The following is a 57,671-nucleotide window of genomic DNA, read 5'->3' as shown; positions in this document are numbered from 1 at the left end:
TCACGCCCTTGTTTTTCGATAATGATAAAGCGGTAAGGGGTTAATTTGCCGTGATCCGGCGCATGCAGCGCCGCTTGCAAAATATTGTCCAGTTGTTGCCCCTGCGGCGCAGGCGCAACTAATTTTTTATTGGAACGGCGGCCTAACAATAATTCTAATGCATCCATTTTTATCTCCGATCGGGTTATCTTTTTGCATTCTTCCAAGAAAATTATTGTTACAATATATCTCATTTTTATCTCATTAAGAATTATTCTTTTTTGACGGAGCATCAAATGAAGATTTTGCTGACCATCCTTAAAACCTTATGGCGAGGGCTTTGCTTTGTACGTGATTTAGTAATGAATATCGTCTTTCTGCTGTTTGTCCTGCTGTGTCTCAGCGTATTCGGCTTATTTCTACAATCATCTCCGTCTACAGCAATTAAAGAAGGGGCGCTATTGCTCAATCTTGACGGCTATCTGGCCGACAACCGCCCGCAGGACAATTTGTTCAATGTGTTGCGCGAACTTGACGATCGCCAAATTCCACAACAAATTTCTACGTTCGATATTGTGCAGTCTATAAACTATGCTGCTGTTGATGAACGAATTAAAGGTATTGTGCTGGATCTAAACTATTTCAGCGGTGGGGATATGCCGTCGTTACAATTTATCGGAAAAGCCTTAAAGCAATTCAAACAGAATAACAAACCGGTTTATGCCATCGGACGAAGCTATTCACAAGCGCAATATCTGCTGGCAAGCTATGCCGATCATATTTATCTGAACAGTCACGGCGAAGTCGGGCTCACCGGACTGGCGCAAAATAATCTGTATTTCAAATCATTAATCGAGAAACTGGAAATCACCCCGCATATTTTCCGTGTCGGCACCTACAAAGCCGCCGTTGAGCCTTTCATGCGTAACGATATGTCGCCGGAAGCCAAAGACAATACCCGTTTATGGCTGAATCAAATGTGGCAGAACTACCAACAAACCATCGCCGAAAACCGAAAAATTACGCCAAGTGCGGTTTTGCCGCAGGCAAAGCAGTTTTTAGAAAAACTGAAAGCGGTTCAAGGTAATAGCGCAGAATATGCGCTTCAGCAATCATTGGTTGATGAACTGAAAAGCGATTGGGAAATTCAAAACGAACTGGCGGCAACCTTCGGTTATAACGAAACGGAACAACAGTATAATCAAGTATCTATGTCGGATTATTTAACCCTCATCGGCGACCGCACTTACAGCGATGCCGCCGCCAAAATTGCGGTGGTAAATGTAGAAGGTGAAATTGTAGACGGCATCAGCGACGATAATGCGGGCAGTGATACTATCGTAGCGCAATTGCAAGCGGTCTTAAACGATCGCGCCGTGCGTGCCCTGATTTTACGGATTAACTCGCCGGGCGGCAGCGCCTTTGCTTCCGAAGTTATCCGCCAGCAACTGCAACAGCTGAAATTGCAAGGCATTCCGATTGTGGTTTCAATGGGCGGCATGGCGGCGTCAGGCGGTTACTGGATTGCAGCCGACGCAGATTATATTGTTGCCGCTCCGAACACCATTACCGGCTCTATCGGCATTTTTGCCGCCCTGTTCACGTTAGAAAATACGCTGAAACAAGGCGGTATTTACAGTGACGGCGTCAATACCGGCCCGTTAAGTCGGCTTTCGTTAACCCAATCCTTACCGGACGAACTGAATCAGGCTATCCAAATGAATATTGAACACGGTTATGAACAATTTTTAACACTGGTTGCCAATGGTCGTGACTTGAACAAGGCACAAGTCGATGCGGTCGCCCAAGGTCAGGTTTGGCTCGGGGAACATGCCGCGGCAAAACATCTGGTGGACGAATTAGGTGATTTTGATGTTGCCGTCAATGCAGCCCTGAAACTGGTCAATGCAAACTTGACCGAAGCGGAAACACCGTTTGATTTCCTGCCGACACAATGGTTTGTCGATGAGCCTCAGGATATGATCAGCCGTTTGTTCAGCCACGGGCGGGCAAGCATACAAAGTGCGGTATTTAACGCTTTCGGCTTACCGCAGCAACCGCTCAAACAGCTTAAAAACCGGCTTGGTGTATTGAAGCAATTAAACGATCCGCGCGGACAGTATCTTTATTGCCTTGATTGTAGCGTCAGTTATTGATTCACTGCCACAAAAAAGCCCTTGTATTATTGATACAAGGGCTGATATTGAACTTAATAACAATTATGCAATCGATTTTTCAATTAATGCGATTAGCTGATTTTTCGGCAACGCACCCACTTGTGTCGTCACGGCTTTGCCTTCATTGAAAATCACCAGTGTCGGAATACTGCGAACCCCGAACTGAGCTGCAACTTGTTGGTTTTCATCTACGTTAATTTTAACCACTTTCACTTTGCCGTCCAATTCTGTGGCAATATCGTCCAGAATCGGCGCAATCATTTTGCACGGGCCGCACCACGGCGCCCAGAAATCCAATACCACCGGGAGACCGGATTGTAAAACATCACTTTCAAAGCTGGCATCGGTTGCATGTACTACTTCACTCATTTTATTTTCCTTAGGTTGTCTGTTTCTGTTTGCTTAAGATAAGCACTTCCTTATCAATTTTCAAGGTATATCCGTAAATAATCCTATAACTTTTTTGCAACTTTTATATAAAAATAATATAAAACAATGAATTACAAAGGAAACGCTACGCTAATCCGCATAAAGTCAAGACTTTGGCTAAGCTTTGACTTCATTCGGGCTGTCAATATTACGCACTAAATCCGCAATATTATGCAACGTCACCTCGGCAATACTGGTAATCGCTTCTTCAGTCAGAAACGCTTGATGCCCCGTCATCAACACATTATGAGAAGCGGCCAATAATGAAAACGTATCGTCTTGAATCACATCATTCGATTTGTCTTCAAAGAACAAATCGCGTTCGTTTTCGTACACATCAATGCCTAATCCTCGAATTTTGCGACTTTTCAGTGCTTGTAGGGCATCAGTAGTATTAATCAGCGAGCCTCGGCTGGTATTGACAATCAATACCCCTTCACGCATTTTGGCAAACGCCGCCTTATTCAATAAATGATGGTTTTCTGCCGTTGCCGGACAATGCAGCGTAATCACATGAGATTGCGCATACAGTGTATCCAAATCGACATATTCCGCTCCCAACTCAATTGCCGCCTGATTGACATAAGGATCATAGGTTAAAATATTCATGCCGAAGCCTTTTAATATCCGCATCACCGCAACACCAATTTTGCCGCTGCCGATTACACCGGCAGTACGCCCGTGCATATTGAAGCCGATTAAACCTTCTAATGAAAAGTTGGCGTCGCGAGTACGGTTGTAGGCTTTATTAATGCGGCGGTTTAATGCCAGCATTAACCCCACCGTATGCTCCGCCACCGCTTCCGGCGAATATGCCGGCACTCTGACGACTTTCAGACCAAATTCTTTTGCCGCCTGCAAATCGACATTATTAAAGCCCGCACAGCGCAAGGCAATAAACTTCACGCCCATTTCCGCCAGGCTGCGTAAAACCTCACGATTGGCAACATCGTTCACAAAAATACAAACCGCATCCGCACCTTCCGCCATTTTTACGGTACGTTCATTCAGTAAAAAATCATAAAATTCCAGATCGAAACCGTATTTTACATTCACCAGTTCGAAATAATTTTTATCATATTTCTTGGTACTATAAACCACTACTTTCATATCGTTTCTCCGAATAAAAACCGTTCTCAATGTAACAAATTTTGATAAATTCAACAATAGTTGAATAAATTAAATGTTATCGAGGACGCTTCGCCATAACTATGGCGTCATTGCCCGTGACGTGGGGTAATAAAATAAATAACGCCTTGAAGTACAAAGCGTTATTAAAGAAATCATTTGAAATAAAAAATGTTATTCCCACTCGATTGTTGCTGGGGGTTTTCCGGAAATATCATAAACCACCCGTGAAATGCCGTTCACTTCGTTGATGATACGATTGGAAATGCGTCCTAACAAATCATACGGTAAATGCGCCCAGTGTGCAGTCATAAAGTCAATGGTTTCCACCGCACGGATCGACACGACCCAGTCATATTTGCGTCCGTCTCCCATTACACCGACCGATTTTACCGGCAGGAATACGGTAAATGCTTGACTGACTTTATGATACCAGTCGGCCTTGTGCAATTCTTCGATAAAAATCGCATCGGCACGGCGCAGAATATCGCAATACTCTTTTTTCACTTCACCCAACACACGCACGCCCAAGCCCGGCCCCGGGAACGGGTGACGGTACAACATCTCATACGGTAAGCCCAACGCCAAGCCGATTTTGCGCACTTCATCTTTAAACAGCTCTTTTAACGGCTCAACCAAGCCCAATTTCATATAATCCGGCAAGCCGCCGACATTATGGTGTGATTTAATCACGTGCGCTTTGCCGGTTTTTGAGGCGGCGGATTCAATCACGTCCGGATAAATCGTGCCTTGCGCCAACCATTTCACATTCGCCTGTTTCTGTGATTCCTCGTCGAACACATCGACAAACACTTTGCCGATGACTTTGCGTTTGGCTTCCGGCTCGGATACGCCCGAAAGTGCGGTTAAGAAACGCTCTTCTGCATTAACATGAATAATGTTCAAGCCGAATTTATCACCGAACATTTCCATCACTTGCTCGGCTTCGTTCAAGCGTAATAAGCCGTTATCGACAAACACGCAATGCAGGTTTTTCCCAATTGCACGGTGCAATAAAAGTGCGGTTACAGATGAATCCACACCACCGGATAACCCTAAAATCACTTCGTCGTCACCGACTTGTTCTTTAATCCGTGCAACGGCATCTTCAATGATATTTTCTGCTGTCCAGCGATTTTCACAACCACAAATCTTCAGCACGAAATTTTGCAGCAATTCCAGACCGCTCTTGGTGTGAGTCACTTCAGGGTGAAACTGCACGCCGTAAAAATGTTTCGTTTTATCCGCCATTGCCGCAATCGGGCAAGAATCTGTTGCCGCTGAGATTTCAAAGTGCGGTGGAATTTGAGTCACTTTATCGCCATGACTCATCCATACGTCCAACAACGGTTGTTGCTGCGCCGACAATGCATTTTGCAACCCTTTGAACAGCGGATTATTTTGCACCACTTCCACCGAAGCATAGCCGAATTCACGTTCGGTCGAACTGTTCACATCACCGCCCAGTTGCACTGCCATCGTTTGCATACCGTAACAAATTCCCAATACCGGTACACCGGCATTAAACACATAGTCCGGCGCTCTCGGGCTATCCTGCTCGGTGGTGCTTTCCGGTCCGCCGGACAAAATAATGCCTGTCGGATTAAAATCACGGATATCCTGCTCGGAAACGTCCCACGCCCACAGCTCGCAATACACTCCGATTTCACGCACCCGACGGGCGATCAGCTGAGTGTATTGCGAACCAAAGTCCAAAATCAAAATTTTATGGTGATGAATGTTATTCATGTTATCCCTTGTAGTTAAAAGTTAGGGTATTTCCCACTATTGCCAACTGATCAATCAGCAATTATTGCTGATTGATTCAAATTTATAAGCAACAAATAAATGATTTGAAATTACCCCATTCGATAATTCGGTGCTTCTTTGGTAATGGTAACATCATGCACATGACTCTCTTTGATCCCTGCGCCGCTGATTTTAACGAATTCGGCTTTAGTGCGCAGTTCTTCAATGGTGGCACAGCCGGTTAATCCCATGCAGGAGCGCAAACCGCCCATTTGCTGATGAATGATCTCTTTTAACAGCCCTTTATACGGAATGCGCCCTTCAATGCCTTCCGGCACCAGCTTATCGGCGGCGTTATCGGATTGGAAATAACGGTCGGACGAGCCTTTGGTCATCGCCCCCAGGGACCCCATGCCTCGATAGGCTTTAAACGCTCTGCCCTGATATAGTTCGATTTCGCCCGGCGCTTCTTCCGTTCCGGCAAACATCGATCCCATCATCACACAAGACGCGCCGGCGGCAATCGCTTTCGCTAAATCCCCCGAATAGCGGATTCCGCCGTCGGCAATCACCGGAATACCGCGATCTTTCAGTGCTTCGGCGGCATCGGCAATGGCACTGATTTGCGGCACGCCGACACCGGTTACAATGCGGGTGGTACAGATTGAACCCGGCCCGATTCCGACTTTAACCGCACTTGCGCCGGCATCAGCCAAGGCAATAGCACCGGCGGCGGTCGCTACGTTGCCGGCAACAATCGGTAAATCCGGATATTTAGCACGGGTTTCACGCACCCGCTGCAACACGCCTTCGGAATGGCCGTGTGAAGAATCGATCAACAACACATCGACACCGGCTTCAACCAACGCATCAATCCGCGCTTCATTACCCGGTGCGGCGCCGACGGCGGCACCGACCCGCAAGCGCCCTAAATTGTCTTTACAGGCATTCGGTTTGCTTTCGGCTTTTTGGTAGTCTCTTAAGGTGATCATACCGACCAGTTTGAAATCGTCATTAACGACCAATACTTTTTCGATACGGTGGGCATGCATTAATGAAAAAGCTTCTTCTCGCGGTTCGTTTTCTTTCACCGTCACCAATCGCGCCTTCGGGGTCATAACCGATGTAACCGGACGATCCAAATCGGTGACAAAACGGACATCACGTCCGGTTACAATCCCGACCAACTCACCGCTTTCAGTGGTGACCGGATAACCGGCAAAGCCGTTTTTCTTACTCAGCGCTTCCAAATCGCGCAAAGTCATCTCGGGACGAACGGTAATCGGATCGGAAACAATGCCGCTTTCAAATTTTTTCACACGGCGCACACGATCGGCTTGACGCTCAATCGTCATATTTTTGTGGATAAAACCAATACCGCCTTCTTGTGCGAGAGAAATCGCCAGTTTTGCTTCGGTTACGGTATCCATCGCCGCCGACAAAACAGGAATATTTAAGCGGATATCTTTGGTCAATCGGGTGGATAAATCTGCCGTGTTCGGCAAAACGGCGGAATGGGCGGGAAGCAGTAAAACATCATCGAATGTCAAGGCTTCTTTAACGACTCTCAGCATGGCAATATCTCTCTTTTTTGAAAAGGTGAAAAATGAAAGTAAAAATATTGCGCTCGGATTATACAGATCTTGTCACGGCTTGTGAATTTTTATTTATCTTTTATTCAGGGCAAGCGCGCACTTTGTATAATAATCAAGCACTCACCCTGAGGGTCAAATGAAGATTATGCATTAAGATGTGTGCAGATTTTTGATAAAGTTAAATTCTCCAATAATTTCCCTAATACACTTTCAACTTTAGATAACAATCAGGGGATTACTGATTTCTCAATACCAATTACAAACGCTCTTACCATCTTAAATAGATTGGATCCTGCTATAAGAAATATTCAAGAAGCAATGGATTGGATACATACAGAATCAGGTTTTAGATGTTCTCCACAGGGAACAAATAAGAGACACCTTTCCCCTACTATCCAACTTGATGATGGAACTGAAAGACAGATCAACTGTGAGTTTCATATGAAGATAAATGCAAGTAACCATGCTGATAATTTAAAATACCATTCCAGAATTTATTTTGGATTAATGCCGGTAGGTCAATGTAAGCATATCTATTTATTACACTGCGGTAAACATTTATAATACTTATTGTTGCTTGCCACTTAGTACCATATAAAATGGATGTTATATGAAAGAGATAAATTATATAGATGGCATAGATCTATCATCATTGAGATTTATAGTTACTTTTTAAAACCCCGCATAAAATGTAAAATTCAAATGCTTTTAAAAATCAATGATATGAATAGCTAATTACAGAGACGCCAGCTCCACCAAAAAATATAGCATAGCTTATCGGAAAAGCCTAGAGAATCAACTTTCTCGACTTTTTCTTACCCGTAACTTATCACTGTTTTTTGCTGTTAATCCGGATATTTAGTAATACATTTAATTAGTAATATATTGATTTTTAGTTCACATAATTAAGGCAATAAAATGTTTTACAGATATAGGTAAATATGGGGTTACATGGAAAGAAAAATTAGCGGTATTGTCACTAAAGTGCGGTCAAAAGGCGGCTGTCATGCCACCTGATAAATTATGTCTTTTGGCTCTCATTATAATAGTTATACGCCTCATCAATGGACGGGAAGTTGTGCATATAGCCTTTCTCCAACACTGCGGCATTATCGCAATATTCACGAACAGCCGCCGGACTGTGAGACACCAGAATAATCGAACGATCTTTGCGTTTTTCAAACAGTTCATATTTGCACTTGGCTGAAAAGCGAGAATCTCCCACCGCAATTACTTCGTCAATCAAGTAACAATCGAATTCCACCGATAGCGACAATGCAAATGCTAAACGGGCTTTCATACCGGACGAATATTTTTTCACCGGCTCATACAAATAGTCCCCCAGTTCGGAAAATTCTTCCGTAAAACGCTTAACATAATCAATATCAACATCATAAATCCGGCAGATAAAACGCAAATTATCCATACCGGTCAAACTGCCCTGAAACGCACCGCTAAATGCCAACGGCCAAGAAATGCTCATGGTCCGGTCAATGATGCCGCTGGTCGGCGGCTCTACCCCGCTGATTAAACGAATCAATGTCGATTTTCCTGCGCCGTTACGTCCCAAAATCCCGATTTTTTCACCTTTTTCCAGATCGAAATTGATGTTGTGCAACACAGTGCGCCAACCGCTACGGGTTAAATAACGTTTGCTGACATCTTGTACCTTAATCATGATGGCTCAATTCCCTCACTAAAGTTTTTCACCATAAGCAAGCCTATCAACAACATTGCCAGATTACACACCAACAAAAACCATGGATTTTCATAAGTGGTCACCGTTGAACCGAAATAACCGTGGCGGAACATTTCGGTGCCGTGGATCATCGGGATCCAAAGAACATATTTGTGTACTTGCGGCGGTAGAGTATGCACAAAAAAGAAAGCGCCCGACAGCGGCAACATCACAAAACTAAGGGTTCCCCAAATTTTACCGAACGGCTCGACATGGTAGGCAATAGAACAAATGATTAACCCCAATCCCGTAGCAAACATGGCCATTAACATCCAAGCCAGCAACATATAAAAAATATCTTGCGGCGGATCGATCCAATTAATTGCTATTAACACCGCCATAATCGTTATTTGTGCGATAGTCGCACCAGCAACCTCTAATAACATTCGGCTAAACAAAGTATCCAATACCCGTACATTGCGGTGATATAACAGGCTGATATTGGCAGAAATCGCCCCAATCGCTTTATTGGAAGCATTGCGCCACATCATCGCCATCGGATAGCCGGTAATGACAAAGGCAATAATATTGAGTGTAGACACCCGATCCGCACGTAGAAATTTCCACAACAACACAATCACTAATGTCAATAATAGCGGCTCTACAAATAACCACAAAAAACCGATATTTTGACGACCATAGCGAGTGATGATTTCACGCAGCAATAAAGCGCCAATCACCCGCTGTTGAATAGCAAACGATTGTCGCAGTGTTGTTTTATCCCCGTATTGCATCAGTTTTTATGCTCTCTTACACTGGCTAATAACAGACTCAATACCCCATATAACATTAAACCGATAATCAACGTGGCGAAAATATTGTAGATGCGATAAGGCTCCAACGCTAAATCCGGCTTACTCGGTTGGTTAATCACTTCCAGATATAATTGTTGTCGTTCGGCTTCCTCTTTTGCATTTTGCAGTGACGTAATCGCAGTACTCAACTGCTGCTGAGCCAAGGTATTATCCAATACCAAACGTTGATATTCTGCCGTTTGGTTGGCAATCGAATCGCCACCGCCGAAAATCGTCTGTATTTGTTGTTGGATTTCAGCCCGAATACTTTTCTCTCTCGCCTGCAAGGTCTTCACTTGCGGGTTTTGCGGAGAAATCGCCCGCACCTGATCCAACTGGGTTTGGATATTAATCAGCTCATCTTGCAATTTGGAAATCAAAGTCAACTGAACTTCCGATTGCGCCTGTAAATCAAAGATCCCGTTTTTGATCCGATATTCGCTTAATGCCGAAGCAGAATCCGTCACCCGTTGTTCCGCATCTTTCACCGACTGCTCGGCGAAGATAATCGTATCTCTTCTTGCCCGTTCATTCAGACGGTTAATCAATGTTTCACCCAAGCGCAATAATTCCGCATTGATTTTCTGCCCGTCTTCGGCATTAAATGCCCGAACGCTCAAGGTTGCAATGCCGGAAACCGAATCCAGATTTACCGACTCCCGTGTCTGGAAATAACGATAGAACGCTTCTTGTTCATCGTTTAATCCCAACGGATTAAAGCGACTGAAGAAATCGCCTTCATCTTCATAAAAAGATCGCATCGGCAATACGCTTTCCAGCTGTTCCAACACATTCCGCGAACGCATAAACTCCTGCACCGTATAGGTGTCGTCCTGCGAACGGGCGAAGCCCACGCTTTGCAGTAATGCACCAAATCCGCTCAATGAAGCCTGACTACGAGAGGAACGCACCACAAAGCTGGATTCCGAAATATAAATATCCGAAGCCCAAAAAGTGAAATAGAACACCGAACAAAAAGTCGGAATCAGCACCGTAATCCAAAAGAGCGGATTAAATTTTTTCCAAAGGGTCTTCGCATATTTCTTACCTTGCGGCGGCGACAATTGTGCCGGTTTTTCAGCAACTAAAGTGGTTTCCGTCATTATTTGCTCCACTAATCTTGTAAATTATTGACACTGTTAGCCGTACTGGTCACCGGCGAGGTAATCGAGAAAATGATTCTCAAGAATTTTTGGAATTCCGCCAACGGCGCATTGGAAACATACACAATGTCTTTGTTTTGAATCGGGAAGCGTTGTAACCAAAACAGCGATTTCGGCTCTAACAAATTAATCCGGTAAACGGTCGGCACATCCATGCCCACACCATAACCACGAGCCTGCCAAGTCGCTTTCTCTTCCGCATTCAATTTTTCAAACGGCAAATAACGGAACACAAACACCCCGCGCGGATCGGAACGGGTATCAATCAAACCGCCCATCCGTCCGATAGCCTCAGCCAACGTCAACCCTTTCGCCGAAAACCGCACTTCACGATTACTGCCCACCGCCCCAAGTGCGGTAAAACTTAACGGATTATTCAACAGCGAAATCACATCACCGGAACGCAATTTGATATTCTCGGTCGGATTAGACGCTAATTTTTCCAATGAAATCGTTTTCACTTGGTTGCCCCGGGTCAGCTGCACCGAAATATCATACGCATTTTCCGTTGCACCACCGACCGCCGCCACCGCATCCAACACCCGTTCACCGTGTGCAGTTAATGGCATGCGAATACTGTTACCCTGCCGCAATACCGTAACATTGGCTGAATTATTTTTGACTAAACGCACCATTGCCTGCGGTTGGTTTGCCATTGGTGACAAACGGCGCACAATATCCTTCTGAATCTGCTCCGGCGTTTTGCCATGGACGGAAATCGCCCCCAAAAACGGAATCGTGATTTTTCCGCTTTCACTCACCATCTGCTCCGGCAAACTGGTCAACTGCGCGCCACCGGTGCCGCTTTGATTCAGCACCCCGCCGAACAACACCGCCGGCGGCGCTTCCCAAATCATTACATCCAGCGTATCACCGACACTTACTGCGCCGTTATAGCTGTTCGCATTGGCAAAATGGCTGAACGACTGCGCCAGTTGCTGATTAAAAAGTGCGGTCGCCACCGCATCTTGAACCTCAACGACCTCGACAGTCGGCAGATTTTCATCACCTTGATCCTGCAAATCCATCACACGGCTTTGGCTAGGTCCCGAAGTCGGCATTAATGAACACCCTGATAATGCTACCAACATTCCAATTGATAACTTACTAAAATTTATCCAATGCATTTATTAGCCTTTATATTTTTAAATAAATTATTCTGAAATGATTTTGTTAATATTTTGCTGAGCTATTAAATTAATACCTGTGATTTTCTTATGTCTTAAAAGAATTAAAACATAATGAATCTCAAATAATTTGATCAATGATGGCAGATAAAATCCATGTGACTCATCATCGATTCTTTCTATAAAAATCCTCGATTTTCTCAAGGGAGTTGTCATTAATAGTCCCATATTAGCAATATCTAACCTATGTAATCCATGCACTATATAAATAACACTATCATTTAAGAAAGCATTCAAATGTAAATCAAGATCTATTTTAATCGGTATTCTAGCAATATTATTTCGCAAAGTATTCCATGAAAGTGCACTGGTAACACCAAAATTAATCTGGGGATTAGATGCAAATATATTACCATTAAAAATAGAGCCAAAAAATATTGCAGCATATCCCGCCATTGAAGAACCAAAAAAAGTTATGTTTTCAGGAGGAAATTTATTCACATACTTACGTATTATTTCTTTATTAATCTTACCACCATCAAAACCTAAGTAATACATATTTTCAGGGTCAGAAAGAAATAACAATGATATTTTTGGATAATTTTTCATAGCATTTGTCAATGATTTATAACCTAAAAAATTAGGTTGATTATGACTAGAAAAAATAATTATTAAGTCCGTACTATTTTCTACTTCTATAAATTCCACATTCATCAATCAATACCTTTTGCTTCTGTATAAATAGATTCCACCCAACTATCAGTAGTAAAGTTTTCTACCTTATTGCGGATACGAATTCTGTCTGACATAGATATTTCTAGAGAATATAATTCATCAATTAACTGAATTGCTTTTGGAATATCCGCTATATGCCATTTCTTATCGTACATATAAGTAGCACAGCCAAATAAATTATCTTTCTTAAAATGTTGCTCTAAAAATTTCACTACCCCTACATCGGTACTAATAACAGGTACTCCTAGAGATAGAGCCTCTATCGCACTAACAGGTCCTCCCTCACATCTAGCTGTTATCAGTAACGCATCTAATTGGCTATAAACCTTTGGATATTCTTTATAAGTAATATTTTTATCCCTAGCATAATAAACCACATCAATATTACATCTTTCTAATTCATCAACTAAATACTCCCAGTTTTGACCTAGAATATGCAATTCAAAATCAAAATTATATAATTTCAATCTTGAAGCTATATCGAATAAATAATCACCTCCTTTCCTATATCCTTTAGGCTCAGCCATTTTACTTTTCTTCAATAAAGCCCTGTCAGTAGTTCCATAAGCTCGACCTACAAACCCTATTTTTAATTTATTTTTGGGCTTTTTATCCGTTTTTTTAACTAAATCTTTAATGAAAATAGTGTGATCATATCCGATAGGTACAAATTTATAATTATTTTTATTTGCAATAGGCAAACTTGGTCCATAACATTCTTCAAACTCACACACACCAACAACCATCCCAACAGTTGCCAATGAACGTGCTAAATTCATATAATCAAATTGGTATAAAGGTTCAAAACATGTTCCATGATGGATTGCTACTGAACGCTTTTTAATTTCATCAAATTTTAAATATAGATTTTTTGATTTAAAATCCTGTTCATACATTTTAGAAATTTCGGCATGAGATTGATTATTAATAAGATATTCAATATGCCATATTTCTTGTGGTCTCATCCATATATAGGCATCTGCATTCTCAATTGGAAAATCTGAATGCACACAACCAATATTAACAAAACGTTCAACAAGATCTTTAAATAGATATGATGGCTTATAGCAGATTATATTTATTATATTATTTTTTTTAATTTCTAAATTAGATGTAAATAATTGAATATTGTCAAGAAGTTCATTTACACACAATGAGCTTGGTTCATCTACTAAACAAGCATCCAATCTAACTTTATTATTAATTGTAAAGAAACCATCTTTATAAGTCAACAATAGCTCTTTATAAATATCATTAGTAGCTTGTATAAATATTAACTCTAAATTCAATTCTGAAAATCTATTTTTCCAAAAATCTAAAGAAACATCTTTAATTGATGAAATCACAATTATTTCTTTTCTTAAAGGAGTTATTTTATTTTTTATTAGTTCTTCATAAAGATCCGGTAAACTTGAAAAATCAGTCAGGATATTATTCTTCCTATCAATAAGGGACTTATTACTAAAATTTGGTATTAATCCATCGTAAGCATAAGAATTATTAACATTCTCAAGTAATGTGGCAATATCCTTATTAAGTTCCTTATCTATAACACCAAAGATATAACAAAAATCAGCTCCCAAAATAAAATCATAGCTAATTTTATCAAGATTATTTAGATTATCAGAATCTAAAATAAGTCCATATTTACTTATTTTCTTTTTATTTAAAATATCAAATTCGAATTTTCCCACATTAGTAAATATTGGAAATATGTTATTATCCAAACCAATAAAACTTGATGAAATCTCCATATTATTAGTAATTTCTTTAGAGAAGAGACTAAATAGATTGGAACGATAATCTTTAGATATCACACCATTAATATAAATTATTTTTTTCATTTAAAGAATCCTCCTAAAAATCTTAAAAAACCAAACTTACTATCTAACAAAAAAGCCTTTGGATTTTTTATTAGTTTTTTCAGTAATCTCTTGTTCTTACTAACATTATTTTTAACCCTCTCATTCTTATAACTAATATCTCTTGTCAATTTAGGCTGACCACCAACTAACTTAGACTTATTAATAGATTTAGCCCCACTATTGTTTATTTCTTTGTTACTATTTTTTTTACGGTCATCATTAGATAAAGAAGTAGAAACAGTATTATTCAATTTAATAAATGGTTTTATCCTCTCAAAAACTTTCTCTTTCTCCCCTTTTCCTATTAGCTCGCCAAAGAAAACTGACATATATTTGTAAAAATTCTGAATGTGTTCAGTCTTTAATTTAATATTATTAATATTTTCCTTGAATTCTTCAAGATCAGTGAAGTCATAAGTAAATCCCTTATTTCTATAAAAAGGTGAACCAAATGTTGCAACAATTTTATTTCTATACAATGCTTCTAATCCAGATTGGGAATTAAGTGTAATAACATAATCACATTTATCCAGTAGACCCTCTATAGATTTATCCTCATAAAGCTTGATACGTTTCTGAAAGCTTCCTGATTTTTGAGAAATAAAATCAGATAAATTTTGGTAAGTGCTACTAACTCCTTTATGTAGCTTATTCTTTTCATAAGGGTGTGTTTTAATGATAATATCTTTATTGCTATTATTTAGAATAATATCGATAATATTTTTATAAAAAGAAATCGAGTTCTTATACAGATTACCTTCTGAACAAATAGAAAAATCATTACTAACTTGTGCCAAAATTAAAATATAATTCTCCTCTATCACACTCGTATATGCAGGTTGTTTGACATTTTTATTATTTCTATTATCAAATTTTAGAGCGACATCATCATATTTTAAAGAGCTAGATTGATTAATTAAGATATTTTTGTAATAAAGATCACTCTGCAGCATGGTATTATTTGGTAGAGATTGATACCTTAATTCAAAATAAAAATCCCTCCCTGTAAGAAAGTGCTCCATACAAAAAACCGGCTTATTATTTAATTTCATAACCTCACAAAAAGCTCTCGTATAGATTGTGCTACCACCAAAACATAATCCTACAGATATTTTAGTGAAATTTATATTTTCTATCCAATAATCTATCCAAAATTTTGCCTCATTCACGGCACCTAATATATAGTGTGGATAATATTCAATAATATATTTCCAAAATGTATTTTCATCTATATTTTCCACACGTCTCCATAATTCTGTAGAAGCACACGCATAGAGTAACTCCATATAGATAATTGATTTAATATTATAACCTTTATATGATTTATTATCTAAACTATTTAATGAAATTGATTCTATATTATTTACTATATATTTAGTATAGTCTCCCCACTTTTTCTTTCTTTCTGAATGTCCTTTATCAAACTTAAAACTAAAACCATGCTTCTCTAAACATGCATATAATTCTGGAAAATTCTCTTTTTTAAAATTAAAATCATCACTAAATAAAATCATAATCCCCTCAAAATTTTAAATTAATTCATTAAGAATCTTTTCTACCGCCTTACCATCACCATAAGGATTGTGAGCCATAGACATGCTATTATATTCAACTTTATTAGTTAATAATAAATTAACTTCCTCAACAATTTTTCTAGTATCAGTTCCAACTAAGCGGACAGTTCCCGCTTCAACTGCTTCTGGACGTTCTGTAGTTTCTCTCATAACAAGCACAGGTTTACCTAATGATGGAGCCTCTTCTTGAATTCCGCCAGAATCCGTTAGAATTAAATATGAAGACTTCATTAGAAAAACAAAAGTAAGATAATCTAAGGGTTCAATTAAGTGTATATTTTTATGTTTTGATAAAATGCGATTGACAGGCTCTCTTACATTAGGGTTTAAATGTACTGGATAGACAAAGTGTACTTCGGGATGCATATAAGATAATTCAACTATGGCATGGCATATATTTTCAAATCCACTACCAAAATTTTCCCTACGATGCCCCGTTATTAATATTATTTTTTCATTTATAAAACTAAATTTACTAGTAAACTGTTTAATAAAGCTTGGAGAACTATCTAATTTTCTAGAAACTAAGAGCAAGGCATCTATCACTGTATTACCAGTAATAAAAATATCTTTTTTAGATACACCCTCTCTTAATAAATTATCTCTTGTACTTGATGTGGGTGTAAAATGATACTTCGCTATAGCTCCTGTCAATTTTCTATTACCTTCTTCAGGCCAAGGCGAGTAGATATCATGAGTTCTTAAACCAGCCTCAACGTGAGCTATATCAATTTTATTATAATAACCAGCTAGGGAGGTCGCTAAGGTAGTAGCAGTATCACCATGAACAAAAATGATACTTGGTTTATATTGATCAATTATTGGTTGTATATTTTCCAATATAGAAGATGTTATAGTGGAAAGACTTTGTTGCCTTTTCATAATACAAAGATCAAAATCTGGAGTAATCTCAAACAACTCCAACACTTGATCTAACATCTCTCTATGCTGGCCAGTAACACACACTTTATAATCAATACCCCTATTTTTCATACCATCGATCAAAGGTGCCATTTTAATGGCTTCAGGACGAGTGCCAAAAACTATAAGAGCTTTCAATGTATTCTCCTTAATTTTAACTGTTTAATAAGCTTTTTTTCAGTATAATGGAACAAGAATTTATTGTCTAACTTAATCAATCTAATTATCTTAATTCAATGGAACTACATTACTATGCTAAAACTCAAGACTCTCACAATTTCCAACAAATCCCCCTTCACCCTTTTCGGTGGTATCAACGTGCTTGAAGATCTGGATTCCACCCTAAAAGCCTGTGAACAATACGTGGCAGTAACTTCTAAACTCAATATTCCGTTTGTGTTTAAAGCCTCTTTTGACAAAGCGAACCGCTCTTCGATCCATTCTTACCGCGGTGTCGGGTTGGAAGAGGGGATGAAAATTTTTGCCCAAGTGAAAAAAGAATTTGGTGTGCCGGTGATCACCGATGTGCATGAACCTTGGCAAGCGGAACCTGTCGCCGAAGTGGTTGACGTGATTCAATTGCCTGCCTTTTTGGCACGTCAGACGGATTTAGTCCATGCGATGGCAAAAACCGGTCGGGTTATCAATATCAAAAAGCCGCAATTTTTAAGCCCGCATCAAATGGGCAATATTGTGGAGAAATTCAAAGAGGCAGGCAATGATCAACTGATTTTATGTGAGCGTGGGGTGAATTTCGGCTATGACAATTTGGTGGTCGATATGCTCGGCTTCGGGATCATGAAAAAAGTCAGTGGCGATATGCCGGTGATTTTTGACGTGACCCACTCACTGCAACAGCGTGAAGCCGGTGCTGCCGCTTCCGGCGGTCGCCGTAATCAGGTGCTGGATTTGGCTCTGGCAGGCATGGCAACTCGTTTAGCCGGTCTGTTTTTGGAATCGCACCCTAATCCGGATCAAGCGAAATGTGACGGCCCTAGTGCGTTACCGTTAAATTTGCTGGAAGACTTTTTAATCCGTGTGAAAGCCGTTGACGAAGCGGTGAAGTCAATGCCTGAATTGGATATTCGATAATTTCTGCTCATAATAATGCCGAGATAATTCTCGGCATTATTATTTATAGTGATAAAAATCTCAAAAAATAAACTTTTATACTCATAATCCTAAAATTTTCTTCATCTTCTGTATTATACTACCGCTATTCTACTCAACTTGATAATCACCTATGAAATCAAAAGCGCTTATTTTTTCGCATGGCATTTTGCGCATACCGCACTTGAATTCATTTTTGCTTGAAACTGAGCTTCAAGTAAAGCGCTTTTACGCTTCACCAAAAGTCGAGTGTGTCATCGGTTGGGGTTTACGGCCGTCAACGAAAAAAGCACGTGCTTATGCTGAAAAGCATCAGTTACCTTATATTGCGTTAGAAGACGGATTTTTGCGCTCCCTAGGGTTAGGTGTTGAAGGTTACCCGCCTTTTTCAATAGTCTATGACGATCTGGGCATTTACTACGACACGACCCGCCCGTCACGTTTGGAACAGCGGATTCTTGATGCCGATTTTTCCGGTACGGAATTACAACAAGCCGAAACCGCACTTGATTTAATTTGTCAGTATCAACTTTCCAAATATAACCACGCCCCTGATTTTTCCGCAACGCCGGCAGGTGATAAAAAAATCGTGTTGGTGATTGATCAAACTGTCGGCGATATGGCAGTAAAGTACGGGCAAGCCGACAGCAAACGCTTCCAATCCATGCTGCAAAGTGCGGTGGCGGAAAATCCTGATGCTGAAATTTGGGTGAAAACCCACCCTGATGTGATCAGCGGTAAGAAAAAAGGCTATCTGACCGCACTTACCGATAATGACAAAATCCGTTTATTGGCTGAAAATGTCAGCCCGCTTTCATTGTTGCAACAAGTCGATAAAGTTTATTGTGTGACTTCACAGATGGGCTTTGAAGCATTGCTGCTGAAAAAATCGGTCGTGACTTTTGGCGTACCTTGGTTCAGCGGTTGGGGATTAACCGATGATCGCCATGAAAAAATCAACGAATTACATCAACATCAACGCCGTGCCGACCGCACTTTATTGCAGTTATTTACGGCTGCCTATTTGCAATACAGCCGTTATATTAATCCGAATAACGGTGAGTCGGGTTCTATTTTTGATGTGATTGAATATCTATATCAAGCCAAATTATTAAACCAACGGTTGAGCGGCAATTTATATTGTATCGGCATGTCACTCTGGAAAAGAGCGGTTATTAAACCGTTTTTTAACCTCCCTTCCTGTAAACTGCATTTTATTTCCTCTATTAAACAGCTTCGAACCAAGCCATTGAAAAAAAATGCTCGTTTGCTTATTTGGAGCCAAGGCAAAGATGAAGTGCTTCAATTTGCCGCCCGCCGTAATTTACCGGTGTTGCGCATGGAAGACGGCTTTATCCGCTCGGTTGGTTTAGGCTCAAATCTGGTCGCACCACTTTCTTTGGTGATTGATGATCTCGGTATTTATTTCAATGCGCAAACCCCGTCACGTTTAGAAGAGATATTGCAAACCCATACTTTTTCAAATCGGGATTTGCAATCTGCCGAAATCTTAAAAGCGCAGTTAATTGCCGCCAATATCGGCAAATATAATGTGGGAGATGCCGATTTCCACCTGCAAACACAACAACAAAAAACAATTTTAGTCCCCGGTCAAGTGGAAGATGATGCCTCTATCCGTTTCGGTTCGCCGCAAATTAAAACCAATTTGGATTTGTTAAAGCAAGTGCGGTTGCTGAATCCTGAGGCGTATATTCTTTATAAACCGCACCCTGATGTGCTCAGCGGTAACCGTATCGGCGCAATCGATGTCAATACTGTGCTCGAATATGCCGATGAGGTGATTGAAACCGTCAACATTTTAACCTGTATTCAACAAGTGGACGAACTTCATACCATGACGTCGTTAGCCGGTTTTGAAGCATTATTGCGAGGAAAAACAGTGCATTGCTACGGTTTACCGTTTTATTCCAATTGGGGTTTAACGGTTGATCACCTTTTGCTGCCAAGACGACGGCGCAAACTCACGCCGGCGCAACTTATTTGTGCAACATTGGTTTATTATCCGCAATATGTCGATCCGCAAACACGGCGGATAATTAACGCCGAAACCGCCATCGCTATTTTACAGCAACAGAAATTACAGTTGAAAAATAGCGGCCTGCATCGACATTGGTTAAAAAAACAGCTTACAAAGCTAAAACATCTGTATTGGTCTCTAAAATAAGCGGTTAAATTTCTTTTTCTTATCCTGATTTGATAAGATATTTAAAATAATTATTCTGTTGGAGTTGTATGATTAATCATAATTTAGATGATCTCATCGTATCCGCTGATCGTATTTTACTGTTACAGGGCCCGATAGGTCATTTTTTCTACGATTTTTCCCTGTGGTTACAGTCACAGCAAAAAACAGTCTATAAAATTAATTTTAATGCCGGTGACGAGTATTTTTATCCGAATTCAACGGCGAATACTTTTGCATATCGTGATACGTTGGATAACTTTGCCGACTATCTGGCGGAATTATGCAAACGGCAGAATATTCACGCCATCGTCTGTTTTGGCGATAACCGCCATTATCATAAAATTGCCAAAAATGTGGGCAGTGCGTTGAACATTTCCTTTTGGGCATTTGAAGAGGGGTATTTTCGCCCCGACTACATCACATTGGAAAAAAACGGTGTTAATGCCTTTTCCACCATTCCGCGCGACAAAACGTTTTTTATGCATATCTGTCCGCAAGCGCCGGAGCCGCTGAGCACGGAAAAAGTCGCACAAGGCTTTTTACCGATGGCAAAACTAGCCGTCTGTTATTATTGGAATGCCTATACCAAACGCCGCCACTACCCTTATTATCAACACCATCGAATCTTAAATATCTTCTACTATATTAAATTATGGGGCATTTCCGGCATTAAACGGCTTAATTACGCCTTGCGTGACCGCACTTTTGCCCGCAAAGTCGAACAAGGTCGATTCGGACGGTTCTATATTCTGCCGCTTCAAGTTTATGATGACAGCCAAGTGCGGGTGCACAGTGATTACAGCAGTGTCGAATCTTTTTTGACTGCGGTATTGGATTCGTTTGTTAAACACGCACCGGCCGATTTAACCCTGATCGTCAAACATCACCCGATGGATCGGGGCTTTATTGATTACGGAAAAACCATTAAAGCCTATATCGCTCGGAATCCGGCGTTAAAAAAGCGGCTGTTCTATATCCATGATGTGCCGATGCCGGTTTTTTTACGGCACGGCGAAGGCATGGTGACATTAAACAGTACCAGCGGCATTTCCGCATTATTGCACGGTATGCCGGTTATGATACTCGGCAGAGCGCACTATAATATTCCCGGTTTAACTTACCAAGGAAAACTTGAGGCATTTTGGCATAATCCCGGCAAGCCTGATATGGATCTCTTTTCCGCTTACCGCCGTTTCCATCTGAATAAAACCCATATCAACGGCAGTTTTTACAACCGTGTTATTCTACGCTTTCCGTACAATCGCTAATCTCCTGTTTTTCAAATAAAAAAAAGCCTGTCACGTTAAACAGCGACAGGCTTTTTGCATATGGCGATTACTCAGCGGTTATTCTTTCTCGTTTGAATCACCACGGTTATCATCATTGGAAATCACTTCTTCTTCCAACACATTTTCCGCCTGCTCAGGCTGAGCTTTAGCGTCAGTGTTATCCGATTTTGGCACTTCCCCTTCCCAACCCGGCGGCGGGGTGACGTCACGGCGTTCCATCAATTGCTTAATTTGCTCTTCTTCAATGGTTTCATATTTCATCAGCGCATCTTTCATCGCATGTAAAATATCCATATTTTCAATCAGCAATTGTCTGGCGCGGCCGTAGTTTCGGCTCACAATTTCACGAACTTCTTCATCAATCAGATGGGCGGTCTCATCAGACATATGTTTGGCTTTTGCCATTGAACGCCCTAAAAATACCTCGCCGTCATCTTCCGAATAGAGAATCGGTCCCAATTTATCCGAAAATCCCCAATCCGTAACCATTTTACGGGCAATGTTGGTTGCCACTTTAATGTCATTCGATGCGCCGGTAGAAATATTTTCTTCACCATAAATCAAATCTTCAGCCAAACGCCCCGCATACAACGTCGACAATTTGCTTTCCAATTGTTTATGGCTGATACTCACTTGATCACCTTCCGGCAGGAAGAATGTCACCCCTAACGCACGGCCGCGCGGAATAATCGTCACTTTATGCACAGGATCATGCTCCGGCACCAAATAACCGACAATCGCATGTCCCGCTTCATGATATGCCGTCGATTCCTTCTGTTTCTCGGTCATAATCATGGTGCGGCGTTCCGGCCCCATATTGATTTTGTCTTTGGCTTTTTCAAATTCCACCATAGTGACAATCCGTTTATTGGTACGTGCGGCAAAAAGTGCGGCTTCGTTCACCAAGTTAGCCAAATCCGCACCGGAATATCCCGGCGTACCACGGGCTATCACCATCGGATCCACATCCGGAGAAATCGGCACTTTGCGCATATGGACTTTCAGAATGTGTTCCCGACCACGCACATCCGGCAAACCGACCGTAACCTGACGGTCGAAACGCCCCGGACGCGTCAACGCCGGATCCAATACGTCTGGACGGTTCGTGGCGGCAATCACAATAACGCCCGAATTGCCCTCAAAACCATCCATTTCCACCAACATTTGATTCAGTGTTTGTTCACGCTCATCGTGACCGCCGCCCAAACCGGCGCCACGTTGACGGCCGACTGCATCGATCTCATCGATAAAAATCAGACAAGGCGCCGCCTTTTTGGCTTGATCGAACATATCACGCACACGGGAAGCCCCGACCCCGACAAACATTTCCACAAAATCAGAACCTGAAATCGTAAAAAACGGAACTTTCGCCTCACCGGCAATGGCTTTCGCCAGCAAGGTTTTCCCGGTTCCCGGCGGCCCTACCATCAGAATGCCTTTCGGAATTTTGCCGCCCAGTTTCTGGAATTTACTCGGATCACGCAGAAAATCGACCACTTCACCGACTTCTTCTTTCGCTTCATCACAGCCGGCGACATCGGAAAAACGGGTGGTATTTTGTTCTTCGGTCATCATGCGCGCCTTGCTCTTCCCGAAGCTCATGGCTTTGCCGCCGCCGCCCTGCATTTGGCGCATAAAGAAAATCCAGACCCCGATCAGCAATAACATCGGGAACCATGAAATCAAAATTTGAGAAAATAATCCGCGTTTTTCCGGCGGTGTGCCGGAAACCTTGACATTTTTCTTGATTAAATCATCCAGAATTTTGGCATCGTAAATCGGCATGACGGTTTGGTATTTATCGCCACTTGTTTTGGTCACGGTAATTTGATTGTCGTCAAAACGCGCCTCCGTCACCTGATTATTACCCACATCAGAAACGAAAGTCGTATAATCCACCCCGCTTCTTGCTTCCGAGTCGGAATTAAAACTTTGAAAAACGGACATCAAAATCACACCGATGACCGTCCACAAAATTAAATTTTTTATCATGTCGTTTTTCAAGGTTTGACCTCGTTTATTTCCTTGTTTAACAAAACGGTAGCATAGATTACTATAATTTGTAACCCGTTGCCACTATATATACTTCCCGCGAACGGCCGCGCGAAGCCTCAGGCTTACGAACTTTTACCACGCTGAACAGAGAACGAATCTCTCTCAAGTATTCATCAAATCCCTCGCCCTGAAAAACTTTGACGACAAAACTGCCTTTTGTCGTCAAGACTTGACGGCACATATCCAGTGCCAGTTCAACCAGATACATGGCGCGCGGAATGTCGACCGCCGGCGTACCGCTGAAATTCGGCGCCATATCGGACATCACGACATCAACCTTGCTTGCGCCGACCCGTGCCAAAAGTGCGGTTAAAACACTCTCCTCACGGAAATCCCCTTGCAAAAAGTCCACGCCGGCGATCGGATCCATATCCAGAATATCACAGGCGATCACCCGTCCCTTGGCACCGATTTGTTTGACCACATATTGTGACCAGCCTCCCGGTGCGGCGCCCAAATCCACCACCGTCATGCCCGGTTTAAACAGGCGATCCGACTGCTGAATTTCATCCAGTTTAAAATAGGCTCTGGAGCGTAGCTTCTGTTTGTGCGCCTTTTGCACGAACTGATCTTTAAAATGTTCGTTTAACCAACGACTGGAACTGGCCGAACGTTTTTTCTTTCCCATTTTCTTTTCTCTTGAGATAATTACCGAAATAATGCGGCAATTATGTTAATATGGCGCTTAAATTGATAGATTCAAGGCTGAATAACCGATTATTCCCGTTTCTATCTTGAATTATACCTATTTTACAAGGATTTTTTATGGCAATCAGTTTAACTACCAAACAAAAACAATATTTAAAAGGCTTGGCGCACAATTTAAAACCGGTCGTCATGCTCGGCGCCGGCGGCCTGACGGAAGGGGTCGTCGCTGAAATCGACCATGCCATCGCCCATCATGAACTGATAAAAGTCAAAATCGCCGGCGCCGAACGTGAAACCAAACAATTGATTATCGATGCCATCGTGCGTGAAACCGACGCCGCTGCGGTACAATTAATCGGTCATATACTGGTGCTTTATCGCCCTGCCAAAGAACCGGCAATCCGCCTGCCGAAATGATTCCGTGATTCCGCCAAAGTGCGGTTTTACCGCACTTTACTACGCCTGATACAGCACATCGACGATATCAAACTCGACTTTACCGCCCGGCGTGGTGATGACCGCATTGTCGTCCACCTCTTTACCGATCAGCCCGCGTGCAATCGGGGAGTTGACCGAAATCAGACCGCACTTGATATCCGCTTCGTCGTCACCGACGATTTTATAACTGACTTCCTCATCGGTTTCGGCATTCACCAGCACCACGGTCGCACCGAAAATCACTTTGCCGTTATTTTTCATTTTGGTGATATCGATAATTTGGCAATTCGACAATTTCCCTTCGATATCCTGAATCCGCCCTTCACAAAACCCTTGCTGCTCGCGCGCCGCATGGTATTCGGCATTCTCTTTCAAATCGCCGTGCTCACGTGCTTCGGCAATCGCTTTGATGATTTCCGGACGACGGACGTTTTTCAGATAGTCCAACTCTTCTTTTAATTTTTCCGCGCCGCGCACGGTCATAGGAATCTGTTTCATAACGTTCTCACATTTCTCTTTCAATTTTCTACGGACAAAACAAAACTACAACATAATCGCTTATGCTGTAGTCAAAATCGGTCGTTTTTAGCCAAAGAAGCGGTTTGCTGACATTGAATGACAATTTATCCTGAAATAATCGTTTACCTCTTTGACCGATGGCTCTATTATGGACATCTTATAGAAAAAGGCAACCCAAAAACACCCGTTAAACTTCCTGATTATCCAAATTATGAAACAATCCCGCTGTCAGCTTTTGAAAACTCTTACTTTTTCGTTACTCGGCTTGGCGTCAATAAATACGCCTGTTCTGGCCGATGTCGACCTTAACGGTTATATCACCCGTTTACCGCAAGGCGCCAGTGTCGGTTTTGTCGCCGAAAATTTAACCCGCCGACAAATAATTGCCGATTATAACCCGCAAACATTAATGCTGCCCGCCAGCACCCAGAAAGTGTTTACCGCACTTGCCGCCAAATTAGCACTGGGCGATCAGTTTCAGTTCGCCACTGATTTGCTCAGCAGCGCAACCATCCGCAACCGCACTTTGCAAGGCGATTTGGTCATTCGTTTCAGCGGTGATCCCACCCTGACCAGCGGACAACTATATCAACTGCTGGCAAAACTGAAACAACAGGGAATTGATAACATCAAAGGCAATATCGTCCTCGACACCCGTATTTTTAACAGCCACGATCGCGGCGCCGGCTGGATTTGGAACGATTTGACCATGTGCTTTAATGCACCGCCTTCCGCCGCCAGCATCGACGGCAATTGTTTTTCAGTCGACCTGAATGCCGGCGGAAAAATCGGAGAGCCGGTGCAAGCCACCGTGCCGTCTCACTTTCCGGTGCAAGTATTCAGTCAAGTGCGGATTGTGCCCGCACAGGAAGCCGGCAACTGTACGTTTGATGTTGTCGTTAACGACAATAACCGTTATACCCTGAAAGGCTGTATCGCGCGGCAAAGCAAACCGTTCGGCTTAAGTTTCGCCGTGCAGGATCCCGATGCCTATGCCATTGCGATTATCATGGCGCAACTGAAAAAACTGGGTATTCAGGTCAACGGCAACATTATGCTGGCGGTCAATCCCACCCAAGGAACCGTCTTGGCCAGCCACTATTCGAAAAGATTGCCCGAATTACTGAAAACCATGATGAAAAAATCCGATAATCAAATTGCCGACAGCCTGTTTCGTCGCATCGGTTATCACTATTATAAAAAACCGGTCTCTTTCCAACAAAGTGCGGTTGCGCTGCGCCAGATTTTGAGCCGTCAGGCAAATATTGAGTTCGGCAACAGCCAGATTGCCGACGGATCAGGGCTGTCTCGTCAAAATTTGATCAGCCCGACCGCACTTTTACAAACCTTGAACTACATCAGTGCCAACGAACAGCGCTTGAATTTGCTTGCCACATTTCCGATTGCCGGCCACGACGGAACCCTGAGCGGACGCGGTTCGATGGGGCAAGCGCCTCTGGCAAAAAACCTGATCGCCAAAACCGGCGCACTGAAAGGGGTTTATAATCTGGCCGGATTCATGCAAAATGCTAAGGGCGAGCGCATTGCTTTCGTCCAATTTATCAACGGATATTCAACCGGCGATCTGGAAAGCAAAACTAAGCGCAGTCCGTTAGTCAATTTTGAGAAAGGCGTCTTTACCGCACTTTATCAAGAACCCTGACTTACCCATTTCATATAAAGGAGAACACCATGGCAAACGTAACATTAGGCGGCAACCCAATCGAGGTGCAAGGCACTTTTCCGCAAATCGGTGCAACCGTGGGCGATTTCAGTCTGACCGCAAATGATTTGAGCGAAGTTTCCCTGAGCGATTATGCCGGAAAGCGTAAGATTCTGAACATTTTCCCAAGCATCGACACCGGCGTGTGCGCCACATCGGTGAGAACGTTTAATCAGAAAGCGACTGATCCGGATAACACCGTAGTACTTTGCATTTCAGCGGATCTGCCGTTCGCACAAGCCCGTTTCTGCGGCGCGGAAGGGTTAGAAAACGTCGCTACTCTGTCCGCTTTCAGAAACCGCACTTTTGCCGATAATCTGGGCGTGGCGATTACAACAGGCCCGCTGACCGGCTTGACGGCAAGAGCGGTGATCGTATTAGATGAAAACAATCGTGTATTACACAGTGAACTGGTTTCTGAAATCAAACAGGAACCGAACTATGATGCGGCATTAGCCGTTCTGTGACGTGAAATCCGTGTCGGGCGACAATCGCCCGACATAGTTATGATTTGACCTGATCAAATACCGCCAACAACTGCTCGCCGTAGGGCTTGCGCCAACCTTGCAGCAAGCGCGGCAGCGGCAAGTTGTGTCGTTCGCTTTCTTCCGTCCATGCCCATTTGATGAGCTGGTGCAGCAACTTACGACCGGCCAGATTCTCTTTGGCGATTTCCGCCGGAAAAACCGCTGACAACCGCTGTTGCAAGCTTTTCAAGACATTTTTATAACCGGGTAAAGCGGCAATCTGTTCAATCGGTTCAGGGTATTGCGCCGGATCCGCTTTTTGTGCTTGCGCAACCAGCTGCAACACTTTTTTGCCGTGCCGCCGAATTTCATTCGGGTGGAAGCCTAAATCCAGCAATTCGGCAGTATGCTTCGGCAACCTTTCCGCCGCTTGAAACAAAGTTTGTTCTTTCACCACGAAATTTAATGCCAGATCCCGTTCCACCGCCATGTTGAAACGCCATTTCGCCAACAGTTTCAACGCCAGCAACTGCACGCCTTGCAAGCGCCAAGCATTGCCGATTTTCAGATACGCCGTGTCCGAATCCGCCACCTTTGCTGCTCGCCGCAATAAAAACTCACACTCCTCCGTCACCGCACCTTGCCATTCGCTCTGTGACAACGGTTGCGCCATGTTGTGATAAAGCGGCAATAAATACAGCACATCGGCAGCGGCATAGTGCAGCTGCTGTTCGGATAGCGGGCGGGCAAGCCAGTCGGTGCGTGAAGCTCCTTTGTCCAGCTGCAAATCAAAATAGTGCGCGACCAATTTGGCAAAACCGCTGGCAGGCGGAAAGCCGAGAAAATCCGCCATAATTTGCGTGTCCAGCATCGGTTCGGGCAATTGTCGGAAATAACAGCGGAATACGTCCAAATCTTCACTGCAAGAATGCAGGACTTTCAACACACCGTTATCCGCCAAAAGTGCGGTAAAAGCCGCCCAGTCGTTAATCGGCAGCGGATCAATCAAGCTCAGTTGTTCGCCGTCATACAGCTGAATCAGCCCCAGTTTCGGGTTAAACGTGCGGGTGCGGATAAATTCGGTATCCAGTGCAACAACGGATTTTTCACACGCTTTGCGACATGCCGTCCGCAACGCTTCGTCATTGTTGATCCAGACATAATCCGGCGACCGCACTTGGCAAAGAGACGAGATCATGTGCGTGCCTCTTGGCTTTTCGCCCGTTTTGCCAATTCTTCGTCCCTGACGACCCGACGCAAAATTTTACCGATATTGCTTTTCGGCAATTCGTCTTTGAATTCGATTTCCCGCGGCATTTTATAACCGGTCAGGTGTTCACGGCAGTGCTTGCGCAATTCGTCTGCGGTCAAGGTTTCATCACGTTTCACCACAAAAATCTTGACCGCTTCGCCGGCATTAATATCCGGCACACCGATCGCCACCACTTCCATCACTTTGTAGTTCAACATCACGACATCTTCGATTTCATTCGGATAGACGTTAAAACCGGAGACAATAATCATGTCTTTTTTGCGATCGACAATCCGCAGGTTTTTGTCTTCCCCCATGATGACGATATCACCGGTTGCCAACCAACCGTCTTTCAGTACTTCCGCTGTGGCTTCCGGCCGCTGCCAATAGCCCTGCATCACTTGATCGCCCTTCACCCACAATTCGCCGCGCTCGCCCAATGGCGCTTCTTCGCCGTCATCTTTCATGATTTTAATATCGGTATTCGGGATCGGCACGCCGATATTGCCGTTATGTTCGGTGGAATGCGGCGGACAGGCGGCAATTAACGGCGAACATTCGGTCATGCCGTAGCCTTCGATAATATTGCTGCCGGTGAGTTTGTGCCAGCGATCGGCAACGGATTGATTAACCGACATACCGCCGGCAACCGACAATTTTAATTTGGAAAAATCCAACTCTCTGAAATTTTCGTTATTCAGCAAGGCATTAAACAGCGTATTCACACCGGTAATCGCCACATAAGGGTGGCGGCGCAACTCTTTAACAAAGCCGTTGATATCGCGCGGATTGGTAATCAACACGCCGGTCAGTCCCAATTCGATAAACAGTAGACAATTGATAATCAAGGCGAAGGCATGGTAAAGCGGCAGAGCGATAATCGCTTCCCGCACTAAAGAATCTTGAATGAACGGATTTGCTACCCATTTTGCTTGAAAAATATTGGTCAGAATATTTTTGTGGCTCAACATCGCGCCTTTGGCAACGCCGGTCGTACCGCCGGTATATTGTAAAAATGCCAAATCTTCGACGCCAATCTGAGGTTTAACATATTGTCGCATTTTGCCGACGCTCAATACCTCACGAAATGTGACGGCACCGGGCAGTTTATACTTCGGCACCAGCTTTTTGATGTATTTCACCACAAAATTCACCACATTGCGCTTGCCGAAAGAGAGCTGATCCCCCATGCGGGTCAAGATAACGTGTCTGACATCGGTCTCCGCCACCACGCTTTCCAGTGTGGCGGCAAAATTGGAAACCACGACAATCGCAACCGCCCCGCTGTCTTGCAACTGATGTTCCAGTTCGCGCGGCGTGTAAAGCGGATTGACATTGACCACCACCATGCCGGCACGCAACGCTCCGAACAGCGCAATCGGATATTGCAATAAATTCGGCATCATCAAGGCAATACGATCACCCTTTTTTAATCTTAATACGTTCTGCAAATAGGCGGCAAATGCACGGCTGCGTTCCTCCAGCTTGCGGTATGTCAGCTCTTTACCCATGTTGATGTATGCCGCCTGATCAGGCCGTTCGCGCACTGCGGTTTCAAACATTTCCAGTAAAGAGCGGTATTTATCGGTTTTAATCACACGCTCGGCGCCTTCCGGGTAGTTGTCAAACCAAATTTTTTCCATAAAGATCCCTATTTGTTATTGTTATTTGTCAATGTGACTTATCTCAATGCGGCACGCGGTTTCCAGCTTGGGAAAGGCCCCCAAAATCCGCCGTAACGATAGGAATCGCGATAATCGAACCACGCTTCTTCATCGTAATAATACTCCATCACTTGCCGCCAAATTCGATAGTTATCCGCTTTAATCAGCGGATAAGCGTAATTCGCATGGTCAATCTTGCCGCTGCGCTTGCCGTCCAGTGTGCCTTTGACCGTAATATATTGATCCTGCAAACTGAGCGGATCGACAAAACCGTTCAAAACCGCAATGAAACGCCCGTCACTGTGGCTGTCCAACACCGGTTTGGCGGTGAAACGATCGACTGCCATGCTTAACACTTCCACTTCGGTTTGATGGGGCAAGGCATCGGCACGCACTACTTTGCCGCCCAAGCGCACGGTTTGGCAGCGACAATCGAAATCGGCTTGCGCCAACCGGTTATAGCTGATTAAAGTGTTGTCGCTGCGATCCAGACCTTGCGGCGCCAATTGGCAGGCGCTTAACAGTGCGCTGAGCATCAGCGGTATCCAGACAGATCGTTTCATTTTGCGCTCCTTTTTATGCTTCTTCGAACCCGAACTATTCCCGCCCCGGCAATTTTTTCCAAGTAACCTGATTGCGCAGGTACACCGGCTCAATTTCCAATGCGCTGCAATAGCGTTTTTGCTTTAAGCCGAGACGCGCCAACGGCAGCATATACCTTGCCGACGGCAATAGAATATCACATTTTGTCAACGGGACGTTAGCCTGCTCAAACTGCGGATAAGCCCCCCAACCGGTGCCGACACAAACCGCACTTTGTGACGATCGCTCTGCCAATTGCCGCAACACACTTTCCGGCGCTGCCACCTGCTCTTCAAGCGACAACTGCCAGTCGGCATAATCCTCGCCGTCAATTCGGCACGGCCGATACGCCAGCGCCGAAAAATACACCTCCCCCATTCTGGCATCAATGGCGGCAAAGACGGCATGACTGTCAAAGCGTTGATATGCCGCTTGTGCCATTGCAGTCAAATTAGACACCGCAATCACCGGCAAATCCGCACCCAATGCCAATCCCTGCACAATGCCGCAGCCGATTCTCACACCGGTAAAACTGCCCGGCCCGCGCCCGAAAACCAGCGCATCAAGTCGGTTCAAACCAATGCCCGCCTCTGCCAACACTGCATCAACCATCGGCAAAATTCGGCGGGTGTGGGCTTTCGGACTCAATTCGTCTTGCGCCAATACGTCGCCGTTATAATATAATGCAACCGAACAGGCTTCTGTTGCCGTATCCAGTGCCAATAGGATTTCTTTCATGTTTCGCTTACTTCCGTTGTAAAAAATCAATGACGTGGTTTAAATCACGGGTACGTGCCGAATTCGGCAGGCTCTTTAAAAAGGTTTCACCGTAGGGGCGCATGACCAAGCGTGAATCACAGATCACGATCACTCCGCGATCGGTCACATCACGAATCAAACGCCCAACCCCCTGTTTCAGGCTGATGACCGCACTTGGCAATTGTACCTGATTAAACGGATCGCCACCTTTCAGGCGACAATCTTCAATCCGCGCTTTCAGCAACGGCTCGTCCGGGGCGGTAAACGGCAGTTTGTCGATAATCACCAGTGACAGCGCATCACCACGTACATCCACCCCTTCCCAAAAGCTGGCGGTTGCCACCAAAACCGAATGGCTTTCCCGAGTAAACTTCTCCAACAAACGGCTTTTTGCCATTTCGCCCTGCAACAGCACCGATAATTCGCTGTGCTCACGCAGATACTCCGCCAGCCCGCGCATCATCATATAGGAGGTGCATAACAGGAAACAGCGTCCCTGATTGGCTTCGATCACCGGTAATAACATTGCGCCCAGTCGGCTGAGTGTCTGTTTCTGATTGCTGCCCGGTAAAAATCGCGGCACACATAACAACGACTGTTGTCGATAATCAAACGGTGACGGCAGCACTTTGCGTTCGCCGCCTTGAATGCCCATACGCTCGCAGAAAAAATCAAAGCTGCCGCCGACTTCAAGGGTTGCCGAGGTAAAAATCCAGCCGGCTTTCTGAAGTTGCAGCTGTTCGCCGAATTTGTCCGCCACCGTCAACGGCGTGAGATGCAATCCGAATTGGCGGTTAAAGGTTTCATACCAATAGCAATAACCGGTAACGGTGGTGTCCAGAATACGGTTAAATTGTGCCTGAATGCTTTCCAATCGCTCAAAAATACTGTCCAACGTTTGCGAACGTCCAAGCGCCATTTTGACCACATCCCGTACAAATTGCAGATTTTCCTGCAAATGCTGCACCGCTCTTTGCACCGATTCTTTTGTCAGCAGCTCGCGCAAATTGCCGCGTTGATTACCATCGCCCATCATCAATCGAAAATCCTGTACGACTTTTTGCAGATGGTCGGCAGCCGTGCCGAGCTGTTTCACGTCTTTGATTTCGGTTCGGTAGCAGAGTGTCAAATCCCGACAGAGATCAAACAATTGACGGGACGTTATCGATTGACCGAAATATTGACTGGCGATGTCGGGTAATTGGTGGGCTTCATCAAAAATGATGATTTTTGCATCGGGAATCAGTTCGCCGAAGCCGTTTTCCTTAACCGCCATATCGGCACAAAAAAGGTGATGATTAACCACCACCAAATCGGCTTCCAACGCTTTTTTACGGGCTTTAGCGACATAGCAGTCGGCATAGTTGGGGCAATCACTGCCCAAACAGCTTTCCGTTGTGCTGGTCAGTTGCGGCAATAGGGCGCTGTCTTCCGGCAAATCGGCACATTCGCTCAAATCGCCGTTTTCCGTCGCGGTTTCCCATTTTCGCACCACGGATAACGCCGCCAGAACCGATTTATTGCCTAAAACCCCATCGGCGATCAACTTGTCGAGACGTTCCAAACACAGATAATTCGCCCTGCCTTTCAACAACGCCAATTTACCGCTGTAGCCGAGCGCTTTTTGAATGGTCGGCAGATCACGTTTAAACAGTTGATCCTGCAAATTTTTCGAGCCGGTTGAAATAATTGTTTTTTTGCCCGACAGCATAGCCGGTACTAAATAGGCAAATGTCTTGCCCGTGCCCGTGCCGGCTTCGATCACCAACCGACTTTGCCGTGTAATCGTCTGTTCTACTGCCTGTGCCATTTCAAGCTGTTCATCTCTGGGACGAAAGCGGTGAATATGGCGGCTGAGAACGCCTTCATCGGCGAATGCGGCGGAAACGCTGGTTGTTCGGTTCATAAATTACCCTTAGAAATCGTCTAATACCGCAAGGGCATCGGATAATTTTTTGACTGTAAAAACCTGCATATGTTCAATTGCCTGTTTCGGTTTATTGGCAAACGGCACGATCGCCCGTCGAAATCCGTGCTTTGCCGCTTCGCTGATCCGCTCTTGCCCGCTGCTGACCGGGCGGATTTCTCCCCCCAGCCCGACTTCACCGAACACCACTAAATCCTGCGGTAACGGGCGGTTGCGAAAACTGGAAATCAATGCCAGTAACAGCGCCAAATCCGCACCGGTCTCCGTCACTTTTACACCGCCGACCACATTGACAAACACGTCTTGATCCGACATTTGCACACTGCCGTGGCGATGTAGCACCGCCAATAGCAAAGCCAAACGGTTCTGCTCCAAACCGACCGCAACCCGTCGCGGATTCGCCAGCATTGAATGGTCGACCAGCGCCTGAATTTCGACCAAGAGCGGTCGAGTGCCTTCCCACAGCACCATCACCGAACTGCCAGACGTTTGCTCTTCGCCGCGACTTAAAAAAATAGCCGACGGATTTTTCACTTCACGCAAGCCTTGTTCGGTCATGGCAAAGACCCCCAATTCGTTCACTGCGCCGAAACGGTTTTTATGGCTGCGTAAAGTGCGGTATCGGGAGTCGGAATCACCCTCCAGCAAAATCGAACAGTCGATACAGTGTTCCAACACTTTCGGTCCTGCCAGCATGCCGTCTTTCGTTACATGGCCGACCATAATAATGGCGACCTGACGGGTTTTGGCAAAGCGGGTCAGAAATGCAGCGCACTCGCGCACCTGCGCCACACTGCCCGGCGAAGACTGAATATCCGCCAAATGCATCACCTGAATTGAATCGATAACAATGACTTTCGGTTTTTCCTGATCGGCAATGCGGCAAATCTGTTCTACCGATGTTTCCGACAGCATTCTCAATTTGTCGCTCGGCAAACCCAAGCGATTGGCACGCATTGCCACTTGTTGCAATGACTCTTCGCCGGTGACATACAGTGTCGGCATCCGTTCCGACAACAGACACATCACTTGCAGCAACAATGTGCTTTTGCCTGCGCCGGGATGCCCGCCGATCAACAGTGCACTGCCCGGCACAATCCCGCCGCCCAGCACCCTGTCCAATTCACTGAAACGGCTGCTGAAGCGCGGCGTTTCCTGCAAGCTGATTTCCGACAGGGTCTGCACCTTGGATGCCGTTTCACCGGCATAGCCGCTGAAACGATCGCCTTTGGAGACGGTGTTCACCAACCGCACTTCACTGATGGTATTCCATGCCTTGCAAGCGCTACACTGCCCTTGCCAACGGGCATAATCGGCACCGCAATCGTTACAGACATAAGCTTTTTTCGGGGCTTTTGCCATAAGTTGTTTTATCCTTATTTGCTTAACGGACGGTCAGTTTAATCAAAGCAAGCTGGCGTTTTACCAGACTGCCGCGATGTAACAAATCGGATAATCGCTGCGCTGTGTCGACAGGATCCGCCACCTGTTGCAATTCGGTTATTTTTTGCATTAAGCGCTGATTGGATTCGATGATGTCCTCGACCAGATCGTCATCCAATCGGATTTGCCGATTGGCGGCAAGCTGCTGTCGATACGCCTGCCATAGCAATCCTTCGTGTTGTTCGTAATAGCGATATAACACGGCGAATGCCGTCAGGGCTTGCCCCAATTGCGCCTCACTCAATACTTGCCTTGACAAGGCTTGCGCATAATATTCATTCAAGCTTTGCTCATATGCCAACAATACGCCCAATACCGCACTTTCATGCCCGACATTCTCTTCAGCCGCAAATAACACTTGCCGCCATGCCGCCTGCCAATCCAGTGTTTCCGGCGGTAACACGCCGGCAAGTTGATAGCCGCGTTTGGCTTTGCTGGCGGAACCAAGTCGGATTCCATCGGTCAGACTCACCTGTTCGACAAAAGTTAGCAAATCATCGATACTGCCGTGCTTTAACTCAAATTCCGCTTCACAAATCGGCATAGTGAGATCATTCGCTTCGATTTCACCTTGGTCGAGCGCCACTTCGATATTGGCTCCGTTACCCAATTCAATCACCCATGCCTGACGCAAAAAATCGGTACTGAACATCGGTGTCAGCGCTTCCTCCAGCACTTCCAACGGACGGGACAATACGAGATCGGAAAAACCGCATAACCCTTGCAAGTGCGGTACCGCACTTTCGAGTTCAACATCATATTCCGGGCGCATATGCAAACCGCCAATCACACGACCGTCGGTTTTCAGTGTCAGGATAAAACGTTCATTGAGGGTTCTCACCCGCAATCCCATGCGGTGTGACGAAAAGAAATGATCCGGCGTATCATAATAGCAGTTGCCCAGAACATGCTGGGTGTGGGACAGGACTTTAAAACTTGCCATTTCTTTGCTTAAAAAAGATGCGAACTCTTGATTGACCAACAATTTTAATTCTATTTCTGCGCTCATACATCGGCCTTCTGTGGTGTTTAAATGCTCATCAAACTATGACAATTCGGTGACAATCTAACAAAAAATGCTGACTTCTCAAATTAAAATCGTGAGTTATGCGCCGCTTTCGGGTATTATTGCGCAGCTAATTAATACGTCAACGCTATTATTTTATCGCATATTTTGGAGTTAATACCATGCCAATCAACAATATCTTGGGCCTATTTGCTCAATCTCCGCTCAAACCCTTACAAAAGCACTCGAATAAAGTCAGTGAATGCTGTGATATTCTGGTGCCGTTTTTTGAAGCGACCTTTAATAATGACTGGATTAAAGCGGAGGCATTAAGAAAAGAAATCTCCGATGCCGAAAAAGAAGCCGACACTTTAAAACGTGAAATCCGTCTCAAACTGCCGCGCGGACTGTTTATGCCGGTAGAACGCACCGATTTGCTGGAACTGGTTACACAACAAGACAAACTGGCAAACTATGCCAAAGACATTGCCGGACGCATCATCGGTCGCAATTTATGTATTCCACAGCCGTTACAGGCGGAATTTCTGGAATACTTAAGACGCAGTCTGGATGCCGCCCATCAAGCCTCGCTGGTTATTGAGGAAATGGACGAACTGTTGGAAACCGGCTTCAAAGGCCGCGAATTGAACTTTGTCAATAAAATGATCAATGAGCTCGACAGTATCGAAGACGATACCGATCATCAACAAATTCAACTGCGCCGTCAGTTGCTGGCGATTGAAGATCAATACAAACCCGTCGACATCATCTTCCTGTATAAAATTTTGGAATGGATCGGGGTTTTGGCCGATCAGGCCCAACGTGTCGGTTCACGAATCGAACTGATGTTGGCACGTTCTTAAGCACCGCTTCCATTCGTCATTGATAATTAAGAAGAATAAGGATTTGATATGGACTTCATTGCACAATATGGCACAACCGTTGTCATCATTACCGCAATTGCAGGCTTTTTAATGGCATTCGGTATTGGCGCCAACGATGTTTCCAACGCGATGGGAACCTCCGTCGGTTCCGGCACTATCACCATCAAGCAAGCGATTTTAATCGCCATGATCTTTGAATTTGCCGGTGCATATTTGGCCGGCGGCGAAGTGACCGAAACCATAAAAAGCGGAATCATTGACCCGACACTGTTTGCCGCCGTACCCGAAGTACTGATTCTCGGTATGATGGCGGCACTTTTCTCCGCCGGCGCTTGGCTGTTAATCGCTTCTTACATGGGCTGGCCGGTTTCGACTACACACTCGATTATCGGTGCGATTATCGGCTTTGCCTGCGTAACCGTCGGCCCGCATACCATTAACTGGGACTCGGTAAAAGGCATTGTCGGCAGCTGGTTTATCACACCGATTATTTCCGGTATCGTCGCTTACACCATCTTTATCAGCACCCAACGCTTGATTTTCGATACGGAAAATCCGATGGATAACGCCAAGAAATATGGTCCGTTTTATATGGGCTTAACCAGCTTTATCCTCAGTATCGTAACCATGACCAAAGGCTTGAAACATGTCGGATTACATTTGACCGGCCTGCAAACCTTTTTGATCTCACTGGCTATCAGTGCTGTTTCTATTGTCTTTTGCTATTTCTATTTCCGCAGCGAATCATTTAAAAATCGGGTTCAGGGCGGGGCTTTCGGCGGCGTGGAAAAAGTCTTCAGTATTTTGATGTTGCTGACCGCCTGCTCAATGGCGTTTGCACACGGCTCAAACGATGTCGCCAATGCCATCGGCCCGCTGTCGGCCGTGGTTTCAATTGTCGATCACGGCGGTATTATCAGCAGCAAAACCGCACTTGCTTGGTGGATTCTGCCGTTAGGCGCAGTCGGTATTGTCATCGGACTGGCGGCAATGGGCTATAAAGTCATGGGCACCATTGGCGGCGGCATCACTGATTTAACCCCAAGCCGCGGCTTCTCCGCCGAATTTGCCTGTGCGATTACCGTGGTTATCGCCTCCGGCACGGGTTTACCGATTTCCACCACGCAAACGCTGGTCGGCGCTGTGCTCGGGGTCGGTTTCGCACGCGGTATCGCCGCACTGAATTTGAACGTGATCCGCAATATTTTCGCCTCTTGGGTTGTCACTTTACCGGCCGGTGCATTTTTTGCTATCATCTTCTACTACATTCTGAACGCCGTTTTTCTTTAATCGCCAATCGAACGGACGGGGCTGCCCCGTCCGCTTGACGACCGCACTTGTGTGGCGTTCGCATATCGGTCAAACACTATCGGAACACGCATGAAAAAACTTGTTAAAGCCGTTTTTATCGGTACATTTTTAATATTAGGCGCACAAACTGCCACCGCAGAAGAAGTGCGCTATGTCACGGATGAATTAAGCACCTATCTGCGCCGTGGCGCCGGCGACGAATATCGTATTGCCGGTTCGATTAAATCCGGTGAAAAAGTCACCGTACTTTCCCAAAAAGAAAAATATACCCAAATCCGCGACAGCCGAAATCGTGAGGCTTGGATTCTAACCAGTGATCTGGCGACGGAACCAAGCGCCGGCATCCAAATTCCCGCCCTGAAAAATCAAATTCAGGAATTGAGCCTGAAATTGAATAAAATCGACGAAGAGTGGCAGCAACGGGTAAGTGAAATGCAGCGCCGCACCCGTCAGGCAGAAACACAAAGCAGCCAGCTGCTGGAACAAAACAGCCAGCTTAAACGCCAACTGGAAACCAGCGATAGTAAAAATAAAGAATATGAAGCCCTGCTCAGCGCCGAAAAACAGGAAATTATTATTCGCTGGTTTATTTACGGCGGCTCGGTAATGTTGGTCGGTTTGCTGTTAGGGCTTATTCTGCCGAATATCATGCCTCGCCGCCGTCGCCGCAATGACGGTTGGGCATAATAATCAAGGTAACGATGAAAGATTGCAAACAGCCGTTACAATGCTATCTGGTCGGGGGCGCCGTCCGCGACAGCCTGCTCAATCTGCCGGTGAAAGACCGTGATTGGGTGGTGGTCGGTGCAACCCCGCAACAACTCTTAACGTGCGGTTATCGTCAAGTCGGACAGGATTTTCCGGTTTTTCTGCATCCGCAAAGTAAGGAAGAATATGCCTTAGCCCGCACAGAGCGCAAAAGCGGTCACGGTTATCAAGGCTTTGATGTCGATTTCACGCCCGATATCACGCTTGAGCAGGATCTGCTGCGGCGGGATCTGACGATAAACGCCATCGCACAGGATACAAACGGCAAACTGCACGATCCCTACGGTGGTCTGCAAGATTTGCAACAACGTATTCTACGCCATGTTTCCCCTGCCTTTGCTGAAGATCCGTTGCGTGTACTGCGGGTGGCTCGCTTTCATGCCCGTTTTGCCCGTTTGGGGTTTCGGGTTGCAGAAGAAACCCTGCAATTCATGCGGAAGATCAGCGCAAGCGGCGAATTGCAACATCTCACTGCCGAGCGTATTTGGCTGGAAACGGAAAAAGCATTAAGCAGCGATTCGCCACAGATCTATTTTCAAACTTTGCACGAATGTGGGGCGCTTGCGGTACTGTTTCCCGAAATCGATGCGTTGTTCGGTGTACCGAATCCGCCGCAGCACCATCCTGAAATCGATAGCGGCATTCACACCTTAATGGTGTTACAGCAAGCGGCGGCATTAACCGTCGGCAACCCAAGTGCGGTGGCGATTCGCTTTGCCGCCCTCTGCCATGATTTGGGCAAAGCTCTTTCACCGAAAGATAACCTGCCGCACCACTACGGGCATGAAGAGCGCGGCGTCGAACCGATACAACAGCTGTGCCGGCGAATAAAAACACCGAATGAATGTCGGGATTTGGCAATATTGGTCTGCCGTTTCCACAGCCATATCCACCGCATTGCCGAATTAAAACCCCAAACCGTCGTGAGGCTGTTCGATCGTCTCGATGTCTGGCGCAAACCGTCAAACCTGCAACATTTAATCACCGTCTGTATCGCTGACAGCCGTGGGCGTCTCGGTTTTGAACATTGCGACTATCCTCAGGCCGAACTTGCCCTGGCTTACTATCAAAGTGCGGTTGCCGTCGACGTGCAGCAAATCATCGCCGCCGGTTATCAGAAACAACAGATTCGGCAACAACTTACTGCGCAGCGGATCCAGCGGATAAAACAGAAACAGGCACAATATCGAGCACAGTAATTGCTATTATAAGCCGAACTCCAGCAACAGCGGATTATGATCCGACGCATCCGTCTCTTCGGTCCGGCTTTTCAGCACCCGAATGTCTCGGACAAAAATATGATCCAACGGATTGCCCATGAAATTCATACGGCTATCCGGCGTAAACCGCACTTCGTTCAATCCGTATTGCCGTGCCAACGCCTGAATCAGATTCAAACGCCTTTCGCTCCAACTGTTGAAATCACCGGCAAGGATAATCGGCCCTTGGTGGCGGCTGACCAAACGAAACATCTCCTCCAGCTGATGCGAATAATTCGACGGATTCCATTCAAAATTGACCAAATGCAGGTTGATCACCAGCAAAGTGCGGTCGGAATCAAGCGGATAGATCGCCGCTTCAGCAATTTTCGGAATCCGAATCCACGGCTCATTTTCACTGCCGACACAATACCGCTGCGGCGCAATCTTCGACAGCAACATCACCCCCGACATATTATCGGCATAGGCAAACGTGCCGGCGTGAATCCCGATCCAATGTTGCTCTGATAATACATCGGCCAGCCGGTTTTGTTGGGTCGCTTCCTGCAATAACACAAAATCCGCCTGCGCCGCATACCGCTGTAACTGCTGCTGCCAACCGTTATCCTGCCCCTTGTGCAAATTCCACACTAGTAACTTGTACCGCTCTTTTGGCGCCAATTGCGATGTTGACGGCAAAGTGCGGTCATAACAGACCGTATTCTCACCGCGCGCCGCCACCGTCGTATAATCCGCAGTATTCAAATTCCAGGTTTCTACCTTCGCCTGTTCAAAAATCGTTAACGGCTGCAAATAATAATAGCCGACTCCCGAAACACACAGGATCAGCAAGAAGAATAATCGGCTGAATTTTTTCATTAACATCCGTTGCTCAACAAAAATATCTGGTCGGCACAATATAACACTTTACATCTGATCGCTGAATTGTTTTAATTTGCACTAATTTTATCGCTCATTCTCTTTTACCCGAGGTTTTTAGCATGGGTATTTATACCTACATCTGTATGCTCTCCGCCCTGTCGATTTTAATCGGTTTTATCACCCATAAAGTCAGCCATCGGATTCAATCGACTATTGCTATCAGTGCGGCGGCGATGGTCGGTTCGCTGTTTTTACTGATCAGCGGCAAACTGGGCTGGTTCAGTATTGAAAACATTGCCTCCGGTATTATGCAGCAAATTGATTTTAAAAGTTTTCTTTTGAACGGCATTTTGGGATTCCTGCTGTTCGCCGGTGCATTGGGCATCAAATTGCCGGTGTTGAAAGACCAAAAATGGGAAATTACGGTTTTTGCACTGTTTTCTACATTGGCATCGACTTTTTTGATTGCCGTACTCATCTATCTTTGTGCACAGTTAATCGGCTTGCAGCTTGGTTTTATTTACTGTTTATTATTCGGCTCGCTGATTTCGCCGACCGACCCGATTGCCGTGCTGGCTATTATCAAAAACCTGCGGGCGCCCAAACGTCTGTCGATGCAAGTGGAAGGCGAATCATTATTTAATGATGGGGTCGGGCTGGTGATTTTCATCACTATTTTTACGGTAGCGTTCAGCGGTGTAGAACCAACAATCGGCGGTATTTTGGAACTGTTTGTCCATGAAGCGGTCGGCGGTATTATTTTCGGTTTTCTGCTCGGTTTTGCCGCCCATTTGCTGATTTCTTCAACCGATGACGGCAGCATGGAGATTTTACTCACCCTGACCATTCCGACCGCCGGATTTATTTTGGCAAACAGTTTGGGCGTTTCCGGCGCACTGGCAATGGTGGTTTCAGGCATTATGGTCGGCAACTGGACGAGAACCAAAGGCTTTTCCGAACAAAGCCAGCGCTATCTGGATCATTTCTGGGAGATGATCGACCATTTCCTCAACTCGCTGCTGTTTCTGCTCATCGGTTTGGCGTTATTACTGATTAATGTCTCTTGGCAGAGCTTTATTTTAATGCTGCTTGCCATTCCTATCTGCCTGGCGTCACGCTATATCAGCCTGCTGATACCTTATACCGTATTCAGCCGTTTCAGAACCTATAATCCCTACACCTTGAAAATTATGACTTGGGGCGGATTGCGCGGCGGCTTGGCATTGGCCATGGCGCTTTCCATTCCTGCACAGACGGCGATGATCGGCGAGAGCAGTTTGGACGTGCGCGATGTGATTCTGGTTTTGACTTACGCCGTGGTAATGTTTTCGATTTTAGTACAGGGAATGACGATTGAAAAAATGATTCAAAAAGCGAAAACGGTCGATCCCAACAAAGAAGAATATCTGCGTCCGACGGCGGAAACCAAAGCCAGAAAAAATGACGATCTCAACGCCTATCTGTCTAAATAACCGATGAGCGACTATATGCAGAATGACAGCGTCCAAACCGCACTTGCCCCACGTTTTGTCCACCTACAGGTACACAGCGATTTCTCCATGATCGACGGGCTGACAAAAGTCAAACCGTTGGTCAAAGCCTGTGCAGGCGAACAAATGGTGGCGATGGCGCTGACCGATTTCAGTAATTTTTGCGGGCTGGTTCGTTTCTACGGCGAAGCGCTTGCCGGCGGGATCAAACCGATTATCGGGGTCGATGTGTTGGTACACAGCGAATTGAGCGGGGAAGAACCGTTCGCCCTCACACTGCTGGCAAAAAATAACGACGGCTATAAAAATATTACCCTACTGATTTCCAAAGCCTACCAACGCGGCTATCTGGACAAGCCGATTATCGAACAAGACTGGCTTGCGGAACACCGCGACGGCGTTATTGTACTGTCCGGCGGACGCCACGGCGATATCGGTAAATTTCTGCTCAAACAGCAATCGGAGCAGGCACAAACCGCACTTGCGTTTTATCGGCAGCACTTCGCCGATCACTACTATCTGACACTGACCCGCACCGGACGGCGCGATGAAGAGACCTATATCCAACAAGCGCTATCGTTGGCGCAACAGTTCGATTTGCCGTTGGTTGCTACCAATGAAGTCTGTTTTTTAAAAGCCGACGATTTTGAAGCGCATGAAATTCGGGTCGCCATTCACGATAGTTTTACCCTTGACGATCCGAAACGCCCGCAATTGTACAGCCCGCAGCAGTATTTCCGCTCGGAACAGGAGATGTGCGAGCTGTTCCGCGATATTCCGCAAGCGATTGAAAATACCCTGCTGATCGCCCAACGTTGCAATGTAACCATTCGGTTGGGCGAATACTTCTTGCCGCAATTCCCGACCGGCACGCTCAGTACTGAAGAGTATCTGGTCAAGCGTTCCGAAGAGGGGTTGGAAGAGCGGTTATTGACACTGTTTCCCGATGAAGAAATTCGTAAACAACGCCGCCCCGAATATGACGAGCGCTTGCAAATCGAACTGGACGTCATTAACCAGATGGGATTTCCCGGTTACTTCCTGATTGTTATGGAGTTTATCCAGTGGTCGAAAGACAATGACATTCCGGTCGGCCCCGGCCGCGGCTCCGGCGCCGGTTCACTGGTGGCATATGCCCTGAAAATCACGGATCTGGATCCGCTGGAATTTGATCTGCTGTTCGAACGTTTCTTGAATCCGGAACGGGTTTCCATGCCCGATTTCGATGTCGATTTCTGTATGGACGGGCGAGATCAGGTCATTGATCACGTGGCGGAAATGTACGGTCGAGAGGCCGTTTCCCAGATTATTACTTTCGGCACCATGGCGGCAAAAGCGGTGATTCGCGATGTCGGTCGGGTATTAAGCCACCCCTACGGTTTTGTCGATCGGATCGCAAAATTAATTCCGCCGACACCGGGCATGACGCTGGCAAAGGCATTCGAAGAAGAGCCGATGCTCGATCAGATTTATAACAGCGACGAAGAAGTTAAAGCGCTGATCGACATGGCGCGCAAACTGGAAGGGGTAACGCGTAACGCCGGTAAACATGCCGGCGGTGTGGTGATTTCACCGACTTCGATTACCGATTTTTCACCGCTGTATTGTGATCCGGAAGGTTTGCATCCGGTTACCCATTTCGACAAAAATGATGTCGAATATGCCGGACTGGTCAAATTTGACTTTTTAGGGCTGCGTACCCTGACCATTATCAAATGGGCGGTGGATATGATAAACGCCCGTCTGCAACGAGAAAACAAATCGCCGATCAACATCGAACGAATTCCGCTCGACGATCAAAAAGCGTTTGAGGTGCTGCTAAAAGCAGAAACCACCGCCGTATTCCAGCTGGAATCCCGCGGCATGAAAGATTTGATCAAACGGCTGAAACCCGACTGCTTTGAAGACATTATCGCACTGGTGGCACTCTTCCGCCCCGGCCCGCTGCAATCCGGCATGGTGGATAACTTTATCCGACGTAAACACGGTGAAGAAGAAATCTCCTATCCCGATGCCGAATATCAGCATGAATCCCTGAAGCCGATTCTGGAACCGACCTACGGCATTATTCTGTATCAGGAACAGGTTATGCAAATTGCACAGGTTTTAGCCGGTTATACCCTCGGCGGTGCGGATTTATTGCGCCGTGCAATGGGGAAAAAGAAACCGGAAGAGATGGCGAAGCAGCGCTCGGTGTTCAAAGAGGGGGCAATCAAAAGCGGAATAGACGGCGATTTGTCGATGAAAATTTTCGACCTGGTGGAAAAGTTCGCCGGTTACGGTTTCAATAAATCCCACTCTGCGGCTTATGCGCTGGTTTCCTATCAAACCCTGTGGCTGAAAGCACACTACCCCGCCGAATTTATGGCGGCGGTAATGACCTCTGAAATGGATAATACCGATAAAATCGTCGGATTTTACGATGAATGTCTGCGCATGGGATTAAAAGTCACACCGCCCGATATTAACAACGGTAACCACCGTTTCAGCGTCAATGAAAAAGGGGAAATTGTTTACGGTATCGGTGCGATCAAAGGCGTGGGCGAAGGCCCGATCAGCGCAATTATCGAAGCCCGTAATCAAAGCGGACGATTTAAAAACCTGTTTGATTTATGCGCCCGCGTCGATTTGAAAAAAATTAACCGCCGCACATTCGACAGCCTGATTATGTCCGGCGCCTTTGACAAACTGGGGCCGCACCGCGCCGCACTGGCTAAAAATCTACAAGATGCGCTCAAAGCCTCGGATCAGCACGCCAAAGACGAAGCCATCGGCCAAGCGGATATGTTCGGTGTTCTGACCGAAGCACCGGAAGCGGTCGAAATTGCTTATGCCAATACCCCGAAATGGTCGGAAAAAATGATTTTGGACGGCGAGCGGGAAACGCTGGGGCTCTATCTCAGCAGCCACCCGATCAGCCGCTATTTAAAAGAACTGTCGCATTACAGCTCGCATCGCATTAATGAATTACAGCCGAATTACCGCGGCCAAATCAGCACCGCTTACGGATTAATCGTCAATTCGCGCATCGCCGTGACCAAAAAGGGCAACCGCTTGGGCATCATTACGCTTGACGACCGCTCAGGTCGGCTTGATGCCACTCTGTTCAGCGATGCGTTGCAAAATTACGGCGAATATCTGGAAAAAGATCAGATTGTCATTATCAGTGGTCAAGTCAGCCACGACGATTTCAGCGGCGGACTGAAAATGAACGTCCGTGAACTGTTGCCGCTTGATCAGGCGCGCAGCCGCTATGCCAAAAGCCTTGCTATCTGTTTGACGCAAGAACAAATTACACCGCACTTTTTACGTCGCTTTAAGGAGATTATCGCCCCTTACAGCGGCGGTGTGATGCCGATTCACATCTACTACCAAAGTCCGCAAGGTCGAGCATTACTGAAATTAGGGACGCAATGGCGAATTCAGCCGCATGACAATCTGCTCGACAAACTCTATGATACATTGGGTGAGGATCAGGTTGAGCTGGAATTCGAATAGCCAAGCCGCACTAAAGAAACTTTAGCCATAGGCAAAGAAATAGCTTAAAATACGCTACTATTAAGACGAAATAAATTTATTGACTAATCAGGAATACGCATGAGCCAAGAATTTTTAGATTTTGAACTGCCGATTGCCGAACTGGAAGCGAAGATTGAATCCCTGCGCGCCGTTACCCAACAAGATGACAAAATCAATCTTGACGATGAAATCAAACGCCTGCGCAAAAAAAGCGAAGAGTTGACCAAAAAAACCTTTGCCAACCTCGACCCGTGGCAAGTTTCAAAAATGGCTCGCCACCCGCAGCGTCCTTATACGCTGGACTATATCGAGTACATTTTTACCGATTTTGAAGAGTTGGCAGGTGATCGCGCTTTTGCCGACGATAAAGCCATTGTCGGTGGGATCGCACGTTTGGAAGGCAAACCGGTGATGATTATCGGCCATCAGAAAGGCAGAACCGTCAAAGAAAAAGTACGCCGCAACTTTGGCATGCCGGCGCCGGAGGGCTACCGTAAAGCCTTGCGTTTGATGCAACTGGCGGAGCGTTTCAAGTTGCCGATCATCACCTTTATCGATACCCCCGGCGCCTATCCCGGCGTAGGTGCAGAAGAGCGCGGCCAATCGGAAGCCATTGCGCGTAATTTACGTGAAATGTCGACCTTGAAAGTACCGGTGATCTGTACCGTCATCGGTGAAGGCGGCTCCGGCGGTGCATTGGCAATCGGTGTCGGCGACAAAGTCAATATGCTGCAATACAGCACCTATTCGGTGATTTCGCCGGAAGGCTGCGCCTCCATTTTGTGGAAAAGCGCCGAAAAAGCCTCATTGGCCGCCGAAGCGATGGGTATCACCGCCAAACGCCTAAAAGAATTGAAACTGATCGACAATATTATCAACGAACCGTTGGGCGGTGCGCACCGAAATGTTCCGCAAATGGCCGAAACCCTGAAACAGCGCCTATTGCGCGATCTGGAAGATCTCGAGGTACTGGATCAGGAATCGCTGTTGGATCGCCGTTATCAGCGTCTGATGGATTACGGTTATTGTTGATAAAGCGGACGGATTAACCGTTCGCCCAAACCGCACTTTTAGCCGTTTCGATCAAAAATAAAACCGTTAAACAACAATGAGCAACGGCGGATAACAACCCGCCGTAACACTTCTCACTTTTCAGCAAGGTTTAGCAAATGAAAAATGTTTTATCCATTCAATCCCATGTGGTTTATGGTTATGCCGGCAATAAAGCCGCCGTGTTGCCGATGCAATTACTCGGTGTCGATGTTTGGCCGTTGAACACCGTACAATTTTCCAACCACACCCAATATCAAAAATGGAAAGGCATGGTCATTCCGAAAGAACAAATCGCTGAAATTACCCAAGGTATCGCCGATATTGACGCCCTGCATGAATGTGATGCAGTGCTTTCCGGCTATATCGGTGCGGCGGAACAGGGACAAGAGATTTTAAATACGGTAAAACGGATTAAAGCATTAAATCCGAATGCAATTTATTTTTGTGATCCGGTGATGGGACACCCCGATAAAGGCTGTATCGTGGCTCCCGGTGTGGCGGAATTTTTGGTTGAACATGCCTTGCCGGCCGCCGATTTACTGGCGCCGAATCTAGTGGAATTACGCGAATTGACCGGATTGACGGTTGAAAATTTTGAACAGGCACTGGCTGCAATCACGTTCCTGCTGGCAAAGGGCGTGAAAAAAGTGTTGGTAAAACATTTAAGCAAAGTCGGTAAAGAGGCCGATAAATTTGAAATGGTGCTGGCAACCCAAGACGGAATTTGGCATATCAGCCGCCCGTTACACGAATTTATCGGCCGCGATCCGGTCGGTGTCGGCGATTTGACCAGCGGTGTTTTTTTAGCAAACTTACTGAACGGCAAATCCGATCTGGACGCCTTTGAACATACCGCCAATGCGGTTAACGATGTCATGAGCATCACGCAACAGCGTGGTAAATACGAGCTGCAAATCGTTGCCGCCCGTCATGTGATCATGCAGCCGCAAAGTCAATACAAAGCCGTTAAAATCGGTTAAAACACTACGGTCGGGAAGTGCAATCAACCATACTGTACGTCCCGTTTTAAGCACCGCATGACGAATCTTGCCGCCGATCTAAACCGCACTTTGCAGCAACACCAGCTTGAACATGCCGGCTTTTTGCTGGCATATAGCGGCGGTTTGGATTCGACGGTACTGCTCTCGCTTTTTGCCCGTTTAAGGCAACAGCAACCGCACTTGCCTGTTCGTGCGATCCATATCCATCACGGTTTAAGCCCGAATGCCGATCAGTGGGCGCAACACTGCCGACAACAATGCAAACAGTTCAACATTGCGCTGATTATCGAAAAAGTACGCTTGAATCCGACAAACGGCGTGGAAGAAGCGGCACGCCGCGCACGTTACCACGCCTTTAAACCGCACTTGCAACCCAATGAGTTACTGGTAACCGCCCATCATCTGAATGATCAAAGTGAAAACCTGCTGTTGGCGCTTAAACGCGGCAGTGGTATTAAAGGGCTGGCGGCAATGCAAGTGCGGTCTGAGCTTTGGCAAATGGCGATTTTCCGCCCGCTGCTCCGTTATTCACGCGAGCAGCTGGAACAATATGCTCTGGCGCAAGGCTTGAATTGGGTTGAAGACGAGAGTAATCAGGACACGCATTACGATCGTAACTTCTTACGCCACGGTATTATGCCGGCATTGCGCCAACGCTGGCCGACAATAGACCGCACTTTTCAACGCTCGGCACAGCACTGTTTTGAACAACAGCAATTGCTTGAAGAACTGCTGTCGCCGCTTTTTCAACAACTCTACCGCACAGCCGACCGCACGTTGGATATTGCGCCGTTCCACACTTATTCACGTTCAAAGCAGCATTTTTTATTACGTCTCTGGCTAGAGCAAAGTGCGGTTGAAATGCCGTCACAACGCCAGCTAAACGAACTGATCGACAATTTGATTTTTGCCCGCCGAGACAGTCAACCGCAGTTGCAGTTAGGGCAACGGGTTATCCGCCGCCATCAACACCGTTTATACCTGACCGCACTTTATGCCGATATCTCAACAACCATCATCAAAGTTGAATTAGAACAATCGGTTACTTTGCCGGATAATTTGGGTACACTCTGTTTTCAGGTGCGGGCAAACGGCTTGAACGTCATTTGGCGGCAGACGGAAAAGATAAGCAAATTCGTGCTGCCGCCGCCTCCACCGCAACAAAAAATCGAAATTCGCTTTGCTTATTCGGGCAAAGTGCGGTTGGCCGCCGAGCGCGCCAATCAAGACATCAAAAAAATTTGGCAACAATCCGACATTCCGCCATGGCAACGGCAGCGCACGCCGTTGGTATGCTACGGAGAAACGCTTATTGCAGGATTGGGGGTTTTCATCAAGGAATAAAACCGCACTTAGTTAAAGTGCGGTCGGTTCAAAGATTAAATCGCCCAGCCTCCGGCATAAAATACGACCAACACAATGGCGATGATAATGGTGCCGATATTCAGTTTTTTCACTTCACCGGCAACAATCCGCCCAATCACCAACGAGGCGAAGCCTAACATAATGCCGGTCACGATATTGGCGGTTAAGACGATAAATACGGCGCAAATCAGGCCGCTCATCGCCCCGATAAAATCGTCAAAATCTAATTTACCGACATTGCTTAACATCAATAAACCGACATACATCAATGCCGGCGCGGTGGCATAACTCGGCACTAAAAACGCGAGCGGCTGCAAAAACAGCATCAACAGGAACAGTACACCGACCACAATCGCCGTGATCCCCGTTTTCCCGCCTGCCGCCGTGCCTGCCGCCGATTCGATATAGACCGCAGCCGGCGCAGTGCCGAAAACACCCGACATCATGCTGCTGACAGAATCGGAGGTCAATGCTTTGCCGCCATTGATAATCTGCCCCTCTTTATCCAGCAAATTCGCCTGTCCGGCGACGGCACGAATAGTGCCGGTGGCATCAAAAATAGCGGTCATCACCAGAGCAAACACAATCGGCAAAATCGCAGGCTGTAATGCGCCGGCGATATCCAGACTCAACACCAGTGACTGCTCACCAAAGGTCGGCATTTGGAAAATTTTACCGTTAAAGGTGACAGTCGGATCGGCAATCAGCCCGATAACGGTAATGACAACAATCACCAGCAAAATGCCGCCTTTCACCTGCAAACGCTCCAAGCCGATGATCAGCGCCAGTCCGATCAGCGACATCAGCACCGGAAAAGAGGTGAATTCGCCCATTTTGACCGGCAGCCCGGCATCGTTACCGACGACCAAGCCGACGTTGTTCGCTGCAATTAACAGTAAGAACAGACCGATTCCGATACCGGCGCCATGTGCAATACTGCCCGGTAAATTACGCAAAATCCAAGAGCGGACGCCGGTAACCGAAATCAAGGTAAACACAACCCCCATTAAAAACACCGCCCCCAACGCAACCGGGATACTGACTTTTTGCCCGATCACCAGGCTGTATGCGGTAAAGGCGGTCAATGAAATCGCACAGCCGATTGCCATCGGCGCGTTCGCCCACAAGCCGATTAAAATCGACCCCAGCCCTGCCACCAGACAAGTGGCGATAAATACCGATTCCGGCGGAAAGCCGGCATCGCTCAACATACTCGGCACGACGATCACCGAATACACCATCGCTAAAAAAGTCGTCAAGCCGGCAATCATTTCCTGACGTAAATTACTGCCTCTGGCACTGAGTAAAAAACGTTTTTCCAATAACGGATTTTGAGTTGTCATAACAATCGGTTCCTAAAAAGAGAGAAAAAATAAAAAAGGTAAAGCACCGTTATTTTACCTGAGCAACGCAGTCTAATCTATCAGTTCCCTACAACGCGGGAAAAATTTTGTTTTATCTCACCTTTTTTGCAACAAAACAACGAATTCGGAACTAATACATGAAATCAAATTAAAAAAGCCGTAAACTAGGCACAACGTTTTAATCTCAGGAGACCATTATGGCCATTTTAGTCACCGGCGGTGCGGGGTATATCGGTTCGCACACTGTCGTCGAATTGTTGGAAAACAATCAAGATGTCGTAATTTTAGACAATTTATGTAATGCTTCGGAAAAATCCCTGCAACGTGTCGAGCTTATCAGCGGGAAAAAACCGATATTCTATAAAGGCGACATTTTAGACGCCGATATCTTGCAACGGATTTTCAAACAACACGAGATTGATGCCGTCATTCATTTCGCCGGTTTGAAAGCGGTCGGTGAAAGCGTGCAAAAACCGATTGAATATTATGAATGCAATGTGCAGGGAACCCTCAATTTATTGCAGCAAATGCGCACAGCCGGGGTGTTTAATCTGGTGTTCAGTTCTTCGGCAACCGTGTATGGTGATCCGGAGATTATACCAATCACCGAGAGCTGCAAAGTAGGCGGTACGACTAACCCTTACGGCACATCAAAATTTATGGTTGAACAAATTCTAGCCGATACCGCCAAAGCGGATAATCGCTGGAGTATGATGGTTCTGCGCTATTTTAATCCGGTCGGTGCACACAAGAGCGGTTTAATCGGGGAAGATCCGAACGGCATTCCGAACAACCTGTTGCCGTACATCAGCCAAGTCGCTATCGGCAAATTGGCGCAATTATCCGTTTTCGGCAGCGATTACAATACGCCGGACGGCACCGGCGTACGCGATTATATTCATGTGGTTGATCTGGCGATCGGTCATTTAAAGGCGCTTGCCAAACATAAAAACGACAGCGGACTGCATATTTATAATTTAGGTACCGGCATCGGCTATTCCGTATTGGACATGGTCAAAGCCTTCGAACAAGCCAACGGCATCACGATTCCGTATAAACTGGTGGATCGCCGTCCGGGCGACATTGCGACTTGTTATTCCGATCCGAGTTTGGCCGCTGATGTTTTAGGCTGGAAAACACACTATTCATTGGAGCAGATGATGAAAGACACTTGGAATTGGCAGAAAAACAATCCAAACGGTTACCGAGATTAATCTGCCGCCCTTGATAAATGAACCGACAAGAAATTTGTTCGGTTCATTTTTATTTTGAGATTTGACCATGACAGAACAACAAAAAAGCATAATATCTCAGATTTTCACGCGCAAGATGTTGATTTGCATCTTTACCGGCTTCAGTTCGGGCTTGCCGCTCTATATTCAGATTTCCCTGATTCCCGCTTGGCTGCGATCGGAACAGGTTGATTTGGCGACCATCGGTTTTTTTGCCTTGACAGGGCTGCCTTATACTTGGAAATTTCTCTGGTCGCCCTTACTTGATCGCTTTGTGCCGCCTTTTCTCGGGCGTCGGCGCGGCTGGATTTTTATTTCCCAGATTTTATTGCTGATCTCGCTGGCACTATTTGGCTTTCTCGATCCGCAAACCCATCGAGGGTTACAGTTGATTGCCGCGTCGGCGACACTGGTCGCCTTTTTTTCAGCAACACAAGATATCGTATTGGACGCCTATCGGCGAGAAATTTTGTCCGACAGCGAATTGGGACTCGGCAATTCAATTCATGTCAACGCTTACCGTATCGCCGGCTTTGTTCCGGGGTCATTATCATTAATTCTGGCCTCGTTAATGCCATGGAGCAGTGTTTTTATCATTACCGCACTTTTCATGCTGCCGGGTATTCTGATGACGCTGTTTTTAAGCTACGAACCCAAAATTGATCTTCCGGTCGGCCGCACATTGACGGACACCGTCGTCAAACCCTTTCAAGAGTTTTTTAACCGTAAAGGCGTACTCTCTGCATTGGGCATCTTAGGCTTTATTTTTCTGTACAAATTGGGAGACAGCATGGCAACGGCACTGATTACGCCGTTTTATCTGGATATGGGCTTTAGCACCGTGCAAATCGGGTTGGTCGTTAAAAACGCTTCGGTTTGGCCGATGTTTTTAGCGGGCATTGTCGGCGGCATTATTATGCTGAAAATCGGCATTAATCGGGCGTTATGGCTATTCGGACTCGTACAGATTGTGACGATTCTCGGTTTTGCCTGGCTGGCTTCTTATCAATACTTTGAAACCATCACCAACAAGGCACTGATCATTTTGACGATCGTGGTTGCAGCGGAATATATCGGTATCGGGCTTGGTACATCGGCATTTGTCGCCTTTATGGCGAGAGAAACCAATCCTCTTTACACCGCAACCCAACTGGCATTATTCACCAGTCTGTCCGCATTGCCGCGCACACTGTTTAACTCGCAAGCCGGCGTTCTAATGGAATATTTCGGTTATTATGATTATTTCTGGTTCTGCTTTTTTCTCGCGATTCCGGGCATGATTTGTCTGTATTGGGTGGCGCCGTGGCATGAAAAAACGGACAACAGCCGCTTGGTAAAAACATAAATATCACCAACCGCACTTGGTCGGAGCCAATCATATGCAAAATAAACGCCCTGTTTTACAAGATATCGCCAATCATCTCGGCATCACCAAAATGACGGTCAGCCGTTATTTACGCGATCCCCGAACCGTCGCCCCGGCGACCCGTGAAAAAATTGCTGCGGCAATCGAACAATTCGGCTATATTCCGAATGTTGCTTCACGCATTATGTCCAGTGCCAAAAGCTATGCTATCGGCGTGCTGGTACCGTCATTGACCAATCAGGTATTTGCCGATGTGATTAAAGGGATTGAGTCGGTCACGGAATTGTCAGGCTACCAAACTATGTTGGCGCATTTCGGCTATTCGCCGGAAATTGAGGAGCAACGGATAAAATCGCTGTTGTCTTATAATGTTGATGCACTAATTCTGTCGGAAAACGTACACAGTAAACAGGCACTGAAAATGCTACAGGTAGCCAATATCCCGATTATCGAAATTATGGATTTGCAGCACAGCAAGCCGGTTGCACAGGCCGTCGGCTTTGACAATCATGCGGCCTCCCGCCAGATGACGGAAGCCATGATCCGGCAAGGCCGAAAGCATATCGTCTATTTTGCGGCTCGAATGGATCAACGCACCCTACAAAAAATCGAAGGTTACGAAACCGCCATGAAGGCAAAAGGGCTACAGCCCTATAAATTGATAACCGAACAGCCGTCCTCATTTAGTTTGGGCGCACAGCAATTGCGCCAGATTCTGGCGCAACGCCCTGTTACCGACGGCATTCTCTGCACCAATGACGATTTGGCCATCGGCGCCGTGTTTGAATGCCAAAGACAAGGCATCGCCGTTCCACAGCGGATTGCCATTGCCGGTTTCCACGGTCACAATGTCGGGCAATCCATGACTCCGCAGCTGGCTTCAGTGATTACACCGCGCTTTGAAATCGGAAAAATTGCCGCGCAAGAAATCATTGATAGGTTGAACCATATTCCACAAGTACAAGAAATTATCAATACCGGATTCAAGATTCATTGCGGTGAGAGTTTATAGCCTTATCGGCGACTTATCGCATGATGTCGTATCGTACCGCCAAATAGCCGATCCACTCTTTGATCACAATTTGGCTGTCCATCAACGCCGCCATTTGCGGCACATAAGACATGATGCCGATATCCTGCTCCGTTTGCCGCTTCACAGCAGCCGGCAATACCGTAAATCCCTGTTGTTCAAATAGATATTTTGCCCTTTTCATGTGCCAGTCATTGGTCACCAAAATAATTTTTCTCAGTTTTTCTGCCGTTTTATCCAATAATTGCCTGCTGTATAGCGCATTTTCGCCAGTCGTTGCCGATTCGGTTTCTCTCCAGGTTACCGTAATGGAAAAATATTGTTCAAATTCTTGCGCCATAATATCGGCTTCGGCATCATTTTTCGACCAGCTGCCGCCGGAAACCAGAATCGGCAACCCTGTTTGCTGATATAAATGTGCGGCATAGCGCATTCTCTCCAACGGAAGTGCGGTCACGCTGCTTTGTCGATTCCGCACTTGTTGGTTACTCTCACGCACACCGCCGCCCAACACTACAATTAAATCAGCCTGCCGATAATCCTCCGTCGTCAAACGCCTACTTGATGAGGCAAGGCTTGCATGTAAATATTGCGCAATAAGCGGCGTACTGATTAAATAAAAAAAGATCAGCGTAAAAATTGCAATACTGTTTCCAAGATATTTATAATTGAGGCGATAGCACAACATTGCCAATACCAGCAGTAAAATAATACTCAGTGGCGGTAAAGCAATATTTAACAACAACTTGCGCAATGTAAACATAAATATTCTTCCGATTATAAAAATATGAGCCGCTTTTTCGCCCGAGTTTCAGCGTTATACCGGGCGTACCCCTAGCGTATGACAAATCGCATATGTCAGATCGGAACGGTTCAAAGTGTAAAAATGGAAATCTTTCACGCCTTCTTTCGACAAAATTTTCACCATATCCATCGCAATACTGGCTGCCACCAAATTACGCGACACTTGATCAGTTTCCAACCCGTCATACATTTTAACCATCCAGCCCGGAATTTTTACGTTTGTGATGGTTGCCATTTTTTGCAACTGTTTAAAATTAGATACCGGCAAAATACCCGGCACAATTTCGACATCAATGCCCACTGTTGCGCAACGATCGCGGAAACGCAGATAGCTGTCGATATCAAAGAAAAACTGCGTAATCGCACGGTTGGCTCCGGCATCAATTTTACGTTTTAAATATAATAAATCCGCCTGTGCCGATTTGGCTTCCGGGTGGACTTCAGGATAAGCGGCAACAGAAATATCAAAATCCGCCACATCGCGTAATAAGGCGACCAAATCAGAGGCATAAAACGGTTTTTTCGCATAGCCTTTCGGTTCGTCGCCACGCAATGCAACAATATGCCGAATCCCACTGTCCCAATAATCTTTCGCTATCGCTCTCAACTCTTCGGCTGTCGCATCAATGCCGGTCAAGTGCGGTGCGGCTTCCAGCCCGGTTTGCTGTTTTATGGCTTTAACAATGCCGTGTGTACGTTCACGTTCGCCCGAATTCGCACCGTAGGTAACCGATACAAACTTTGGCTTTAATACGTTTAAACGTTCAATGGATTCCCATAATAACTTTTCCATATTCTCATTTTTCGGCGGAAAAAACTCAAAAGAAACATTAAGCTTCCCGTTTAAATCCGCCAAACTTTGATTTAGGGCATCAATCTCTCTGGCATAACTCATACTGACCTCGTCTTATTTCGGATGTTTAGACGTCTAAATTAATCAGTATTAGCAGTATAGTCAAACTGGTTATTTTCACTTTTATTATGAATAAAATTCATAAAGTGTGTTTTTACTCGCCGCTCCCGAGTAGATAAGCAAATTTCTCCGTTGACGGGCTTGCTTCCAGTGCGATTTTGGTCGCCATGGTCAACGGAACCGACAGAAACATACCGACCGTTCCTAATAACCATCCCCAGAAAATCAATGAGATAAACACCACCAGTGTGGAAAGCCCAAGATGTTTGCCCATCACTTTTGGCTCTACAATATTGCCAAAAACGGTATTGACGACAAAATAGGCTACAATCACCGCAATGCCTTCACCGACACCGTTTAAAATAAAGGCTTGAATAACAACCGGAATTGCAGCCAAAATTGAACCGATATTAGGAATATAGTTCATTAGGAAAGCCACACTGCCCCATAGCACGGCATATTGGACATCCAATAGTGTCAAAATAAGATAAATCGATATCCCGGTACACATACTGATCAGCGTTTTAATCGACAGATAACGAATCACACTGTCAATCACCCGATAAACTTCACTTTTAAGCTCAATCTGCTCATCTTTAGGCTGGGTATTAGCTAAATAAGTCAATTTCCGTTTTGCCAACGGTATCTCGAGCAGCATAAACACAACGATTAAAAACAGAATAAAAATATTGCTCAACATACCGGACAACTGCCCGAGAATATTGCTCATGAAGTTCATCAAGGTATTCGGATTTAGATTTTCTACAATTCTTTGCTGAGGAATCAACAGTGAAACATTATACCTGTCGGCAAGTGCGGTCAGCCAGCTGACTTTTTCCGACAATAACAATTTATACTGCGGCAAAGACGCGCTAAATTCATTCACTGAAGCACCGACCAAAGTAGCAAAAACACTAAAGAGCGTAAAAATCAAACAGAGTAATAGTGTAATCGCCAGCCATTGCGGTATTTTATAGTTCACCATTTTCCGAACCAACGGCGAGCAGGCAATCGCAATAAATAACGCTAAAAGTAAAGGGGTAATAATATCAGCCGCCGCTTTAACGCCCGCCAAAATAATGACAACTCCGGCGCTCATCACAATCAAAGCAAAAAACGGATTTAATTCCGATTTCCCCAAGGTATTTTGCGGTTTCATTCTTGCTTCCTTAAATAGATGTAATATGCCAATAAAAATATTGTACCTGATTTTTATTTTATTACTGATGATTATTTCATATCGATAAAACGAAAAAACCCGGACTCAGCCGGGTTTTCAATAAACAGCTTAAGCCGTCTACAGATTACATCGCAACAGATTTAGCACCTTGTACGGCAACTTCTACACGACGATCCGGCGCCAAACAAGCGATTAACGCTTTACGGCCGCTTACGGCATCACAGTTAGAGCCGGTTACCGGATTTGCC

48 protein-coding genes and 1 pseudogene (1 of these 49 running past the window's edge) are annotated in these 57,671 nt (G+C 45.6%); 20 read left to right on the top strand and 29 right to left on the bottom strand.

Annotated elements, in window-relative coordinates; translation table 11 throughout:
* A protein-coding gene (locus OA57_RS01695; RefSeq protein ID WP_034612655.1) for an NAD(P)H nitroreductase crosses the window boundary here: on the bottom strand, nucleotides 1-167 show its 5' end (the start). The gene continues 385 nt to the left of window position 1, outside the view; only the first 167 of its 552 coding nucleotides appear in the window; its start codon is at nucleotides 165-167; its stop codon lies beyond the left edge, outside the window.
* 108 nt (nucleotides 168-275) lie between these two features.
* Between OA57_RS01695 and sppA the strand changes: the two genes are divergently transcribed.
* Entirely contained in the window at nucleotides 276-2,135 is a 1,860-nt protein-coding gene (gene sppA, locus OA57_RS01690; protein WP_034612653.1) for a signal peptide peptidase SppA, read from the top strand.
* A gap of 63 nt (nucleotides 2,136-2,198) precedes the next feature.
* Here the strand turns inward: sppA and trxA are convergent, their stop codons facing one another.
* The 4 genes from trxA to guaB form a co-directional block, all read right to left on the bottom strand.
* On the bottom strand, nucleotides 2,199-2,525 hold the full coding sequence (gene trxA / locus OA57_RS01685; RefSeq protein ID WP_034612651.1) for a thioredoxin: 327 nt from the start codon (nucleotides 2,523-2,525) through the stop codon (nucleotides 2,199-2,201).
* Nucleotides 2,526-2,702: 177 nt separating this feature from the next.
* Nucleotides 2,703-3,695, bottom strand: a complete 993-nt coding sequence (locus OA57_RS01680) for a 2-hydroxyacid dehydrogenase (RefSeq protein ID WP_034612649.1) — start codon at nucleotides 3,693-3,695, stop codon at nucleotides 2,703-2,705.
* Between the two features lie 192 nt (nucleotides 3,696-3,887).
* Nucleotides 3,888-5,462, bottom strand: a complete 1,575-nt coding sequence (gene guaA / locus OA57_RS01675; RefSeq protein ID WP_034612646.1) for a glutamine-hydrolyzing GMP synthase — start codon at nucleotides 5,460-5,462, stop codon at nucleotides 3,888-3,890.
* 110 nt (nucleotides 5,463-5,572) lie between these two features.
* A complete protein-coding gene (gene guaB, locus OA57_RS01670; RefSeq protein WP_034612644.1) occupies nucleotides 5,573-7,036 on the bottom strand; it encodes an IMP dehydrogenase in 1,464 nt (487 codons plus the stop codon).
* A gap of 180 nt (nucleotides 7,037-7,216) precedes the next feature.
* Between guaB and OA57_RS12315 the strand changes: the two genes are divergently transcribed.
* A complete protein-coding gene (locus tag OA57_RS12315) occupies nucleotides 7,217-7,621 on the top strand; it encodes a hypothetical protein (RefSeq protein ID WP_200883583.1) in 405 nt (134 codons plus the stop codon).
* A gap of 457 nt (nucleotides 7,622-8,078) precedes the next feature.
* Here the strand turns inward: OA57_RS12315 and OA57_RS01665 are convergent, their stop codons facing one another.
* Genes OA57_RS01665 through wecB form a run of 8 tightly spaced genes read right to left on the bottom strand, consistent with a single transcriptional unit; the run spans nucleotide 8,079 to nucleotide 17,112 of the window.
* Nucleotides 8,079-8,735 carry an ABC transporter ATP-binding protein gene (locus OA57_RS01665; RefSeq protein WP_034612642.1) on the bottom strand — a complete coding sequence of 219 codons (657 nt, stop codon included), beginning with the start codon at nucleotides 8,733-8,735 and terminating at the stop codon, nucleotides 8,079-8,081.
* On the bottom strand, nucleotides 8,732-9,529 hold the full coding sequence (locus OA57_RS01660) for an ABC transporter permease (protein WP_034612638.1): 798 nt from the start codon (nucleotides 9,527-9,529) through the stop codon (nucleotides 8,732-8,734). Before OA57_RS01660 ends, OA57_RS01665 begins: the two co-directional genes overlap by 4 nt.
* The gene (locus tag OA57_RS01655) at nucleotides 9,529-10,692 is read right to left on the bottom strand and encodes a capsule biosynthesis protein (protein ID WP_052122326.1); all 1,164 of its coding nucleotides are present in this window, start codon (nucleotides 10,690-10,692) and stop codon (nucleotides 9,529-9,531) included. Before OA57_RS01655 ends, OA57_RS01660 begins: the two co-directional genes overlap by 1 nt.
* Nucleotides 10,693-10,703: 11 nt before the next feature.
* Nucleotides 10,704-11,879 (bottom strand): polysaccharide biosynthesis/export family protein, encoded by a 1,176-nt coding sequence (locus OA57_RS01650; RefSeq protein ID WP_034612635.1) that lies wholly within the window; start codon nucleotides 11,877-11,879, stop codon nucleotides 10,704-10,706.
* A gap of 27 nt (nucleotides 11,880-11,906) precedes the next feature.
* The gene (locus OA57_RS01645; RefSeq protein ID WP_034612633.1) at nucleotides 11,907-12,593 is read right to left on the bottom strand and encodes a hypothetical protein; all 687 of its coding nucleotides are present in this window, start codon (nucleotides 12,591-12,593) and stop codon (nucleotides 11,907-11,909) included.
* Nucleotides 12,593-14,458 (bottom strand): glycosyltransferase, encoded by a 1,866-nt coding sequence (locus tag OA57_RS01640; protein ID WP_034612630.1) that lies wholly within the window; start codon nucleotides 14,456-14,458, stop codon nucleotides 12,593-12,595. Before OA57_RS01640 ends, OA57_RS01645 begins: the two co-directional genes overlap by 1 nt.
* Nucleotides 14,455-15,993: a capsular polysaccharide export protein, LipB/KpsS family gene (locus OA57_RS01635; protein WP_034612627.1), complete on the bottom strand. Its 1,539-nt coding sequence runs from the start codon at nucleotides 15,991-15,993 to the stop codon at nucleotides 14,455-14,457. The genes OA57_RS01640 and OA57_RS01635 overlap by 4 nt, the downstream gene beginning before the upstream one ends.
* A 15-nt stretch (nucleotides 15,994-16,008) precedes the next feature.
* Nucleotides 16,009-17,112, bottom strand: coding sequence for a non-hydrolyzing UDP-N-acetylglucosamine 2-epimerase (wecB, locus tag OA57_RS01630; RefSeq protein WP_034612624.1), 1,104 nt, complete (start codon nucleotides 17,110-17,112; stop codon nucleotides 16,009-16,011).
* Nucleotides 17,113-17,226: 114 nt separating this feature from the next.
* Here wecB and kdsA point away from each other — a divergent pair, with 114 nt between their 5' ends.
* From kdsA to OA57_RS01615, 3 genes are all read left to right on the top strand, one after another.
* The gene (gene kdsA / locus OA57_RS01625) at nucleotides 17,227-18,066 is read left to right on the top strand and encodes a 3-deoxy-8-phosphooctulonate synthase (protein WP_034612621.1); all 840 of its coding nucleotides are present in this window, start codon (nucleotides 17,227-17,229) and stop codon (nucleotides 18,064-18,066) included.
* A gap of 151 nt (nucleotides 18,067-18,217) precedes the next feature.
* On the top strand, nucleotides 18,218-20,269 hold the full coding sequence (locus OA57_RS01620; protein ID WP_034612618.1) for a capsular polysaccharide biosynthesis protein: 2,052 nt from the start codon (nucleotides 18,218-18,220) through the stop codon (nucleotides 20,267-20,269).
* Between the two features lie 68 nt (nucleotides 20,270-20,337).
* Nucleotides 20,338-21,558 carry a capsule biosynthesis protein gene (locus OA57_RS01615; protein ID WP_034612615.1) on the top strand — a complete coding sequence of 407 codons (1,221 nt, stop codon included), beginning with the start codon at nucleotides 20,338-20,340 and terminating at the stop codon, nucleotides 21,556-21,558.
* A gap of 78 nt (nucleotides 21,559-21,636) precedes the next feature.
* Here the strand turns inward: OA57_RS01615 and ftsH are convergent, their stop codons facing one another.
* Together ftsH and rlmE are read right to left on the bottom strand one after the other, a co-directional pair.
* The gene (ftsH, locus tag OA57_RS01610; RefSeq protein ID WP_034612612.1) at nucleotides 21,637-23,571 is read right to left on the bottom strand and encodes an ATP-dependent zinc metalloprotease FtsH; all 1,935 of its coding nucleotides are present in this window, start codon (nucleotides 23,569-23,571) and stop codon (nucleotides 21,637-21,639) included.
* A 61-nt stretch (nucleotides 23,572-23,632) separates the two neighbouring features.
* On the bottom strand, nucleotides 23,633-24,262 hold the full coding sequence (gene rlmE / locus OA57_RS01605) for a 23S rRNA (uridine(2552)-2'-O)-methyltransferase RlmE (RefSeq protein WP_034612609.1): 630 nt from the start codon (nucleotides 24,260-24,262) through the stop codon (nucleotides 23,633-23,635).
* 137 nt (nucleotides 24,263-24,399) lie between these two features.
* Between rlmE and yhbY the strand changes: the two genes are divergently transcribed.
* Nucleotides 24,400-24,699 (top strand): ribosome assembly RNA-binding protein YhbY, encoded by a 300-nt coding sequence (gene yhbY / locus OA57_RS01600; protein WP_084589845.1) that lies wholly within the window; start codon nucleotides 24,400-24,402, stop codon nucleotides 24,697-24,699.
* 39 nt (nucleotides 24,700-24,738) lie between these two features.
* On the opposite strand, the gene greA is transcribed toward yhbY, so the two are convergent.
* Nucleotides 24,739-25,218 carry a transcription elongation factor GreA gene (greA, locus tag OA57_RS01595; protein ID WP_034612606.1) on the bottom strand — a complete coding sequence of 160 codons (480 nt, stop codon included), beginning with the start codon at nucleotides 25,216-25,218 and terminating at the stop codon, nucleotides 24,739-24,741.
* A 232-nt stretch (nucleotides 25,219-25,450) separates the two neighbouring features.
* On the opposite strand from greA, the gene dacB reads away from it, so the two are divergent.
* Together dacB and tpx are read left to right on the top strand one after the other, a co-directional pair.
* Complete coding sequence (gene dacB, locus OA57_RS01590; protein WP_052122325.1) at nucleotides 25,451-26,902, top strand: serine-type D-Ala-D-Ala carboxypeptidase; 1,452 nt, start codon at nucleotides 25,451-25,453, stop codon at nucleotides 26,900-26,902.
* A 29-nt stretch (nucleotides 26,903-26,931) separates the two neighbouring features.
* Complete coding sequence (tpx, locus tag OA57_RS01585; protein ID WP_034612603.1) at nucleotides 26,932-27,429, top strand: thiol peroxidase; 498 nt, start codon at nucleotides 26,932-26,934, stop codon at nucleotides 27,427-27,429.
* 37 nt (nucleotides 27,430-27,466) lie between these two features.
* Here tpx and rnd read toward each other — a convergent pair whose 3' ends face one another.
* Genes rnd through OA57_RS01550 form a run of 7 tightly spaced genes read right to left on the bottom strand, consistent with a single transcriptional unit; the run spans nucleotide 27,467 to nucleotide 36,065 of the window.
* A complete protein-coding gene (gene rnd / locus OA57_RS01580; protein ID WP_034612601.1) occupies nucleotides 27,467-28,627 on the bottom strand; it encodes a ribonuclease D in 1,161 nt (386 codons plus the stop codon).
* A complete protein-coding gene (gene fadD, locus OA57_RS01575; RefSeq protein ID WP_034612600.1) occupies nucleotides 28,624-30,324 on the bottom strand; it encodes a long-chain-fatty-acid--CoA ligase FadD in 1,701 nt (566 codons plus the stop codon). Before fadD ends, rnd begins: the two co-directional genes overlap by 4 nt.
* A gap of 38 nt (nucleotides 30,325-30,362) precedes the next feature.
* Nucleotides 30,363-30,908 carry a Slp family lipoprotein gene (locus OA57_RS01570; protein WP_034612598.1) on the bottom strand — a complete coding sequence of 182 codons (546 nt, stop codon included), beginning with the start codon at nucleotides 30,906-30,908 and terminating at the stop codon, nucleotides 30,363-30,365.
* Nucleotides 30,909-30,942: 34 nt separating this feature from the next.
* Nucleotides 30,943-31,665 carry a tRNA (adenosine(37)-N6)-threonylcarbamoyltransferase complex dimerization subunit type 1 TsaB gene (gene tsaB / locus OA57_RS01565; RefSeq protein WP_034612596.1) on the bottom strand — a complete coding sequence of 241 codons (723 nt, stop codon included), beginning with the start codon at nucleotides 31,663-31,665 and terminating at the stop codon, nucleotides 30,943-30,945.
* 7 nt (nucleotides 31,666-31,672) lie between these two features.
* Nucleotides 31,673-33,592, bottom strand: a complete 1,920-nt coding sequence (locus tag OA57_RS01560) for an ATP-dependent DNA helicase (protein WP_034612594.1) — start codon at nucleotides 33,590-33,592, stop codon at nucleotides 31,673-31,675.
* Between the two features lie 9 nt (nucleotides 33,593-33,601).
* Entirely contained in the window at nucleotides 33,602-34,975 is a 1,374-nt protein-coding gene (radA, locus tag OA57_RS01555) for a DNA repair protein RadA (protein WP_034612591.1), read from the bottom strand.
* Between the two features lie 22 nt (nucleotides 34,976-34,997).
* Nucleotides 34,998-36,065 carry a CYTH domain-containing protein gene (locus OA57_RS01550; protein ID WP_034612589.1) on the bottom strand — a complete coding sequence of 356 codons (1,068 nt, stop codon included), beginning with the start codon at nucleotides 36,063-36,065 and terminating at the stop codon, nucleotides 34,998-35,000.
* Nucleotides 36,066-36,244: 179 nt separating this feature from the next.
* Here OA57_RS01550 and OA57_RS01545 point away from each other — a divergent pair, with 179 nt between their 5' ends.
* From OA57_RS01545 to OA57_RS01530, 4 genes are all read left to right on the top strand, one after another.
* The gene (locus OA57_RS01545; protein ID WP_034612586.1) at nucleotides 36,245-36,925 is read left to right on the top strand and encodes a TIGR00153 family protein; all 681 of its coding nucleotides are present in this window, start codon (nucleotides 36,245-36,247) and stop codon (nucleotides 36,923-36,925) included.
* A 48-nt stretch (nucleotides 36,926-36,973) separates the two neighbouring features.
* On the top strand, nucleotides 36,974-38,236 hold the full coding sequence (locus OA57_RS01540; protein ID WP_034612584.1) for an inorganic phosphate transporter: 1,263 nt from the start codon (nucleotides 36,974-36,976) through the stop codon (nucleotides 38,234-38,236).
* Between the two features lie 90 nt (nucleotides 38,237-38,326).
* Nucleotides 38,327-38,944 (top strand): TIGR04211 family SH3 domain-containing protein, encoded by a 618-nt coding sequence (locus OA57_RS01535; RefSeq protein WP_034612581.1) that lies wholly within the window; start codon nucleotides 38,327-38,329, stop codon nucleotides 38,942-38,944.
* Between the two features lie 14 nt (nucleotides 38,945-38,958).
* On the top strand, nucleotides 38,959-40,224 hold the full coding sequence (locus OA57_RS01530) for a multifunctional CCA addition/repair protein (protein WP_034612578.1): 1,266 nt from the start codon (nucleotides 38,959-38,961) through the stop codon (nucleotides 40,222-40,224).
* 6 nt (nucleotides 40,225-40,230) lie between these two features.
* Here OA57_RS01530 and OA57_RS01525 read toward each other — a convergent pair whose 3' ends face one another.
* Nucleotides 40,231-41,103 (bottom strand): endonuclease/exonuclease/phosphatase family protein, encoded by an 873-nt coding sequence (locus OA57_RS01525; protein ID WP_034612576.1) that lies wholly within the window; start codon nucleotides 41,101-41,103, stop codon nucleotides 40,231-40,233.
* Between the two features lie 122 nt (nucleotides 41,104-41,225).
* On the opposite strand from OA57_RS01525, the gene OA57_RS01520 reads away from it, so the two are divergent.
* From OA57_RS01520 to tilS, 5 genes are all read left to right on the top strand, one after another.
* Nucleotides 41,226-42,578: a cation:proton antiporter gene (locus OA57_RS01520; protein ID WP_052122324.1), complete on the top strand. Its 1,353-nt coding sequence runs from the start codon at nucleotides 41,226-41,228 to the stop codon at nucleotides 42,576-42,578.
* A gap of 15 nt (nucleotides 42,579-42,593) precedes the next feature.
* Entirely contained in the window at nucleotides 42,594-46,094 is a 3,501-nt protein-coding gene (gene dnaE, locus OA57_RS01515) for a DNA polymerase III subunit alpha (RefSeq protein ID WP_034612573.1), read from the top strand.
* A 99-nt stretch (nucleotides 46,095-46,193) separates the two neighbouring features.
* The gene (gene accA, locus OA57_RS01510; protein ID WP_034612570.1) at nucleotides 46,194-47,147 is read left to right on the top strand and encodes an acetyl-CoA carboxylase carboxyl transferase subunit alpha; all 954 of its coding nucleotides are present in this window, start codon (nucleotides 46,194-46,196) and stop codon (nucleotides 47,145-47,147) included.
* A gap of 137 nt (nucleotides 47,148-47,284) precedes the next feature.
* A complete protein-coding gene (gene pdxY, locus OA57_RS01505; protein WP_034612568.1) occupies nucleotides 47,285-48,148 on the top strand; it encodes a pyridoxal kinase PdxY in 864 nt (287 codons plus the stop codon).
* A gap of 57 nt (nucleotides 48,149-48,205) precedes the next feature.
* Nucleotides 48,206-49,513, top strand: coding sequence for a tRNA lysidine(34) synthetase TilS (gene tilS / locus OA57_RS01500; protein WP_084589843.1), 1,308 nt, complete (start codon nucleotides 48,206-48,208; stop codon nucleotides 49,511-49,513).
* Between the two features lie 35 nt (nucleotides 49,514-49,548).
* Here tilS and OA57_RS01495 read toward each other — a convergent pair whose 3' ends face one another.
* Entirely contained in the window at nucleotides 49,549-50,877 is a 1,329-nt protein-coding gene (locus OA57_RS01495) for an NCS2 family permease (protein WP_034612565.1), read from the bottom strand.
* Between the two features lie 218 nt (nucleotides 50,878-51,095).
* On the opposite strand from OA57_RS01495, the gene galE reads away from it, so the two are divergent.
* The 3 genes from galE to OA57_RS01480 all read left to right on the top strand — a co-directional run bounded on the left by galE (nucleotide 51,096) and on the right by OA57_RS01480 (nucleotide 54,508).
* On the top strand, nucleotides 51,096-52,112 hold the full coding sequence (gene galE / locus OA57_RS01490) for a UDP-glucose 4-epimerase GalE (protein ID WP_034612563.1): 1,017 nt from the start codon (nucleotides 51,096-51,098) through the stop codon (nucleotides 52,110-52,112).
* A 67-nt stretch (nucleotides 52,113-52,179) separates the two neighbouring features.
* Nucleotides 52,180-53,475 carry an AmpG family muropeptide MFS transporter gene (locus tag OA57_RS01485; RefSeq protein ID WP_034612560.1) on the top strand — a complete coding sequence of 432 codons (1,296 nt, stop codon included), beginning with the start codon at nucleotides 52,180-52,182 and terminating at the stop codon, nucleotides 53,473-53,475.
* Nucleotides 53,476-53,509: 34 nt separating this feature from the next.
* Entirely contained in the window at nucleotides 53,510-54,508 is a 999-nt protein-coding gene (locus tag OA57_RS01480) for a substrate-binding domain-containing protein (protein ID WP_034612556.1), read from the top strand.
* A 13-nt stretch (nucleotides 54,509-54,521) separates the two neighbouring features.
* Here OA57_RS01480 and OA57_RS01475 read toward each other — a convergent pair whose 3' ends face one another.
* The 4 genes and pseudogenes from OA57_RS01475 to OA57_RS13000 all read right to left on the bottom strand — a co-directional run.
* Entirely contained in the window at nucleotides 54,522-55,289 is a 768-nt protein-coding gene (locus OA57_RS01475; RefSeq protein WP_034612552.1) for a YdcF family protein, read from the bottom strand.
* Between the two features lie 54 nt (nucleotides 55,290-55,343).
* On the bottom strand, nucleotides 55,344-56,225 hold the full coding sequence (metF, locus tag OA57_RS01470) for a methylenetetrahydrofolate reductase (RefSeq protein ID WP_034612549.1): 882 nt from the start codon (nucleotides 56,223-56,225) through the stop codon (nucleotides 55,344-55,346).
* Nucleotides 56,226-56,337: 112 nt separating this feature from the next.
* Nucleotides 56,338-57,342, bottom strand: a complete 1,005-nt coding sequence (locus OA57_RS01465) for an AI-2E family transporter (RefSeq protein ID WP_407637067.1) — start codon at nucleotides 57,340-57,342, stop codon at nucleotides 56,338-56,340.
* A 205-nt stretch (nucleotides 57,343-57,547) separates the two neighbouring features.
* Nucleotides 57,548-57,671, bottom strand: a pseudogene (locus tag OA57_RS13000) (porin OmpA); the annotation flags it as partial.

The sequence above is a fragment of the Chelonobacter oris genome, from assembly GCF_000772535.1.
GTDB classification, from domain to species: domain Bacteria; phylum Pseudomonadota; class Gammaproteobacteria; order Enterobacterales; family Pasteurellaceae; genus Chelonobacter; species Chelonobacter oris.
This window is presented reverse-complemented; position numbering and strand designations above follow the sequence as displayed.

Coding starts and splice junctions, on each gene's coding strand:
- sppA (WP_034612653.1), top strand. CDS start 276: ATGAAGATTTTGCTGACCATCCTTAAAACCTTATGGCGAGGGCTTTGC.
- trxA (WP_034612651.1), bottom strand. CDS start 2,525: ATGAGTGAAGTAGTACATGCAACCGATGCCAGCTTTGAAAGTGATGTT.
- OA57_RS01680 (WP_034612649.1), bottom strand. CDS start 3,695: ATGAAAGTAGTGGTTTATAGTACCAAGAAATATGATAAAAATTATTTC.
- guaA (WP_034612646.1), bottom strand. CDS start 5,462: ATGAATAACATTCATCACCATAAAATTTTGATTTTGGACTTTGGTTCG.
- guaB (WP_034612644.1), bottom strand. CDS start 7,036: ATGCTGAGAGTCGTTAAAGAAGCCTTGACATTCGATGATGTTTTACTG.
- OA57_RS01665 (WP_034612642.1), bottom strand. CDS start 8,735: ATGATTAAGGTACAAGATGTCAGCAAACGTTATTTAACCCGTAGCGGT.
- OA57_RS01660 (WP_034612638.1), bottom strand. CDS start 9,529: ATGCAATACGGGGATAAAACAACACTGCGACAATCGTTTGCTATTCAA.
- OA57_RS01655 (WP_052122326.1), bottom strand. CDS start 10,692: ATGACGGAAACCACTTTAGTTGCTGAAAAACCGGCACAATTGTCGCCG.
- OA57_RS01650 (WP_034612635.1), bottom strand. CDS start 11,879: ATGCATTGGATAAATTTTAGTAAGTTATCAATTGGAATGTTGGTAGCA.
- OA57_RS01645 (WP_034612633.1), bottom strand. CDS start 12,593: ATGAATGTGGAATTTATAGAAGTAGAAAATAGTACGGACTTAATAATT.
- OA57_RS01640 (WP_034612630.1), bottom strand. CDS start 14,458: ATGAAAAAAATAATTTATATTAATGGTGTGATATCTAAAGATTATCGT.
- OA57_RS01635 (WP_034612627.1), bottom strand. CDS start 15,993: ATGATTTTATTTAGTGATGATTTTAATTTTAAAAAAGAGAATTTTCCA.
- kdsA (WP_034612621.1), top strand. CDS start 17,227: ATGCTAAAACTCAAGACTCTCACAATTTCCAACAAATCCCCCTTCACC.
- OA57_RS01620 (WP_034612618.1), top strand. CDS start 18,218: ATGAAATCAAAAGCGCTTATTTTTTCGCATGGCATTTTGCGCATACCG.
- OA57_RS01615 (WP_034612615.1), top strand. CDS start 20,338: ATGATTAATCATAATTTAGATGATCTCATCGTATCCGCTGATCGTATT.
- ftsH (WP_034612612.1), bottom strand. CDS start 23,571: ATGATAAAAAATTTAATTTTGTGGACGGTCATCGGTGTGATTTTGATG.
- rlmE (WP_034612609.1), bottom strand. CDS start 24,262: ATGGGAAAGAAAAAACGTTCGGCCAGTTCCAGTCGTTGGTTAAACGAA.
- yhbY (WP_084589845.1), top strand. CDS start 24,400: ATGGCAATCAGTTTAACTACCAAACAAAAACAATATTTAAAAGGCTTG.
- greA (WP_034612606.1), bottom strand. CDS start 25,218: ATGAAACAGATTCCTATGACCGTGCGCGGCGCGGAAAAATTAAAAGAA.
- dacB (WP_052122325.1), top strand. CDS start 25,451: ATGAAACAATCCCGCTGTCAGCTTTTGAAAACTCTTACTTTTTCGTTA.
- tpx (WP_034612603.1), top strand. CDS start 26,932: ATGGCAAACGTAACATTAGGCGGCAACCCAATCGAGGTGCAAGGCACT.
- rnd (WP_034612601.1), bottom strand. CDS start 28,627: ATGATCTCGTCTCTTTGCCAAGTGCGGTCGCCGGATTATGTCTGGATC.
- fadD (WP_034612600.1), bottom strand. CDS start 30,324: ATGGAAAAAATTTGGTTTGACAACTACCCGGAAGGCGCCGAGCGTGTG.
- OA57_RS01570 (WP_034612598.1), bottom strand. CDS start 30,908: ATGAAACGATCTGTCTGGATACCGCTGATGCTCAGCGCACTGTTAAGC.
- tsaB (WP_034612596.1), bottom strand. CDS start 31,665: ATGAAAGAAATCCTATTGGCACTGGATACGGCAACAGAAGCCTGTTCG.
- OA57_RS01560 (WP_034612594.1), bottom strand. CDS start 33,592: ATGAACCGAACAACCAGCGTTTCCGCCGCATTCGCCGATGAAGGCGTT.
- radA (WP_034612591.1), bottom strand. CDS start 34,975: ATGGCAAAAGCCCCGAAAAAAGCTTATGTCTGTAACGATTGCGGTGCC.
- OA57_RS01550 (WP_034612589.1), bottom strand. CDS start 36,065: ATGAGCGCAGAAATAGAATTAAAATTGTTGGTCAATCAAGAGTTCGCA.
- OA57_RS01545 (WP_034612586.1), top strand. CDS start 36,245: ATGCCAATCAACAATATCTTGGGCCTATTTGCTCAATCTCCGCTCAAA.
- OA57_RS01540 (WP_034612584.1), top strand. CDS start 36,974: ATGGACTTCATTGCACAATATGGCACAACCGTTGTCATCATTACCGCA.
- OA57_RS01535 (WP_034612581.1), top strand. CDS start 38,327: ATGAAAAAACTTGTTAAAGCCGTTTTTATCGGTACATTTTTAATATTA.
- OA57_RS01530 (WP_034612578.1), top strand. CDS start 38,959: ATGAAAGATTGCAAACAGCCGTTACAATGCTATCTGGTCGGGGGCGCC.
- OA57_RS01525 (WP_034612576.1), bottom strand. CDS start 41,103: ATGAAAAAATTCAGCCGATTATTCTTCTTGCTGATCCTGTGTGTTTCG.
- OA57_RS01520 (WP_052122324.1), top strand. CDS start 41,226: ATGGGTATTTATACCTACATCTGTATGCTCTCCGCCCTGTCGATTTTA.
- dnaE (WP_034612573.1), top strand. CDS start 42,594: ATGCAGAATGACAGCGTCCAAACCGCACTTGCCCCACGTTTTGTCCAC.
- accA (WP_034612570.1), top strand. CDS start 46,194: ATGAGCCAAGAATTTTTAGATTTTGAACTGCCGATTGCCGAACTGGAA.
- pdxY (WP_034612568.1), top strand. CDS start 47,285: ATGAAAAATGTTTTATCCATTCAATCCCATGTGGTTTATGGTTATGCC.
- tilS (WP_084589843.1), top strand. CDS start 48,206: ATGACGAATCTTGCCGCCGATCTAAACCGCACTTTGCAGCAACACCAG.
- OA57_RS01495 (WP_034612565.1), bottom strand. CDS start 50,877: ATGACAACTCAAAATCCGTTATTGGAAAAACGTTTTTTACTCAGTGCC.
- galE (WP_034612563.1), top strand. CDS start 51,096: ATGGCCATTTTAGTCACCGGCGGTGCGGGGTATATCGGTTCGCACACT.
- OA57_RS01485 (WP_034612560.1), top strand. CDS start 52,180: ATGACAGAACAACAAAAAAGCATAATATCTCAGATTTTCACGCGCAAG.
- OA57_RS01480 (WP_034612556.1), top strand. CDS start 53,510: ATGCAAAATAAACGCCCTGTTTTACAAGATATCGCCAATCATCTCGGC.
- OA57_RS01475 (WP_034612552.1), bottom strand. CDS start 55,289: ATGTTTACATTGCGCAAGTTGTTGTTAAATATTGCTTTACCGCCACTG.
- metF (WP_034612549.1), bottom strand. CDS start 56,225: ATGAGTTATGCCAGAGAGATTGATGCCCTAAATCAAAGTTTGGCGGAT.
- OA57_RS01465 (WP_407637067.1), bottom strand. CDS start 57,342: ATGAGCGCCGGAGTTGTCATTATTTTGGCGGGCGTTAAAGCGGCGGCT.